The 57,197-nt window shown below is 64.4% G+C and carries 49 protein-coding genes (1 of these 49 running past the window's edge); 33 read left to right on the top strand and 16 right to left on the bottom strand.

The features are described from left to right. Positions 1-72 precede the first annotated feature (72 nt). Entirely contained in the window at positions 73-1,203 is a 1,131-nt protein-coding gene (locus AC1ROW_RS19265) for an ABC transporter substrate-binding protein (protein WP_493020856.1), read from the bottom strand. A 212-nt stretch (positions 1,204-1,415) separates the two neighbouring features. On the opposite strand from AC1ROW_RS19265, the gene AC1ROW_RS19270 reads away from it, so the two are divergent. The 4 genes from AC1ROW_RS19270 (at position 1,416) to AC1ROW_RS19285 (ending at position 6,174) form a co-directional block, all read left to right on the top strand. Then, complete coding sequence (locus AC1ROW_RS19270; RefSeq protein WP_493020858.1) at positions 1,416-2,447, top strand: alcohol dehydrogenase catalytic domain-containing protein; 1,032 nt, start codon at positions 1,416-1,418, stop codon at positions 2,445-2,447. A 568-nt stretch (positions 2,448-3,015) separates the two neighbouring features. Further along, the gene (locus tag AC1ROW_RS19275) at positions 3,016-4,047 is read left to right on the top strand and encodes a substrate-binding domain-containing protein (protein WP_493020860.1); all 1,032 of its coding nucleotides are present in this window, start codon (positions 3,016-3,018) and stop codon (positions 4,045-4,047) included. Between the two features lie 73 nt (positions 4,048-4,120). Then, the gene (locus AC1ROW_RS19280) at positions 4,121-4,909 is read left to right on the top strand and encodes an ATP-binding cassette domain-containing protein (protein ID WP_493020861.1); all 789 of its coding nucleotides are present in this window, start codon (positions 4,121-4,123) and stop codon (positions 4,907-4,909) included. After that, entirely contained in the window at positions 4,906-6,174 is a 1,269-nt protein-coding gene (locus tag AC1ROW_RS19285) for a sugar ABC transporter permease (RefSeq protein WP_493020863.1), read from the top strand. The genes AC1ROW_RS19280 and AC1ROW_RS19285 overlap by 4 nt, the downstream gene beginning before the upstream one ends. Before the next feature lie 311 nt (positions 6,175-6,485). Here AC1ROW_RS19285 and AC1ROW_RS19290 read toward each other — a convergent pair whose 3' ends face one another. The 4 genes from AC1ROW_RS19290 to AC1ROW_RS19305 form a co-directional block, all read right to left on the bottom strand. Beyond that, complete coding sequence (locus AC1ROW_RS19290; protein ID WP_493020865.1) at positions 6,486-7,433, bottom strand: sigma-70 family RNA polymerase sigma factor; 948 nt, start codon at positions 7,431-7,433, stop codon at positions 6,486-6,488. A gap of 47 nt (positions 7,434-7,480) precedes the next feature. Beyond that, on the bottom strand, positions 7,481-8,233 hold the full coding sequence (locus tag AC1ROW_RS19295; protein WP_493020867.1) for an SDR family NAD(P)-dependent oxidoreductase: 753 nt from the start codon (positions 8,231-8,233) through the stop codon (positions 7,481-7,483). Between the two features lie 13 nt (positions 8,234-8,246). Next, positions 8,247-9,431 (bottom strand): enolase C-terminal domain-like protein, encoded by a 1,185-nt coding sequence (locus tag AC1ROW_RS19300; RefSeq protein ID WP_493020869.1) that lies wholly within the window; start codon positions 9,429-9,431, stop codon positions 8,247-8,249. A gap of 69 nt (positions 9,432-9,500) precedes the next feature. Next, positions 9,501-10,280: an IclR family transcriptional regulator gene (locus AC1ROW_RS19305; protein WP_493020870.1), complete on the bottom strand. Its 780-nt coding sequence runs from the start codon at positions 10,278-10,280 to the stop codon at positions 9,501-9,503. A gap of 370 nt (positions 10,281-10,650) precedes the next feature. Between AC1ROW_RS19305 and AC1ROW_RS19310 the strand changes: the two genes are divergently transcribed. The 4 genes from AC1ROW_RS19310 to AC1ROW_RS19325 are packed head-to-tail and all read left to right on the top strand — an operon-like array spanning position 10,651 to position 15,031. Then, positions 10,651-11,682 carry a zinc-dependent alcohol dehydrogenase gene (locus tag AC1ROW_RS19310; protein WP_493020872.1) on the top strand — a complete coding sequence of 344 codons (1,032 nt, stop codon included), beginning with the start codon at positions 10,651-10,653 and terminating at the stop codon, positions 11,680-11,682. A 30-nt stretch (positions 11,683-11,712) separates the two neighbouring features. Next, positions 11,713-13,671 carry an alpha-ketoacid dehydrogenase subunit alpha/beta gene (locus AC1ROW_RS19315; protein ID WP_493020874.1) on the top strand — a complete coding sequence of 653 codons (1,959 nt, stop codon included), beginning with the start codon at positions 11,713-11,715 and terminating at the stop codon, positions 13,669-13,671. A 5-nt stretch (positions 13,672-13,676) separates the two neighbouring features. Next, on the top strand, positions 13,677-14,534 hold the full coding sequence (locus AC1ROW_RS19320) for a muconolactone Delta-isomerase family protein (protein ID WP_493021056.1): 858 nt from the start codon (positions 13,677-13,679) through the stop codon (positions 14,532-14,534). After that, a complete protein-coding gene (locus tag AC1ROW_RS19325) occupies positions 14,534-15,031 on the top strand; it encodes a VOC family protein (RefSeq protein WP_493020876.1) in 498 nt (165 codons plus the stop codon). Before AC1ROW_RS19320 ends, AC1ROW_RS19325 begins: the two co-directional genes overlap by 1 nt. Before the next feature lie 60 nt (positions 15,032-15,091). Here AC1ROW_RS19325 and AC1ROW_RS19330 read toward each other — a convergent pair whose 3' ends face one another. Beyond that, the gene (locus AC1ROW_RS19330) at positions 15,092-16,039 is read right to left on the bottom strand and encodes an SMP-30/gluconolactonase/LRE family protein (protein ID WP_493020878.1); all 948 of its coding nucleotides are present in this window, start codon (positions 16,037-16,039) and stop codon (positions 15,092-15,094) included. A gap of 218 nt (positions 16,040-16,257) precedes the next feature. Here AC1ROW_RS19330 and AC1ROW_RS19335 point away from each other — a divergent pair, with 218 nt between their 5' ends. From AC1ROW_RS19335 to AC1ROW_RS19355, 5 genes are all read left to right on the top strand, one after another. After that, the gene (locus tag AC1ROW_RS19335) at positions 16,258-17,832 is read left to right on the top strand and encodes a sugar ABC transporter ATP-binding protein (protein WP_493021058.1); all 1,575 of its coding nucleotides are present in this window, start codon (positions 16,258-16,260) and stop codon (positions 17,830-17,832) included. Between the two features lie 2 nt (positions 17,833-17,834). After that, a complete protein-coding gene (locus AC1ROW_RS19340; protein WP_493020880.1) occupies positions 17,835-18,896 on the top strand; it encodes an ABC transporter permease in 1,062 nt (353 codons plus the stop codon). Then, positions 18,893-19,885 (top strand): ABC transporter permease, encoded by a 993-nt coding sequence (locus tag AC1ROW_RS19345; RefSeq protein ID WP_493020882.1) that lies wholly within the window; start codon positions 18,893-18,895, stop codon positions 19,883-19,885. Before AC1ROW_RS19340 ends, AC1ROW_RS19345 begins: the two co-directional genes overlap by 4 nt. A gap of 52 nt (positions 19,886-19,937) precedes the next feature. Then, positions 19,938-21,044 (top strand): sugar ABC transporter substrate-binding protein, encoded by a 1,107-nt coding sequence (locus AC1ROW_RS19350; RefSeq protein WP_493020884.1) that lies wholly within the window; start codon positions 19,938-19,940, stop codon positions 21,042-21,044. Between the two features lie 156 nt (positions 21,045-21,200). Beyond that, positions 21,201-22,157 carry an acyl-CoA thioesterase gene (locus tag AC1ROW_RS19355; RefSeq protein WP_493020886.1) on the top strand — a complete coding sequence of 319 codons (957 nt, stop codon included), beginning with the start codon at positions 21,201-21,203 and terminating at the stop codon, positions 22,155-22,157. Positions 22,158-22,769: 612 nt separating this feature from the next. Here AC1ROW_RS19355 and AC1ROW_RS19360 read toward each other — a convergent pair. Both AC1ROW_RS19360 and AC1ROW_RS19365 read right to left on the bottom strand, forming a co-directional pair. Further along, positions 22,770-23,963 carry a Gfo/Idh/MocA family protein gene (locus AC1ROW_RS19360; RefSeq protein ID WP_493020888.1) on the bottom strand — a complete coding sequence of 398 codons (1,194 nt, stop codon included), beginning with the start codon at positions 23,961-23,963 and terminating at the stop codon, positions 22,770-22,772. A 24-nt stretch (positions 23,964-23,987) separates the two neighbouring features. Further along, positions 23,988-24,974, bottom strand: a complete 987-nt coding sequence (locus tag AC1ROW_RS19365; RefSeq protein ID WP_493020890.1) for a sugar phosphate isomerase/epimerase family protein — start codon at positions 24,972-24,974, stop codon at positions 23,988-23,990. Between the two features lie 419 nt (positions 24,975-25,393). Between AC1ROW_RS19365 and AC1ROW_RS19370 the strand changes: the two genes are divergently transcribed. Together AC1ROW_RS19370 and AC1ROW_RS19375 are read left to right on the top strand one after the other, a co-directional pair. Beyond that, positions 25,394-26,170: an SDR family NAD(P)-dependent oxidoreductase gene (locus tag AC1ROW_RS19370; protein ID WP_493020892.1), complete on the top strand. Its 777-nt coding sequence runs from the start codon at positions 25,394-25,396 to the stop codon at positions 26,168-26,170. Positions 26,171-26,231: 61 nt separating this feature from the next. Next, on the top strand, positions 26,232-27,209 hold the full coding sequence (locus AC1ROW_RS19375) for a DUF4432 family protein (protein WP_493020894.1): 978 nt from the start codon (positions 26,232-26,234) through the stop codon (positions 27,207-27,209). A gap of 78 nt (positions 27,210-27,287) precedes the next feature. On the opposite strand, the gene AC1ROW_RS19380 is transcribed toward AC1ROW_RS19375, so the two are convergent. From AC1ROW_RS19380 to AC1ROW_RS19395, 4 genes are all read right to left on the bottom strand, one after another. Then, on the bottom strand, positions 27,288-27,608 hold the full coding sequence (locus tag AC1ROW_RS19380) for a hypothetical protein (RefSeq protein ID WP_493020896.1): 321 nt from the start codon (positions 27,606-27,608) through the stop codon (positions 27,288-27,290). Between the two features lie 197 nt (positions 27,609-27,805). After that, the gene (locus AC1ROW_RS19385) at positions 27,806-29,638 is read right to left on the bottom strand and encodes a phosphoenolpyruvate carboxykinase (GTP) (protein WP_493020898.1); all 1,833 of its coding nucleotides are present in this window, start codon (positions 29,636-29,638) and stop codon (positions 27,806-27,808) included. A 327-nt stretch (positions 29,639-29,965) separates the two neighbouring features. Continuing rightward, the gene (locus AC1ROW_RS19390; protein ID WP_493020900.1) at positions 29,966-31,246 is read right to left on the bottom strand and encodes an ATP-binding protein; all 1,281 of its coding nucleotides are present in this window, start codon (positions 31,244-31,246) and stop codon (positions 29,966-29,968) included. A 208-nt stretch (positions 31,247-31,454) separates the two neighbouring features. Further along, entirely contained in the window at positions 31,455-32,927 is a 1,473-nt protein-coding gene (locus AC1ROW_RS19395) for a helix-turn-helix domain-containing protein (protein WP_493020902.1), read from the bottom strand. Between the two features lie 104 nt (positions 32,928-33,031). On the opposite strand from AC1ROW_RS19395, the gene aceA reads away from it, so the two are divergent. Next, positions 33,032-34,342: an isocitrate lyase gene (aceA, locus tag AC1ROW_RS19400; protein ID WP_493020904.1), complete on the top strand. Its 1,311-nt coding sequence runs from the start codon at positions 33,032-33,034 to the stop codon at positions 34,340-34,342. 19 nt (positions 34,343-34,361) lie between these two features. Continuing rightward, positions 34,362-35,996 carry a malate synthase A gene (aceB, locus tag AC1ROW_RS19405; RefSeq protein ID WP_493020906.1) on the top strand — a complete coding sequence of 545 codons (1,635 nt, stop codon included), beginning with the start codon at positions 34,362-34,364 and terminating at the stop codon, positions 35,994-35,996. A gap of 571 nt (positions 35,997-36,567) precedes the next feature. On the opposite strand, the gene AC1ROW_RS19410 is transcribed toward aceB, so the two are convergent. Both AC1ROW_RS19410 and AC1ROW_RS19415 read right to left on the bottom strand, forming a co-directional pair. Beyond that, on the bottom strand, positions 36,568-36,849 hold the full coding sequence (locus tag AC1ROW_RS19410) for a hypothetical protein (RefSeq protein ID WP_493020908.1): 282 nt from the start codon (positions 36,847-36,849) through the stop codon (positions 36,568-36,570). A gap of 353 nt (positions 36,850-37,202) precedes the next feature. Then, a complete protein-coding gene (locus AC1ROW_RS19415; RefSeq protein ID WP_493020910.1) occupies positions 37,203-38,732 on the bottom strand; it encodes a carotenoid oxygenase family protein in 1,530 nt (509 codons plus the stop codon). Positions 38,733-38,937: 205 nt separating this feature from the next. Here AC1ROW_RS19415 and AC1ROW_RS19420 point away from each other — a divergent pair, with 205 nt between their 5' ends. The 11 genes from AC1ROW_RS19420 to AC1ROW_RS19470 all read left to right on the top strand — a co-directional run bounded on the left by AC1ROW_RS19420 (position 38,938) and on the right by AC1ROW_RS19470 (position 50,384). Then, complete coding sequence (locus AC1ROW_RS19420) at positions 38,938-40,203, top strand: PucR family transcriptional regulator (RefSeq protein ID WP_493020912.1); 1,266 nt, start codon at positions 38,938-38,940, stop codon at positions 40,201-40,203. 4 nt (positions 40,204-40,207) lie between these two features. Further along, positions 40,208-40,672, top strand: a complete 465-nt coding sequence (locus AC1ROW_RS19425; RefSeq protein ID WP_493020914.1) for a nuclear transport factor 2 family protein — start codon at positions 40,208-40,210, stop codon at positions 40,670-40,672. A 195-nt stretch (positions 40,673-40,867) separates the two neighbouring features. Then, a complete protein-coding gene (locus tag AC1ROW_RS19430) occupies positions 40,868-41,815 on the top strand; it encodes a sugar ABC transporter substrate-binding protein (protein WP_493020916.1) in 948 nt (315 codons plus the stop codon). Between the two features lie 6 nt (positions 41,816-41,821). Continuing rightward, positions 41,822-42,862 carry an ABC transporter permease gene (locus tag AC1ROW_RS19435; protein WP_493020918.1) on the top strand — a complete coding sequence of 347 codons (1,041 nt, stop codon included), beginning with the start codon at positions 41,822-41,824 and terminating at the stop codon, positions 42,860-42,862. Then, positions 42,862-43,641, top strand: coding sequence for an ATP-binding cassette domain-containing protein (locus AC1ROW_RS19440; protein WP_493020920.1), 780 nt, complete (start codon positions 42,862-42,864; stop codon positions 43,639-43,641). Before AC1ROW_RS19435 ends, AC1ROW_RS19440 begins: the two co-directional genes overlap by 1 nt. Positions 43,642-43,668: 27 nt before the next feature. Further along, positions 43,669-45,156 (top strand): aldehyde dehydrogenase family protein, encoded by a 1,488-nt coding sequence (locus tag AC1ROW_RS19445; RefSeq protein ID WP_493020922.1) that lies wholly within the window; start codon positions 43,669-43,671, stop codon positions 45,154-45,156. Positions 45,157-45,311: 155 nt separating this feature from the next. Then, positions 45,312-45,848 (top strand): nuclear transport factor 2 family protein, encoded by a 537-nt coding sequence (locus AC1ROW_RS19450; RefSeq protein ID WP_493020924.1) that lies wholly within the window; start codon positions 45,312-45,314, stop codon positions 45,846-45,848. A 102-nt stretch (positions 45,849-45,950) separates the two neighbouring features. Next, the gene (locus AC1ROW_RS19455) at positions 45,951-47,453 is read left to right on the top strand and encodes a benzaldehyde dehydrogenase (protein WP_493020926.1); all 1,503 of its coding nucleotides are present in this window, start codon (positions 45,951-45,953) and stop codon (positions 47,451-47,453) included. A 5-nt stretch (positions 47,454-47,458) separates the two neighbouring features. Next, entirely contained in the window at positions 47,459-48,286 is an 828-nt protein-coding gene (locus AC1ROW_RS19460) for a DUF8021 domain-containing protein (RefSeq protein ID WP_493020928.1), read from the top strand. Continuing rightward, complete coding sequence (locus AC1ROW_RS19465) at positions 48,283-49,590, top strand: acyl-CoA dehydrogenase family protein (protein ID WP_493020930.1); 1,308 nt, start codon at positions 48,283-48,285, stop codon at positions 49,588-49,590. The genes AC1ROW_RS19460 and AC1ROW_RS19465 overlap by 4 nt, the downstream gene beginning before the upstream one ends. Continuing rightward, positions 49,590-50,384, top strand: coding sequence for an SDR family NAD(P)-dependent oxidoreductase (locus AC1ROW_RS19470; RefSeq protein ID WP_493020931.1), 795 nt, complete (start codon positions 49,590-49,592; stop codon positions 50,382-50,384). Before AC1ROW_RS19465 ends, AC1ROW_RS19470 begins: the two co-directional genes overlap by 1 nt. A gap of 60 nt (positions 50,385-50,444) precedes the next feature. On the opposite strand, the gene AC1ROW_RS19475 is transcribed toward AC1ROW_RS19470, so the two are convergent. Continuing rightward, positions 50,445-51,164 carry a TetR/AcrR family transcriptional regulator gene (locus AC1ROW_RS19475; protein WP_493020933.1) on the bottom strand — a complete coding sequence of 240 codons (720 nt, stop codon included), beginning with the start codon at positions 51,162-51,164 and terminating at the stop codon, positions 50,445-50,447. 174 nt (positions 51,165-51,338) lie between these two features. Here AC1ROW_RS19475 and AC1ROW_RS19480 point away from each other — a divergent pair, with 174 nt between their 5' ends. The 4 genes from AC1ROW_RS19480 to AC1ROW_RS19495 are packed head-to-tail and all read left to right on the top strand — an operon-like array spanning position 51,339 to position 55,269. Continuing rightward, positions 51,339-51,845 carry a flavin reductase family protein gene (locus AC1ROW_RS19480; protein WP_493020935.1) on the top strand — a complete coding sequence of 169 codons (507 nt, stop codon included), beginning with the start codon at positions 51,339-51,341 and terminating at the stop codon, positions 51,843-51,845. 24 nt (positions 51,846-51,869) lie between these two features. Continuing rightward, a complete protein-coding gene (locus AC1ROW_RS19485) occupies positions 51,870-53,507 on the top strand; it encodes an FAD-dependent monooxygenase (RefSeq protein WP_493020937.1) in 1,638 nt (545 codons plus the stop codon). Next, positions 53,507-54,448 (top strand): VOC family protein, encoded by a 942-nt coding sequence (locus AC1ROW_RS19490; protein WP_493020939.1) that lies wholly within the window; start codon positions 53,507-53,509, stop codon positions 54,446-54,448. Before AC1ROW_RS19485 ends, AC1ROW_RS19490 begins: the two co-directional genes overlap by 1 nt. Beyond that, positions 54,448-55,269 (top strand): fumarylacetoacetate hydrolase family protein, encoded by an 822-nt coding sequence (locus AC1ROW_RS19495; protein ID WP_493020941.1) that lies wholly within the window; start codon positions 54,448-54,450, stop codon positions 55,267-55,269. The genes AC1ROW_RS19490 and AC1ROW_RS19495 overlap by 1 nt, the downstream gene beginning before the upstream one ends. 13 nt (positions 55,270-55,282) lie before the next feature. On the opposite strand, the gene AC1ROW_RS19500 is transcribed toward AC1ROW_RS19495, so the two are convergent. After that, entirely contained in the window at positions 55,283-56,257 is a 975-nt protein-coding gene (locus AC1ROW_RS19500; protein WP_493020943.1) for an acyl-CoA thioesterase, read from the bottom strand. A gap of 380 nt (positions 56,258-56,637) precedes the next feature. On the opposite strand from AC1ROW_RS19500, the gene AC1ROW_RS19505 reads away from it, so the two are divergent. Further along, positions 56,638-57,197: the 5' portion of a DedA family protein gene (locus AC1ROW_RS19505; protein ID WP_493020945.1), read on the top strand. The gene runs 94 nt beyond the window's last position; only the first 560 of its 654 coding nucleotides appear in the window; it begins with the start codon at positions 56,638-56,640; its stop codon lies off the right edge, out of view.

Raw genomic sequence — 57,197 nt, forward strand, 5'->3', positions numbered from 1 at the left:
TCCCCGGTGGCCACGCTGTTCTTTCAGTGGGGCCGTTGTTACTCGGGGTTCGTTACACCACTCTACGGGGCACTACTCCTGCTTCAGGTACTCCGGGATCTTGTAAGTGGAACTGCGTGTCCCAGGGGGAACCTGGGCCCAGCCGATCTTCTTACCTACGAGCTGCACATAGTCCTTGCTGGTGGCCCAGGAGACGAACTGCCAGGCGGCATCTTTCTTCTTTGAAGTCTGGGGCACGGCGAGATTCCATGACCAGAACCATCCGCTCTCGGGGGTCTTCACCGTGGGGGCATGCACGAACCCGACTTTCCCGGCTACCTTCGAGACCTTTGGGTCTTCGATCACTCCGCCAGCTGAGGTGGAGTCGTACCACATCGCGGCTTTGCCTTGAGTGAACAAGTTCAGCGACTCCGCGAATCCGTAGGAAACCGGGTCGGGCTCGCCAGCATTCTTCAGCAGATCGACATAGAACTGTGTCGCCTTTTCCACCTCAGGTGATGTGAGAGTCGCCTTCCAATGGGTGTCGTACCACTGCCCGCCATAAGTGTTGATGACCGTGTTGAGGGGAGCCAGTGACTCGCCCCAACCCGGCTTGCCGCGAAGAATGATGCCGGAGACACCGTGGCTGGGATCGTTCAGTTTCTGAGCCATCGCGGCGACCTGATCCCACGTGGGGTGCTCGGGCATTGTCAGCCCAGCTGCCTCAAACAGGTCTTTGCGGTACATCAGGAAGGACGACTCAGCGTAGAAGGGTGCCGAGTACATCTTTCCGTTGTAGGAGCTGCCCTTTAGGACTGGTGCGAAGAGGTCGTTGACGTCATAAGAGGTGTCCTTTTTGGCGTAGTCACCCAGTTCGGTAAGCCAGCCGTTGGCCGCCCAAATTGGTGTCTCGTAGGCTCCGATTGTGACGATGTCGTACTGACCGCCCTTAGTCGCCACGTCCTTTGTTACGGCGTCCCGAAGGTTGCTCTCTTCGAGAAATGTTACGTTGACCTTGATCTTTGGATGCGATTTCTCGAACTCGGGGATCAGCTTTTCCATGTCCTTCATCTGGGAGAAGCTCGGAGAGGCGAGCGTGAGAGTGGTCACTCCGTTGGCGTCCTGCCCTCCGCTACCGCCGGCCCCCGAGCATCCTGACAGGGCAATCGTGACCACTGCGGCCAAGCCGAGCGCAGTGAGTGCTGTGATGCGTTGATTCTTCATCGAATCTCCTTGGTTGGGATCGAGTTTTCATAACTCTCGCCACACCATAGGGAACGCGAACGAATAAATCAACACTATGACTATGGGTATAGCCATATGAAAAATGCGGTAGTTTGTACGAGCTGGGAGGTGAATCCCTGAGGCGTGTTCTCATGCACAGCGCAACGTGAACGCGGAAATCCAGTTGGCCGCAAAGAAAGCAATGATGCTCAATGTCTGAAGAAGTGACCGTGCTCGCCGCCCTGTTTGCTGGTGACTCCACAATGGAGCTGGTTGAAAAATCCGTCCGGCCGCCCGGCCTGGGTGAGGTTCTCCTTGATGTTCGGGCCGAGGGGATGTGTGGCAGCGACCTGCACTATTACCACATCTCGCGTGAAGCGATGGAGGCGCACACTCAGCCGCGCAGCTGGACCACTACGCCTGGACACGAGATGGCTGGGGTAGTGCAGGAAATCGGAGCGGGCGTCACCAACGTGAAGGTTGGGGATCGTGTTGCCATCCAGCATTACTCAGGATGCGGAGACTGCCTCAGCTGCCGCAAGGGGTGGGATAACCACTGCGAGAACAACACGGTCTACTCATTGGACCGGGATGGCGGCTACCAGGACAAAGTGATCGTCGCGAGCCGGGACTGTGTGCCCTTGCCCGACGAGATGTCCTTCGAAACGGGAGCGTTCCTGGCCTGCGGCGCCAGCACTGCGTATCAGGCGCTACGCCGGGGCGACGTCCCGCTGGGCGGCACCGTGGGGGTTATCGGGCTGGGCCCGGTTGGGCTAGCAGTGCTGGCATGGGCTCGTGCCTTCGGGTTGCGAGCGTTCGGACTGGATCCGAGCGCCGACCGTCGCGATTTCGCTGCCAAGCTCGGCTACGAAGCGCACGATCCAGCGAATTTCGATGTTGCATCGATTCCCGACGGACTTGACGTGACGGTCGAGACGTCGGGGAACATTCACGGCCGTCGAAACGCGTCCCGGATCACTAAGACCTGGGGCTCCGTTGTGCTCGTCGGCTTTGGGCCGGGTTATGACATCGATCCGGTCACCGACGTTATCATGAAGCAGGCGACGATCAGAGGCTCGTTCGTTTTCAGCATGCCTGTGATGATGGAGGCAGTTCGCGATGCTGCCCGGCTGAAGGTCGCTCTGGATGACATTGTGACGATCCGCTGCAGCCTCGAACAAACTCCCCAGGCTGTCGAGGACTTTGCTCATGGTGGCATCGGCAAGACGATGATCGTCTGGTGAAGAACGTGTTGGCCGAGCAGGCGCCCGGCTTCGTGCTCGGACATCCCCGGTATGCATGAAGTGGTCATCGAACGCGGTCGCAAGGAGTGGCGTTCGCGCGTCGTTCCAAAGAGGGGCGGCTGTTTCCGGTAGGGAAAACGCAGACGTCTGCGCAGAGAGGAACGGCGGGTCCTGGCTCACGAGGGTCTACGACGCCGACAGCTCCATCGGACCATGGCAGGGACAACACCCCACCCGGTCTTAGGCGCGCTGCTCGTGGCCAAGCTGCCAGCCGCAGTTCCTGTGTCGGTACGCGGCGGGTTCCAATAGCGGTCCGGCGAACGCCTCGACTCTGTCCGGCGATGTGGGTCCGTGAGAAGCCTTACATAATGCCCCTTTTCGCCGCCGGTGGCTTCGCGGCAATTGCTAAATAGTCAGCATTTGAAATCATTTGCATATAGACAAACCTGTGTCGGTATGCCATCCTTCGAGGAACCCGGCGCACCAGCACGTGTGACGCTCCACCACTTGCACCCGAAAGGCAAAGATGAAGAAGTCTTCGCTCCTATCCGTTTCGACAGTTGCGGGCATGATCTGCCTCGTCTTGGCGGGCTGTTCCAGCTCAGGCGGAGGCAGCTCGACCGCGAGCGGCGGTGCCGCAGCCTCGACGCGTGCGTGCGTCATCCTGCCCGATGCGGCGTCGTCGCCGCGCTGGGAGAACCTCGACCACAAGTACCTCGAGAAGGGCCTGAAGGCGGCCGGCTTCGACACCGACATCCAGAACGCACAGGGCGACGTCAACAAGTACGCGACGATCGGCGACCAACAGCTCACGAAGGGCTGCGGTGTCATGCTCCTCGTCGACTACCAGGGCGCCGCCGAAGCCGTCGCGTCGAAGGCCAAGGGCCAGGGCATCCCGGTCATCGCCTACGAGAGGCAGTTCAAGGGCGCCGACTACTACGTCTCGTTCGACAACACCAAGGTCGGCGAGCTGGAGGGTCAGGCGGTGCTCAACGGTCTGAAGGCCGCGGGCAAGAACCCGGCGACCGCCACGGTCGTCTACATGGGCGGCGACCCGTCCGACGCAAACGCCAAGGTGTTCCACGACGGCGCCGTCAAGGTTATGGAAGCGGCTGGCATCAAGCCGGCGGCGGAGCCCCCGGGGGTCTGGGACCAGGCCAAGTCGCAGACGAACTTCGAGCAGGCGCTGACGTCGCTCCGCGGCAAGGTTGACGGCGTGTGGGTCGCGAACGACACGAACGCGGCCGGTGTCATCAAGGTGCTGCAGGACAACAACCTCAAGGGCGTCGCCGTCTCGGGTCAGGACGCGAACGTCGCGGGTCTGCAGAACATCCTCCTCGGATGGCAGACCGCCACGGTCTACAAGCCGGTCAAGAACGAGGCCGCCGCCGCCGTCGCGACCGCCGTCGCGCTGCTGAAGGGCCAGAAGCCGAAGGCCGGCGCAAAGCTCGCGGACGGAACGCCATACATCGCTGTCGACATCCAACTCGTCGGCCCCGACAAGGTGAAGGACGTCGTCGCTGCCGGCGACGCCAGCTACAGCGAGGTCTGCACGGCGGAGGTCAAGGCGAAGTGTGACCAATACGGCGTCAAGCAGTAACTCCTGAACTGAGGGGGGCCGCGGCCGGGCGTCGCGGCGCCCCTTTCAGGTACGACAGCGCAAGGAAGCGAACATGTCAGAACCCATCATCGAACTGCGGGGCGTTAAAAAGTCCTTCGGGCCCGTGAGCGTGCTCAAGGGGGTCGACCTGAAAATCCGCCCCGGCAAGGTCACGGCCCTCGTCGGCGACAACGGCGCCGGGAAGTCGACTCTCATCAAGGGGCTCGCAGGAGTCCAGCCGTACGACGAGGGCGAAGTCCTCATCGACGGCGAGCACCGCGCGCTGCACACCCCGCGCGAAGCGGCCGCCCTCGGCATCGAGGTCGTATACCAGGACCTCGCACTGTGCGACAACCTCGACATCGTGCAGAACATGTTCCTCGGCCGCGAGGAGCTCTCGTTCGGCACGTTCGACGAAGGCCGCATGGAGAAGGAGGCGTCCGACACCCTCCGCTCGCTCTCGGTGCGCACGGTGAAGTCGGTGCGGCAGAAGGTCTCGAGCCTGTCCGGCGGACAGCGGCAGACCGTCGCCATCGCGCGCGCTGTCCTGAAGAAGGCCCGGGTCGTGATCCTCGACGAGCCGACCGCCGCCCTCGGCGTCGCGCAGACCGAGCAGGTGCTGCACCTGGTCGAGCGCCTCGCGGCCCACAACGTCGCGGTCGTGCTGATCAGCCACAACCTGGCCGACGTGTTCGCCGTCGCCGACGACATCGCCGTCCTCTACCTGGGGCAGATGGTCGCGCAGATCGAGAAGAAGGACACCAACCGCGACGACGTCGTGGGCTACATCACCGGCACGAAGACCAACGGGGTCGAGCTCATCGACACGACCAACATCAAAACCCCTGGAGGTGCGGCATGACCACGACACGTACCGCGGCCGCGCCCGATCCCGTCTTTGGCGACATGATCGGAAGCGGCGTCGAGGGCGGCCTCGGCGACCAGATCCAGGCGTGGTGGCAGCGCGTCCGATCCGGCGACATGGGGGCACTCCCCGCCGTCGGCGGCCTTATCGTCCTGTCGATCCTGTTTGCCTCCCTGAGCCCCTTCTTCCTCACCGAGCGCAACTTCGCGAACCTCCTCAACCAAGCGGCGACGCTCGTCGTGCTCGGCATGGCGCTCGTGTTCGTGCTGCTGCTGGGCGAGATCGACCTGTCCGCCGGTGTCACGGGCGGTGTTGCGATGGCCCTGTTTGTCGTGCTCAGCGGGAACTTCCACGTGCCGTGGCCGATCGCGCTGATCGTGGGATTCGCCTTCGGCGTGGCAACCGGCGCGCTCATCGGCTTCTTCGTAGCGAGAGTCGGCATCCCGTCGTTCGTCGTGACGCTGGGTTTGTTCCTCGGCTACCAGGGCCTCGCCCTGCTGATCATCGGCTCGGGTGGCGTGTTCCGGGTTGAGGTTCCCGAGCTCACCGCGCTGCAGGACGGCAACCTGCCTCCGTGGGCCGGCTGGACGATGCTGGTGGTCATCCTTGCGATCTCGGCGGGCACGTCTTTCTGGGACCGCGCCCGCCGCACCCGCGCGGGAGTCCCGAACCGCACCATCACGCTCGTGTGGATCAAGCTGGCGGTCATCGCCGTGATCGGCGGCATCGCGGTCTACATCCTCAACCAGAACCGCGGCCAGGGCCTGTTCGGGGTCGAGGGCGTCCCGATGATCGTCCCGATCGTGCTCGTGATCCTCTGGCTGGGCTCGTTCCTCCTCGACCGCACCAAGTACGGCCGTTACGTCTACGCGATCGGCGGCAATGCCGAGGCGGTCCGCCGGTCCGGCGTCAAGGTGCGCTGGATCAAGTGGTGGGCGTTCGTGATCTGTTCCACGCTCGCCGTGTTCTCGGCGCTGCTCAGCGTGTCCCGCGTCGGATCGGTGGATGCCACCGTCGGGCGTGACATCGTCCTCAGCGGAGTCGCGGCGGCGGTCGTCGGTGGAGTCAGCCTCTTCGGCGGGAAGGGCCGGCTCAGCAACGCTGCGATCGGTGCGCTTGTGATCGCGGTGATCACCAACGGCCTGGGCCTGCTGAACCTCGGTGCGGGCATCAACCTCCTGGTCACCGGCGCGGTGCTGATCCTCGCCGCGGCCGTCGACGCCATTTCGCGCATGCGTACAGGTCGGGCGACGCGCGTCTGACGGCGCAGTTCGGCAGTTGGGTCGTAGAAGGTGGTGAGCGCTCGGCTCTGAGGTCCGTGTGCCGTGCGTAAGCGAAACGGCAGGGACCGGCTCGACACCGCAGAGCATTGCACGACGCGGCTTCAGGTCTCATGGGTTCCGGGTGGTCTCCCGCTGCCTCGCGATCAGCGTGATCTGCCACCATCTCTATCTGCGGCGACGACCCTCGCGGAGCGTGGAGCTAGGGACCGTCTGGTAGAGGGCTAGCCGCGATTGAATCTTGCTTACTCGATCGGTGATCGACAATGCGGCTGGTTGATGGGAAGTGTCGCCTAAACGATCGCTTGTAGCAGACGATGGCGGCTGGGGTGGGCTAGCTTTGCGAGCGCGACCTTTTCGATTTGCTGCACGCGGGCGCGGGGGAGACCCAGCTCAACAGCGATGTCCGCATGCCGAAGGCCCTGGGGCTCTCCGAAACCGTATCGGAGGAGGATTAGGACGCGCTCGCTTGCGGTGAGTGTCTGTAGTAGTAGCAGGACTGCGCGGCGCCTCTGGCCGGCGCCGATCGCGTCCTCGACCGTAGGAGCGTCAGGGTCGAAGATGGCGTCTTTGAACTCGATTCCGCTTGCCAGGTCGACGGGGCGGTCGAGTGACGTCGGTTCGGCTGTGCGAGTCTCGAACAGGGCAAGTGCGTCTTCGGTGGTGCCCAGCTGACTGGCCAATTCGGCTCGGGTGGGATCGCGTCCGGCGTCGATGCTGAACTCGTGACGCGCGCGGGAGTGCTGGCTCATTTGAACATGGATTCGTGTGGGCAAGCGAATAACGCGCGCTTGTTCTATGGCGTCGCCGATCGCCTTTCGGATCCACCATGTCGCATATGTGGAGAACTTGTTCCCCTTGGTGTAGTCGAAGCGCTGCACGGCTGCCATCAGTCCCAGGTTCCCACCTTGGATGAGGTCCGCGACAGGGACCCCGCGGCCGGCGGTGGAGCGGGCGATCGACAGCACCAGCCGCAGATTGTGAGTGACGAGGGTCGTTATTGCGGTTTGTCCGGCCGCAGCTAGTTCGGCGAGCAGCGCAGCATCCTCCGAGGTGTTCGGCCGGGTGTCGAGGCGCTCTTGCGCAAGCAGGCCGACCTCGATCGCTCGCGCGTTCTCATTGACCTCCTCGACGGTCAGCAGTCGGTGCCCGCGGATCCCCTTGAGGTAGTCGGCGACACTGTCCGCGCTGGGTTGAAGGGCCCTAGGAGAGGCCGAGTGAGTTGACCTCGCCGTGACCACGGGTTGACACCTCGATCCTTCGCAGTCGCCACACTTGGTGGCGAGCTTCAGTACCAGTTGCCGTCGATGGTCATGCCGCCATCGACGTATAGCGTTTGCCCGGTCACGTAGGACGCTTCGCGGGAGGCGAGAAAGATGATCGCAGAGGAAATCTCTTCCGGCTCGGCCAGTCGCGCCATCGGTGTGCGCGCGATCACCGGCCCCACGTCCAGGGATCCTTTTGCGACGAGCCCGGCTGTCATCGGCGAGTTGATGTATCCGGGGGCGACGGCGTTGACGCGAATCCCTTGGGGTGCCCATTCGACGGCCAGTGCGCGAGTGAGGCCTTCGATGCCGGCTTTCGCGGCGCAGTAGCTGGATCGGCCGGGCATTCCGGCGTGAGCGGCTACCGAAGAGACGTTCACGATGGCGGCTTGCGTGGAACGTGTGAGCCACGGGTAAGCCGCACGGCTGACGCGCATGGTGCCGCCCAGGTGGATGTCGACCAGGCGGGACCAGTCGGAGTCTGCCACGTCGGCTGCCGGCGCCGGGCGGGCGATGCCTGCGCAGTTGATTACGGCGTCCAAAGATCCATCCAACTGGTCGGCGGCCTTCTGCACGGCGCTACGGACCTCGTCGTCGGAGCTGACGTCCGCCGCCGCGAAGACGGTACCTGCTCCGAGAGAGGCGGCGGCGCGAGCAAGGGCGTCCTCGTCGAGATCGAGGAGGGCCACACGGCCCCCATCGCGAATCCATCGCTGGGCTGTGGCGAATCCGACGCCGGAGGCGCCGCCGGTGATCAAAGCGTGCGAAGTGGGCATGAAGATTCCTCTCTTAGGGGGCGCTAACGAAGCTGTCGGAGGCGCTAACGAAGCTGTCGGACGCAATGGCTGACACACGGGGCCAATCGATGGGGAGGTAAAGGCCGGGTCCGGGTGGCGGTCGCCAACGACCATCGCGTATCGGGAAGGGCTCCCGAAGTATCTGGTCGATCGGGTCCGCGCCCGTCGTATGAGGGATCACCTCGACCAGGTCGGCAGCTGCAAGCGCAAGCGGAAAGTGCAGGTGCGGCCAAACGTGCGGAGCGACGCGGGCGCCCGAGGCTGAGGCTCGCCGGGCGGCAGGAAGAACCTCGGTGTAACCGCCGCTGGCCGAGACGTCTGCGCGAACGACGCGCACACCATCGCGAACGAGCAGGTCATAGGCGGTCGCGGTGATGACGTCCTCGCCCGCCGCCACGGCGGTCTGCAACTGCTGGGCGGTCTCGGTTACCGCACCCATCTCGTAACTCGGGAACGGGTCTTCGATGAATTCCAAGCCGAGATCACGGAAGGCGGAGCCATAGGACACGGCATCCTCCACCGTGGAGAACGCACCGTGGAAGTCGATTCCGAGACCGACGCCGGACGGCAGGAGTTCGGCGGCGGAGGCCACGAAGCGAAGGTCGGTTGTCAGGTCGTGTCCCGGGACGATGAGTTTGATCGTGAGGTAACCCTGATCAACGAAGTCGGCGATCTCGTCCAGGATGGCACCCACGCCGCGATGGTCGAGGAAGTACCCCGCGACCGCCATGAGGGGTACGTCGCGATCCGATGCGCCGAGGGCGCTAGCCAGCGGAAGCGATTCCGTTTGCGCAGCGATGTCCCATAAGGCGATATCGATAAGCGAACCAGCGCGGGCCATCGAGCCCCATCCGGGAGCGTAGCGCCGGCGGAGGACGTCGTGCACGGAGCCGGGGTTGATGTCGGTCAGGCCGTGCAGGTCCGCTGTGAGGTGGGCCAGGGCGGCCAGTAACGGGGTGCCTCGGGTGTAGCCGATGGCAGCACCGACCCGCCCCGCGGACGTGGTCAGGCGTAGAACGACATAATCGCGCGTGCGGTAGGTGATGGAGCCCAGGTGCAGTTCATAGGGCATGGACAGCGCGCATTGCCACGCTTCGACGCGTTCGATGCTTTCGGACATCTGGGTGGGGCTCTCCTCGTTGAGGTCACGTCCGGTGGTTGCCCGGAACAGGCTCACCCATTCTGCGATGCGCAGCGAACGTTGTCTATATGGAATTCATTTCAATTAGTGAATTCCATGGAGAGTCTAATGCTCCTCCGCGACCTCGACGGCCCTTTCGAGCGCCTCGATAAGGGCGGACTCGATCTGGGGGAAACGCTGCATCGGAGAGGACACCGTCAAGCACGCGACGACCTCGCCTCTCTGTCGAATCGGGACGCTGATGCAGCTGACGCCGAGCTGGAACTCTTCCCGATCGAACGACACGCCCTGGTCTCGAATACGGTCGAGTTCGACGATGAGGTCCGCGCGACGGGTGATCGTGTGAGGAGTGAGGCGTCGAAGACGCAGCCGTGTCAGCACCTCTGCCCGCGTCTCCTGAGGACTGAAAGCCAGCAGCAGCTTTCCGCTGGCGCGCGCGTGGAGATCCTCCGGCGCATAGGGGTCGTTGAGTCCCACGACACGCACCGCCTGGGCTCCCTCGGCGGTTTCCAGGACCTTGACGGTTCCCCCACGCCAAGCACCGAGGTAGGCGGTCTCCCCGGTGTCTGACACGAGTTGATGCAGGGCGGAGCGATACGCGGGCGGCACGTTGTCCGCGCGCTGGACCGCCTGCGCGATGACGTCGGCTCGCGGGCCGATCTGGAACACGCGCTGAGCATCCTTGGAGATCATCCCCTCGGCCCACAGCGTCGTCAGGAGATGGTAGGTGGTGGGCAGCGAAAGGCCGAACCGGTCGGCGAGCGTCTTCGCTGTCTCGCCCGTGGGGCTTTCCGCCACCGCGACGAGGAGGTCCACGGCCCTGCTGACCGACTGGATTCTCGTCTGGCTTCGCGGTTCTTCCGAGGCGGTGTCTACAGTGCTCACACGGTAATGATACGACGCCATGTGAAATGAATTTGAGCAAATTGCACGATCTGCCATGAACGCGCGCCCCCCGGGGGTACCCCCTGGTCCCACGTGGTCAACGACCGGGGTTGCGCTGTCAATCTTGTTCTGCCATAGAATGAAGCAAGTTTCATAATCCTGAATCCATTCTGGACTGGCCGCTTGTTGGACCAAGGGTGCGCTGAGGTGCCTTCGCTGCAAGCGCAGGCGGAGTCGACGGGATCCGGACGGGGCTTGTATCTGTGAGAGGCAAAGGAGCCGTTGTGGTCAATGAATCCCAAGGAGCGGGAAGGATGCGCCGGTGCAGACACCTGGCGTCTCGCGAAGCCGGCCGGGAAGCAGGCGATCGATGACCGGCACGACGCTGACAGGAGATGGTCTCGTCAAGTTTGCCGACGGCCCGGGCAACCTCGAGATACGGCGCGTCGAAGTCGGCCCGCCGGTTGAAGGACAAGCTCTGGTCCGGGTCGCTGCGGCGGGAATCTGCGGTACCGATCTGCACATCGCAGATGGCGAGTGGGGAGTGTACCCCCCTGTGATTGTGGGTCACGAGTTCAGTGGCACTGTCGAGGCGGTCGGGGACGGCGCGGACGCGAGCTGGGTGGGAGCCCGGGTGGTTTCGGAAGTTTTTTACAGCAGCGACGGCACGTGTGATGCTTGCCGGTCCGGGCACCGCAACTTGTGCCCTCGCAGGCAATCGCTGGGAAGCCACGTGAACGGCGCCTTTGCGCCGGCTGTCCTCGTGCCGGTCCGGAACCTGCACCGGCTTCCAGATTCCATCGAGTTGCCGGAGGCTGCGTTGCTTGAGCCACTCGCCTGCGTGGTTGGGGCCCTCTGTGATCCACCGGTGATCAGTCCTGGTGATCGGGTGCTTGTGACCGGGCCCGGAGCGATCGGATTGCTGGCGGCACAGGTGGCCCGCGCTTCTGGCGCGAGCGTGACTCTGGTCGGTCGAGACGCGGATCGACAGCGGCTCGATCTCGCCGAGCGCCTCGGTTTCGAGGTCCGGGTCGCACGTGGTCACTCTGACGAGGCACTGCATGAGCAGTTTGACGTGGTGGTGGAGTGCGCCGGCGCCGCAGGGGCTGTCGCAACCTGCCTTGCGGCCGTTCGTCGCCGAGGGCGTTACGTCCAACTCGGGCTGTTCGGCGGTTCAATCTCCGTCGATCTGAGCGCACTCTGCTTCAAAGATCTCTCCCTGACGTCGGGATTCGGCGCCACCGTGCAGGGATTCGATCGGGCGATCCGCCTCGCCGCCGATGGTCTCGTGCTTTTGCAGCCACTCATTACCCGCATCGCCCCCCTTCGCGACTGGGAAGCCGTCATCGCCGCCACACGGCGCGGGGATGGCGTGAAATTCCTGTTCGCGCCAGCCGCCTGACCGCTCTCTTTCTTCGATTGGAATATCAACATGCCTTATGACTACAACCCTACGGACAGCTACCGACGCATGGCGTTCATCCGCCGCTTCGAGGAGGAGGTTCTCGAGCTTGGCAGGGAGGGGCACGTGGCCGGTTCGGTGCACCTTTGCTTGGGACAGGAAGCGATTCCGGTGGGCGCGATGTCCGTACTCCAGCCGGGAGACAAAGTCCTTTCCACCTACCGCGGGCACGGGTGGGCGTTGGCATGCGGCGCTGACCCGCTTGCCGTGTTGGCGGAGATCGCCCAGCGCGCTGCGGGCACCAACGGTGGGCGCGCAGGGTCGCCGATGCTCAGCGCGCCCGAAGCCGGGTTCCTGGGCGAGAATTCGATCATCGGGGCGGGGCTGCCCATCGGCGCCGGGGTCGCGATGGCTGAGCGAGCGAAGGGCGGCGACGGCGTTGTGCTGGTCTCGCTCGGAGACGGCGCAATGAACCAGGGCGGGACCACCGAGGCGATGGTGTTCGCGGCGGCACGCAACCTTCCGGTCATCTTCGCCCTGGAGAACAACGGATGGTCGGAGATGACTCCGATTGCAACCACGACGCGGGGGGAGCATCTTGCGCGCCGCGGCCAAGGCCTGGGCATTGAAAGCCACGTGATCGACGGCGGCGACCCGGCCGCTGTCGCCGAGGCCGTGGCCGAAGCCGCCCGGGCCTGCCGCGCCGGCGAAGGCCCCGTACTCCTGGAATTCAAGACTGTCCGCCTCTCGGGCCACTACAACAAGGACATCCAGCACTACCGCCCTGAGGCAGACGTGGAAAATGCCCGCCTGCAGGACCCGCTCGTACGCCTCAGGGAACTGGAAGGCATCTCGGAATTTGAGGCGAACAGGATCCACGCGCAGGTGGACGCGGAGATCACTGCTCTCGCCGAGAGCGTCCGTGGCCTTCCCGCCCCCGACCCTGCGGACGTTCTCGAACACCTCTATGCGCCGAACCTTCCAGCCCCCTCGGCGGAACGTGCGGAGGCCAAGGACGTCCCCTACTTCCGCGCAGTCAACGAAGCGCTCAAACATGCGCTTCGTCACCGCGATGAAGTGGTGGTGTACGGCGAAGACGTGGGCTTCGCTGGAGGAATCTTCGGGGTGACACGAGGGCTGCAGAAAGAATTCGGCGATCAGCGGGTATTCGACACGCCCATCGCGGAATCGGCTATCCTCGGCTCTGCCGTCGGCGCTGCAATGAACGGCCTGCGACCTGTCGTGGAGATCATGTGGGCGGATTTCGTCTTCGTGGCACTGGACCAGATCATCAACCAGGCGTCGAACGTCCGCTACATCAACCGCTCCGCATTGAGCGCCCCACTGGTCATCCGGATGCAGCAGGGTGTCACCCCGGGTTCCTGCGCCCAGCACTCCCAAAGCATCGAGGCGATCCTCAGCCATATCCCCGGCATCAAGGTTGGCATGCCAACTAGCCCTCAGGACGCCTACGCCATGACGCTTGCCGCGATCGAAGACCCGGACCCCGTTGTGCTCATCGAACATCGGGCGATGTATCAGCAGACCGGGAAGGTCACTCTCGCCGGCCCGACAGAGGCGGTCGGGGGTGCGCGTGAGCGGCGCTCTGGCGGTGACGTCTCCATCATCACCTGGGGTTCTATGGTGTCCGCATCCCTTGAAGCGGCGGAGGTCCTCTCCCAGTCGGGCATCGAAGCCACCGTCCTCGACCTCCGCTGGTTCCGTCCACTCGACACAGAAGCGATTGCCCGTGCCGTGGCGAGCTCGGGTGGCCGGATCGTCATCGCCCATGAAGCATTCGTCACCGGCGGCTTCGGGGCCGAGGTCGCCGCTCTCATCAGTGATCGGCACTTTGAGCAGCTGTCCGCGCCAATTGCCCGAGTGGGGACGCCGGATGTGCGCATGCCCTCGGCACCCGCCCTCCAGGAGGCGGTTGTTCCTGCGGCGAAGGATATCGTCGCAGCAGCTCACCGTGTACTGTCGCGGTGAGTGTCATGCCCGAGTTTCTAGTTCAAATCGATATCGACACCGGCGACCTCGAGCCTGCAGAGGTCGAGCGGCTTCGAAACGCCGAGGCGGACCGAGCCGCTCAGCTGGCAGCGGATGGTCGGCTGTTGGCCTTGTGGCGCGTCCCGGGACGTTGGGCGAACGTGGGCATCTGGCATGCCCCCGATCGTGCAGCACTTGACCAAGCGCTCTCCAGCCTGCCGCTCCGGCGTTACATGAGCGTCGAGGTGCAGGAACTCAGTTCTCATCCAAGCGACCCGCGTAGCGCGGAAGCCCCGCGGCAACGCCGCGGGCGTAGTTTCACTTTGGACCCGCTGCCCGAACTGACAATGCAATCGCGCAATTCGGCGCAGAGGTCTAAGCCCGAGCGGCAATTCATCGCTCTGCCGCCCCTTCCTGAGCTTGACGTCCGGCGGCGCACCCGAATCGCCGGCGATACTTCCGGGGGCGACTCTGCGCCGAGCGCGAGCGCAGCTGTGTGGGCGCAGCTCGAGGTTGATTTCACAGCGGTCCTCACCGGGGTGGATCCTGGTGATTTCGATCTGCGTGCACGTTCGGAAGTCGAGGGCGTCTTGAACGGGGCACCGACTGAAGAGTCTCCAAGGCTCACTCACTCTGGCCTTCAGCGCCTCGATGCAGCGAGCATCCCCACCGAGAATTCAGGGGTGACCATCGACGTCGGGCGAGTGCGGCGCACCGCCGTTGTGCGACCCCTCCCCGGCGGGGGCGAAGCTATACAGATCCGCTCGGTAGCGACAGTCACCGTCGCCGGCGACAGCTCCTTGTCGGCTGAAGATGCCGAGGCGTTCCTGTGGTCCATTCGTGACGGCTTGGCGCGTACCTGATGATCCTAGGCATTCTGCACCACGGAATTGTCGTTAGTGACATCGAAGCAGCGATCGCGTGGTATCGCGATGTGCTCGGCCTCGAACTCGTCCATCGGCAGCGCCAGGAGAACGCATATACGCCGGTCCTGGTCGGTGTACCGGGGGCCGTACTCGAAGTGGCCCAGATGAAGGTCGCGACGACTCTTCCCGCGCTTTCCACTCACGACATCGAGTTGATCCAGTATGTGGCCAAGGGCGCGCAGGGGACGCCGGCGCCTGTGAACCAAGTCGGTAGTGCGCATCTGGGGTTCCTCGTCGAGGATATCGACGCTCTTCACCAGCGCGTTTCGGCGCGGGGCGGTCGCTTCCGCAATCCCCCCACGCGCATCACGCAGGGGGCAAACGAGGGGGGGTGGGCGTGTTATTTCCACGACCCCTATGGAAACACGCTCGAATTCATCCAACCCGCGCCGGAGCGGCTGGAGGCGCTGATAACGCGTCTCGAAAAGAGGTGACCGTTCCACCAGAGCGAGGGCGGCCCGAAGAAGTTCGGGCTGCCCTCGCCGAGCGATGATTCAGTTTTGAATGAACTGTGCGGTTGAGGCACCCGGTTGGATGAACTGTGCGTTTGAGGCCCCCGCAGCCACCCCGCCGAACCGCGGTTCCGGAACGCCGGTGACGCCTAGCCCGGTTATGGCGAAGAGGCTGCCGCGCTCGATCGGGTCCCCGGGGTAGCGCGGCAGGGGAGGTTCCGCCATCGAAGTTACGTACAGCACGTCGAGGTCCGCGCCGCCGAACATCACGCTGGTGGTCTTCTTGACCGGCATGTCGATCAGACGGTCCAGCGTCCCGTCGGGGGCGAACCGTGCAAGCTTGCCTTCATAGACGAATGCGGTCCACAGGAAACCCTCGGAGTCGACGGTTGCCCCATCGTGAGCGCCCACGCCAGACCCGGGAACCGCGCCGAATCGACGGCGGTTGGTGGCATCACCCGTCTTGATGTCGTAGTCGTATGCCCAGATTTCGCCCGCCCAGGAATCGGTGAAGTAGAAGGTCCGGTCGTCGGGCGCCCAACAAGGTCCGTTGGAGCAGATGATTCCTGTGTCCAGGACGCGGAGCTGCCAGGAATCGTCCAAACTGTACAGTCGGCCGCTTGTCTCGGTTTCGGGCATGTTCATCGAACCGAAGACGAAGCGTCCTGCACGATCCACCTTCCCGTCGTTGAGCCGGTTCTCCTCACGTCCGGGTTCCGGGTCGATAACGGAGTCGACGGCCCCTGTTGCGAAGTCGAGCGTATGGATGCCGTTGGCCAGAGCGACGACGGCACCCTCGCCGTCTTTCATCAGTGCCATCGAACCGATCGCAGACGGTACGGTCCACGCGCGCAGTTCGCCACCGTCGGCGGCGCAACGGAAGACTCGCTTGCCGAAGCTGTCGATGAAGTACAGCCGCTGCTGGTCGACGTCCCAAAGCGGGCCCTCGCCAAGCAGCGGCTTCACGTCGAGAACGATTTGAATTTCCATGGGTCTCCCGCCTTTGGGGCCAGTAGTGTGCCGCTGACGTGTCCGTCAGTGAAGCAGAATTTCGTTATTTGAAGGTTACACAGACGCCAGGTCCTCCGGGAACCGCGCCGGTCGGGACTTCAGCTTGCATCATTTGAAGTCTAATCAAAATCTTGACAATCGAATACGCGTTGTGTCAACCTTCCAGGGTCTTGTTCACCAACGAAGATGGAGACGCCTTGTCTGAGGACCACCCGCACCCCGTTCTCGAGGCACGGGATCTTCGAAAGGCCTATGGTGCAACGACCGCTCTTGATGGAGCAGGGCTGAAACTTCACTCAGGCAGCGTGACGGGGCTCATCGGAGAAAATGGAGCTGGCAAGTCAACGCTCGTTCGGATCCTGAGCGGGATGGAGTCGCCCGACCGGGGCGAGTTGCTGCTTGATGGCGCACCGGTGACGTTCGCTGCGGCGTCCGACGCGCGTCGCGCAGGTATCGGAACGGTGTTCCAGGAACTAAGTCTCGTTCCCGATCTGACTGTTGCGGAAAACCTCCAACTCGCTGGTCGGCCGAAGAGGCAGTGGAGAAGGAGTCGCAGCGAGGCTGATGCCCGACGGATCGCCGAGGAGTGGGGACTGAAAGGCATCCCGGTCGAATCGGAAGTGGGCTCGCTGTCGATGCGTGACCGTCAGCTCGTGGAGATCCTGGTCGTTGTCTCACGTCGCCCGAAGGTTCTGATTCTCGACGAGCCGACCTCATCGCTGCTTCCTGAGGACACCCACTGGCTGGCCCAGGTGATGGACCGCCTCACTCGTCAGGACGGCACGGCAATCCTCTTCATCTCGCACCACTTCGATGAAATCGAGGAGTTCTGTGCTGCCATGACCGTGCAACGAAATGGTCGTCATATTTCAACGGTTCCCCGAGAGGGCTTCGTGCGTGACGTTGCGATCGAGCAGATGATTGGTCGCTCGCTCGGATCTACCTTCCCGGAGCGCAGACCGGCTCCTGAGGGAACCGATACCGTTCTGCGCGTCACAAAGCTGACCGCGGATGCGGGTCCCGGGATCAGCTTCGAAATTCGCGCCGGCGAGGTCGTCGGCATCGCGGCGCTCGAAGGCCAGGGACAACGCGCTCTGTTCGAGATGATCGCCGGAGATCGCCCTCCCCGCGGAGGAACGATCGAATTCGAGGGAAGAGCGTTGCATCTTCGATCGCCCCAAGCCGCCCTGAGCGCGTCGGGGTCCCGAGCGGACTCTCGGCAGGCAATAGGCGGGATCGCTTTCGTGCCCGCCGAGCGCAAGACCCAAGGACTGATCCTGGGGATGTCGATCCGCAAGAACGTGTCCCTGCCGGCGCTCCGGCGATTCGCGCGCGCTGGGGTGATCTCCGACGGCCGCGAGACCGCTGAGGTCGACTCCCTCCTCCAGTCGGTGGGCGTGGCCGTGGATCGCAGGGAATCGGGCGCGGGCACCCTCAGCGGCGGAAATCAACAGAAGGTCGTGTTCGCGCGAGCGATTGCGAGTCGCCCCCGCTTGCTGTTGCTGTTCGACCCGACCCGAGGCGTGGACGTCGGGACCAAGGCAGAGCTGTACCGCCTCATCCAGCGGCTGGCCCAGGAAGGAACCGCCATCCTGATGTACTCCACTGAGATCCCCGAGCTCACAAACCTCTGTCACCGTGTCATCTCCATGTACGCGGGCTCCGCCAGCGGTGAAGTCACCGGAGATGAGGTCTCCGAAGAGGCCGTCATGGCATCCGCGCTGAGCCCGGCGCCCGCCCTTGTCGGGGCACCGATCGCAGAGGAGCGATGAGCATGTCCAGCGCTAGCACCGACCCGGGCAACCCTCGACCCCGACGCGCTGTGTCGCTTGTGGTCGAGAGAGGCGTCAACAGTGGAGTACTCGTCGCCACCGCGGTTCTTCTCATCATGATCGTTATCTTCGTGAGCGTTCGACCAACATTCCTCCGTGGCACCCTCTTCACGGGACTGGTGCTCAACGGAAGTCTCGCCGCAGCGCTAGCGGCCACCGGGTTGGCCCTGGTGGTCCTCGTCGGCGGCCTGGACCTGTCCATAGCGGGAAGCATCGCCCTAGCCAATGCCCTACTGACGACACAGCTCGGTGGTGGATGGGCCGGCCAGGTCGCCGTGCTCATCCTCGTCCTTGCCATCGGCGCGACCACCGGGTTCATCAACGGCGTCTTGGTAACTGCCTTCGGCCTCGAATCAGTTGTCGTCACTCTCGGGACCGGGTTCATCCTCGGGGGTACTGCACTTCTGATACTTCCCGCGCCGGCCAGCGTCGATTCTCACAGTCTGGGCCTCATCGCCACCCTGACCAGCACCGGGATCATCCCCGGAGCTCTTCTCGTGATGCTTCTCGTCGCACTCCTATGGGTCGTGCTGCGCCGATCCTCGCTGGGCGCACACATTATCGCGGTGGGGAGCGACGCGCACGCGGCGGCACAGAACGGTGTCCGTGTGGGACGAACCAGGCGCATCGCGTTTACCTATTCGGGGCTGATGTATGCGCTTGCCGGCGCGGCGCTGACATCGCAGACCCTGGGCGGTGACACGTCCGTCGCGCAAGGCTACCTGCTGACCGCGTTCGCAGCCGTGGTAATCGGCGGGGTATCCATGGGCGGCGGCCGAGGGTCGATCGTCGGGGCCATCATCGGAGCCGTAACTATCACTGTCGCGATCAACCTCCTCTTCGCCGTTGGCCTCGCCTCCTACTGGGGCGAAATCGCCAAGGGCTTCGTCCTCCTGGTGGCAGTGGCATTGCAGGCCGGGGCACGGGCGCTCTACGGGCGGCTGGCTCCACCTCCTCCACCGGCATCTTTTTCGGCGGACTGGTTGACGGGAACACGGGCATGAGCATCACCGAACGAACTCGCACGCCCCGGCCCCCGCGGATGGGCCCGCTTGACCTCGGCGAAGTGCGACGCTCCGTGCTGGCGGTCTATGTGGCCCTCGGCATTCTGATCGTATTCACGCTGATCGTCCGTCCGAACTTGACCACGCCTGGCAGCCTGACGACCATTGCGGTCTTCGCCAGCGTCACGGCTCTTGTCGGCCTGGGGCAAGGTGCAGTCATCTTCATGGGCGGCATCGATTTGTCGTTGCCGTCCACCATGACCGCCTCGGCCATCCTGTTCGCCGGCGTCACCCGAGGCAATGGCCAACTTCTGATTCCCGGGCTGGCGGTGGCTCTATCCCTCGCCCTCGTCGTCGGACTCGGCAACGGCATCGGCGTCACCAGGTTTGGCATCCACCCGGTCATCATGACGCTCGCAATGGGCGCGATCATCGGTGGTGCCACCCTCGGATATACGGGAGGCTCGGTAACCGGTGCACCACCCCCCAGTGTTCGCGAGTTCATGACCGCGCCGGTCCTTGGGCTTCCTGGCGCGGTCTGGCTGCTGATCGTCCTGACCATCATCGTCGCCGTCGCGGCGCGCACTACCACCCTCGGGCGCCGAGTGCAGGCCGTCGGAATGAACAAGGTTGCTGCACGACTCGGCGGAGTGCACACCGGGCGGCTCGAGGGATCGACCTACCTGGTCTCGGCTGTTTGCGCCGCTGTGGCAGGCATTATGCTCTCTGGCCTGGCATCGCAAAGCTACCTCGGCATGGGCGAGCCCTATCTGCTCTCGTCGATCGCAGTGGTTGCCCTGGGGGGTGGGTCATTCTCCGGCGGCCGAGGACACTTTCTCGGCACCGTCGGCGCCTCACTGCTCCTGAGCCTGCTGACCTCTCTGCTCACGACCTTCCAGCTCCCCGAGGCCGTTCGCCAGATCGTCCTCGGAGCGGTAATCCTCCTGGCGGTCATCGCCGGCGGCCTACTCGGCCGGCGTGCGCGCTGACCAGTCCGATCCGAATACACCCCCAACCCGAACACACAAGGGAGAAACAGCAATGAACAAGCGAGTCATTATGGGCACGGTCGCGTGCCTTGCGGCCGCTGCGCTCGCCTTGAGCGGCTGCTCAGCCGGCGGCGACACCGGCGGCGGTAGCGGGGACCACAAGTACAAGGTGGCCCTCAGCATGAGCTACTCCGGAAACGATTGGCAGTCGACATCGCGCAACCTGATCAAAGCCGCGGCGAAATCCGCGCCCCTCAAGGACCACATCTCCTCCCTGGATGTATCCGTGGCCGGAACGGACGCTCAGGCCCAGATCGCTCAGCTGCAGCAGATGATCGCCGGCGGCTACAACGCCATCGTCCTCTACCCGATCTCGCCCACGGCCCTCAACCCCACCATCAAGCAGGCATGCGATGCAGGCATCGTCGTCGTCGCCTACGACGCGCGGGTGACAGAACCGTGTGCATACAACGTCTCCTTCGACCAGAAGAAGATGGCAGAAACGAGCGCCTCGTACCTGGCTGACCTGATGGGCAACAAGGGCAACGTGGTCATGATCACCGGTGTCGCCGGAACTACAGTGGACACCGACCGCAACAACGGAGCTCGCGCCGTATTCCAGCAGCGCGGGATCAAGGTTCTCGACCAGTGCCAGGGACAATGGGCGGCCGGCCCTTCCGGCGAGTGTATGAGCCGACTGCTGGCGGCATTCCCCAACATCGACGGTGTCTGGGCCCAGACCGGGGGAGTCGCGCTGACGTCGGCGTTCGATTCCGCTGGCCGCCATTACGTGCCGATCATCTCGGAAGCCGAGAACTCCTGGCGTCTCGCCCTCACAGATCCCGCAATGAAGGCCAAAGGCCTCAAGGGCGGTTCGATGGGTGCTCCGCAGTACCAAGGGGCTGCGGCTCTGGAAGAGGCCATCGCCGTCCTGAGCGGGAAGACTCGCGGCCACTTCACCGACGTCGGCTACGACTGGGTCACTCAGGACAAGATCAAGAAATGCGAGACCGGCTCGACGCAAGAGCTCGCCGCGGGCTGCAACGTCTTTCCGAGCGGATCCGTCTCCGACTCCTTCTTCGCCGACTGGTACAGCTCGAAGTACACACCCTTCGCCGACCTGCACACCGCGCTGTCAGGAACGCCGGCAAAACCGTAGCGACGAGAAAGGGGTGGGCCCAACGGTTGTGGACCCACCCCTTGCCCTCTGTCGCTCGATGGCCGCCGAGCCTCTCTACCGATTCGCTGGAAAGCCCGGATCGCCGCACGAGCGTGACTCGCCGAAGACCGATCGACCAAGAGGAGCAGCAGTTCAATGTTCGACACAGCTGAAACAGACCGCGATGATCGGATCACCCTGCGATTCCTCGCAGCCCCTGGCGACGTCAACACACGCGGTGACTCGGTCCCTGCGGGATGTGTACTGGAGTGGATCGACAAAGCTGCGTACGCTTGCGCGGTTGGATGGGCGCAGACCTATTGCGTCACCGCCTACGTCGGGAACGTCCACTTTACGCAGCCGATCCTTCCGGGCGCTCTAGTGCAGGTGCACGCTCGTGTCGTCCTTACTGGACGTACCAGCATTCACATCCTGGTCGAGGTTGAGGCGAGCGATGTGCGCGAGCGGCGGTACTCGGCATCCATGCACTGCATCCTGGTATTCGTTGCCATCGACGAGTGTGGCAAACCCACTCCGGTCCGAGAATGGGTTCCCTTGGGGGTTGCCGATTTGGAGTTGCAGCAGCTCGCGGCCCAGCGAATCGGTCCACGGCGCGCGATCCAGCAGGTCATGGCAGCACAAACGTACTCGGCCGCCCGCACTGTCCCCGAAACGGTGTTCCGTTTCCTTGCTGCTCCCGCAGACTCCAATTGGGGAGGAAATGCGCACGGCGGCACAATCATGCGTTGGATCGATGAAGCCGCGTTCTCCGTCGCCGCAGCCTGGTCGTCTCCTCACGCCGTGGCCGTCTACGCCGGCGGCATTCAATTCCACAGCCCCATACACATTGGAGAGGTCGTCGAGCTCCGCGCCCGCCTGATCCACACGTCGGCGCGCAGCATGCATTTGTCAGTGCTCGTCAGCAGCGCCCCACCCGGTCGGAAGCCGGTCGTCACTGCGCGCTGCATGACTGTTTTCGTCGACGTTCACGACGGTCGCGCGTCTGAAATTGCGCCGTTGCCTCTCTGGACTGACGAGGACCGTCGACTAAGTGAGCACGCCCAGGAGTTGGTTCGTCTTCGTGGAACGATGATGGCACTTCCCCCTCGCTGACGACGAGCGGACATCGCCAACGCTGGTCGGTGCAGTGGAGATTGCCAAAGACAGACGTGACACCATTCCGCTGCCGCCCCGGAACCGTTCCGAACGCTGACGTTCGATCTCGCTCAGTGTCCCCCTCAACGCCGCGGGGCGGAGAGGGGCGGCCGTGCGGAACGTCCTGGACCGCGCCGACGCGGCTCAGGGGCTGTGGTAGGCGGTTGGGGGAGCCCATCGGCGACGCGACGAGTTTGACGTGTGTGAGCCCTCTGCATGCAACTTCCGGCCTGCCGCAGTCGACGATCTTTACCTACATGGCGTCGCTCGGACGCGCCGGGCTTGCGCGGTCAGCCCGGATCGGTGAGCACAAACGAAGCGAGGTGTCTGAAGTCGCGATGTCCCCCTCAGCAACAACCGAGAGGGACATCGTTACAGAGCGCCAAGCCGTGGCCATCCCCCTGATCGACAGGACCAAGGCAGGGGTCTTTGCAAGAAGGACGACAATGAGCGATCCCCGACAGATCTCCCTGTTGGCAGGCTTGTTCAATGAGGTGGTTCGACGCACTGCGCTTTTTGAGCAAGCTCGATGTCTTGCGCGCGGGCTGGGCGGACTGGAGTTGTTTCTTGCTATAGCGACCTGAAGTGAATGTATTCGCGTCGGCCGTTCTCGTCGGACCTCAGGATAGCGTCGACGATTTCAGCGGCGCGATATCCGTCCTCAAGGGTCGCGCCATGTGGGCCGATACTTTCGTCATTGGCGATGGCGCGGAGGAGGTGCCCGAGTTCGTGGACGAAGCTGTCCTCCCATCCGATCATGTGTCCGTGGGGCCACCAGTGTTCCCAATAGGGGTGATAGGTTTCGGACACCAGGACGGTGCGAAAGCCTTGTGCGTTAGGGCCCGGCTGCGAATCGACCAGATGCAGCTCGATCTCGTTCATGCGCTCCTGGTTGAAAATTACCGAGCCCTTTGTCGTGCTGATCTCGAACTGCATGTGGTTTTTGCGGCCAGGCGCGACCCGTGTTGCTTCAAGTGTGCCTAGCGCACCGTTGGCGAACGTCAGGATCGCGTCGAATGCGTCGTCCACATCAACGTGACCACCCGGGCGTTCATCAACGAACGTCTTGGTATTCGCGGACACACTCGTCGGCTCGCCTACTAGATACCGGGAAAGGTCGATGATGTGGGAACCAAGGTCACCGAGCGCTCCCGAACCTGCGATGCTCCTATTCAGACGCCAGGAGCTCGGGCTCTCCGGGTCGACAAGCCACTCTTGGTGGTAGCGTGCCCTGAAGTGTCGGACTTCGCCAAGAGTTCCGTCATCAAGCAAGCTTTTGACCAAACGAATAGCTGGGAAGAAACGGTAGTTGAAGGCGGTCATTGCTTTTACGCCGGTCTTCGCCACCTCGCTCCAAATGTTGAACGCCTCATCGGCTGTTCGGCCTAGTGGCTTCTCCACGATGACATGCTTACCCGCGCGGGCCGCAGCGATTGTCGGCTCAGAATGCTGGTCGTTGGGCCCTGTGTTGTCGAACAGCTCGATGTTCGGATTGGATATGAGGTCCCGCCAGTCCGTCGTCGAGCTTTCGTAGCCATAGCGGCGTGCGGCTTCTGCGACCGCGGCTGAATTTCGGCCGGCAATCGAGACGAGGTGCGGCATTGCTGGCGGTGGCCAATAGGTATACGGAATCTTCTTGAGCGCATTGGTATGGGCTCGACCCATGAACGCATACCCGAACATCCCGACACCGATTGAGGGAACCTGCTCGTGGTCGCTCTTCATCTCGCCCTGAGTGAAGAACGATGGAGATGTAGAACTCATAGTTTTTCTCCCTCGCTGTCTTGTTCAACCGAGCCAGAAGTGCTTGGCCTCGGGGTCCATCGGCTGCTTGACAATCAGGGGACGTAGATAGTCGATTGCCTTCTCGGCGCCGTCGCGTTCGCTCATTACCGGGTCCTCGTGTTCATACGAGAGCACGTAGTCGTAGCCCACTTCGAGCAGAGCTGTGATCACTCGCTTCCAAGGCACCTGTCCCCAGCCGACCACGCGGTAGCGAGCTGCGCGATGAAGGTTGCGCCAGGAGCCGGTTGAAAGGACACCGTCGCGACGGACCTCATCCTCCTGCACCTCGAAGTCTTTTGCATGCACATGGAGAATGCGATCGCCGAACGTCTTGATGAACACGACCGGGTCGATCTGCTGCCAGATGAAATGGCTTGGGTCGAAGTTGAAGCCCCAATCATCTCGACCGAGTTTTTCGACTGCCGTTTGCGCTGTCGTGATGTTATAAGCAATTTCCGTCGGATGAACTTCGTGGGCGAACTTCACCCCCAGCTTGGCGAACTCGTCGAGGATCGGGTTCCAACGCTCGACAAAGAGGTCCCAGCCCTGGTCATACAGCTCGATGTGCTTCGGTGGAAACGAATACCACGATCCCCAAACCGTAGACCCGAAGAATCCGTTCACGACCGGGATTTCGAGATCAGATGCGGCGCGCGCTGTCCGCAGCAGATGGTCGCGTCCATACTCGTACATGGCCTGCTTGTCCTTGTCACCGGGTGTCCAGTCGTCCCAGCTCGCGTCGTTGGTCGGGAGGACGACCTGCGCGGAGAGGTGATCGGACAGTGCCGAAATAGTCAGCCCTCGCGACTGGACGGTGTGCTTCAGGTTCCTCAGATATTGAGGATCGGATTGCGCCTGATCCAGGTCAAAGTGACCTGATCCCGCCCAGGTGGTCAGCTCGATTGCTTCATATCCCAGGTCCGCGACGTAATTGGCTACCTGGTCCAGCGGCTGGCTGTCGAACAGCGCCGTGAGAATTCCTAGCTTCATTGCCTCACTTCCTCTCCTTTGAGGGGCGGACCATTTCCGCCTCGTGTGGCTTGATCATTGCACTACCTTGGCCGTTGTGTCCATTTGCGCTCAATTTCAAATAGCGACAATGGCGGCCATATCCCTCTGTCTTGATATTCCCTCGCGGGACGTGCATCATTTCATACGGTGCAGCAAGCCTTCATATTGTGGAGTTTGTAACACAAAATTGTTCGTCTAGGCACAGAGAAGTGATCATGACTTAGCCGCTTGCCCTTACTCGCACCGGAATCGGTGAACGACAACTTCCGTCGGTCATAGCACCGCCCCATCAAGTGGCGTCAGCTCAGGGGAGGGTGCTCATCCCAACCGGACAAACGACCGTGGCGAACAAGCTCACCGCTCAAGACAGAACGCCATTCGACTGAAGAGAGAGATTAATGACCTCATCATCCCGACCCCGCATTGTGATCACCGGAGTCTCGCGCGGAATCGGACGGGAGCTGGCCCTTTCGGCTGCCGACGCCGGCTATGACGTCGCCGGAATCCATCGTGGCGCGGACCCGGCTGTTACGGACCGCCTCACGGGGGAACTGGAGGAAAGGGGCGCGTCCGCAATCATCCTTACGGGCGACACGGGCGTCACAGCGGATGTCGATCGACTCGCGAACGAAGTCGCCGCTGAATGGGGCGGAATCGACGTGTGGGTCAACAATGCCGCCCGGCTGCTCGTGCAGCCGTTTCTAGAGATGGAGGACGCGGACTGGGTATCCCTTCTGAACTCGAACCTCATGGGATATGTCCGAGGCTGCCGCGCTGCGGCGCGCTACATGACGCCTGCCCGACATGGCCGAATCATCAACGTAAGCTCCGTTGTGGAGACTCAGCCCCCCACCGAGATGACCGGCTACGTCACTGCGAAGGGCGGTATCGGGGGGCTTACCCGTGCACTCGCAGTCGAACTTGCGCCGACCGGTGTCACCGTCAATGCCGTTGCGCCTGGGGCGACAGAGACCCCCCTAAATGCCGAGGCATGGACGGAGGCAGTGCGCGAGACCTACCGTCAGCGGATCCCGATGCGGAGGATCGCGGCGCCCGAGGATATCGCAGACGCCATCCTGATGGTCGCTTCCGACGCTTCTCGGTATATGACGGGTCAAACCATCAACGTGGATGGGGGACTGGTGCTCAACGGTTCGGTCGGCCACCAACGATGACGACAACACGCTCGCGCATTACGCATCGTCGGCCTCTTCGCCGGTCAAAGGGCGATTCCTGATGATCACTCTGAAATCAGATCGCCTGGCGGTAACCCTCGACCCGTCCCGCGGCGGGGAGATCACCTCTATCGTGACAGAGGACCGCCCCAACGCGCTCGCCTACTACAACTGGTCAACGCCACTCGAGGCCGGTATCGGTCCCTCCTACGGCAGTACCGAAATGGATTGGCTGTCCAAATACAGGGCTGGCTGGCAGTTCCTCTTTCCTAATTCCGGTGCAGAATCCCACTTGGACGGGGTACCGGTCGCTTTCCACGGAGAGGCTTCCCTAGCCCCGGTGGTCGTGGAAGATGTGGCGCCAGAGAGCTGCACTATTCGTACGACCGCCCGGTTGTCACTGGAGTTGCGCCGGACAATCCGAGTTTCCCCGACATCGCCCACGATCTATGTAGAGGAGGCGGTAACGAATATTGGGTCGAAATCCACGCAGTTCCTCTGGGGGCACCACCCAACCTTTCCTGCGCTACCTGGCGCCCGCATCGACCTACCGGGCGCTGACTTCTCGGTCGAACCGGCTACGCCAGGCGACCTCAACCCGAACCGTGGCACATGGCCCGTCTCGACTCGAACCGACGGAGATTCGGTAGATCTCAGTGAGATCCCCGACCAAACGATGGTCAGGCTGATCTACCTGCATGAGCTGAGATCCGCGTGGGCCGCGCTTCGCAATCCCTCCGGAGCCGACTTGCCCCCTGGAATCGCGATGAGCTGGGACCTCGCCGCATACCCCTACCTGTGGCTGTGGCTCCAGAACGCCGATCCGGGGTTCCCGTGGTTCGGGCGAGCCAGAATGGTGGGCATCGAGCCCCAGCGCTCGTGGCCCTTCGACGGGCTGGCCGCGGCGGCCGCGAGAGGACAGGCAGTCACCCTCGCCCCGCAACAGTCAACATCCTCCTGGCTCACCCTTACTGTGCTTGACGACAGTCGCCGTCCCGTCACCGGCGTAGACCGGGACGGTACGGTGCACCACGGCTGACGCCGTTTTACCGGTCGAAATCTCGGAAGAGTCGGTCAGCGGCACCGTGGCCGATCCCCGGAAGGTAGAGCCCTCAGCTCACGCCCTCGATAACCATTCGCTGGTGCGGATGTACGAGATGGTGTCGCCCGAGAGAAGCTCGGCACGCCTCCCGATGAACAGACCCGGCACATCGCAGCTTCGACCGGAGAAGGTGACGTCGGAGGATCCATCCCGAAGGTAAAGCGTGATGGCATACGTGGCGACGACAATGCTGGCACTACAGAGAACCAGATAATCCCCGAACTCGTCGACCATCGCGTCAGAAACGTTCTTCCAGGCTCCTGACCAGAACTGCTCCGGCTCGTCCCGATCCACCACCGTCGTGCGGTGATCCGCGTCCAGGTCGATTACGATCATGTGTGGCGCCTTATTCTTGAGTGCCATCGGGACCGCCCGCGATATTGGGTGGCAGCTTTAGTCGACTCATCATCGCCCACGCGCGCCGGGCTCACAAGCCTGGGGTTCCCGTTATGCGCGGATCACGGCGACAGCGGGCCTAGGCGGCTTCTCTCCTGTGATAGCCAGAGCCCGATCCCTATGCCGCGACAGCTCATTCATCCTCGAAGGTTATGTCGGAGGGAGGCGAGCTCGGCGTGGAGGGCGGCAGGGACGCGGGAGCCGAAGCGGTCGAAGAACTCCTCGGTGAGATCGCACTCGGACAGCCAGCCCTCCGGATCGATCTCAAACAACGCCTGCACGTCCTCCGCCGGGAGATCAACGCCGTTGAGATCGAGCTCCTCGACGACGGGGAGCCGGCCGATCGCCGTGCTCACACTGCGGGCGCTGCCCTCGACGCGGCGCGCGATCCACGCGATCACGCGGGCGTTCTCGCTGAAGCCGGGCCACAGGAAGCCACCGTCGGCGCCCTTCCGAAACCAATTCACCTGAAACACAGCTGGGGCGTTGTCACCCAACTTCTCGCCCATCTCGAGCCAGTGCGCCCAGTGGTCGGCCATGTTGTAGCCGCAGAAGGGCAGCATCGCGAACGGATCGCGCCGAAGCTCCCCGACCGTGCCCTCGGCGGCTGCCGTCTTCTCCGACGAGACCGTCGCGCCCATGAACACGCCGTGGCGCCAGTCCCGCGCCTGCGCGACCAACGGGACGTTCGTCGCCCGCCGCCCGCCGAACAGGATCGCGTCGATGGGCACCCCGTCGAACGCGTCCCAGTCGTCGGCGATGGACGGGCACTGCGCGGCGCTCACGGTGAAACGGGAATTCGGATGCGCGGCCGGGCAACCGCTCTCGGGCGTCCAGTCCTTCCCCTCCCAGTCGATCAAGTGCGCGGGCGGCTCGTCGGTCAGCCCCTCCCACCAGACGTCTCCGTCGTCGCGCAGTGCCACGTTGGTGAAGATGGTGTTGCCCCACAGAGTCTCGATGGCCGTGCGGTTCGTGCTGAGCCCGGTTCCGGGAGCGACGCCGAAGAAGCCGGCCTCTGGGTTGATCGCCCGCAGGCGGCCGTCCGGCCCGGGTCGCAGCCACGCGATGTCGTCGCCGATGGTCTCGACCTTCCAGCCAGGGATGCTCGGCTGAAGCATCGCGAGATTCGTCTTGCCGCAGGCGGACGGGAACGCGGCCGCGAAGTGGAAGACACGCCCCTCAGGCGAAGTGACCTTGATGATGAGCATGTGCTCGGCCAGCCAGCCCTCGTCGCGAGCCATCACCGAGGCAATCCGCAACGCGAAGCACTTCTTGGCGAGGATGGCGTTGCCGCCGTACCCGGAACCGTACGACCACACCTCCCGCGTCTCCGGGAACTGCACGATGTACTTGGTCTCGTTGCACGGCCAGGCGACGTCCTCGTGCCGGACCCCGGAGTCGTCGATCAGCGGCGCGCCGACGCTGTGCACGGTCGGCACCCACGGCTGCCCGCCGTCGATGAGGTCGAGCACGGTCGTGGTGACGCGGGTCATCATCCCGAGGCTCACCACGACGTAGGCGGAGTCGGTGAGTTGGATGCCGACCTGCGAGAGCGGTCCGCCGACCGGGCCCATGGAGAACGGCACCACGTACATGGTCCGGCCGCGCATGCTGCCGGCGAAGACCTCACGCAGCTCGGCGCGCATCCCCGACGGCTCCCGCCAGTTGTTGGTCGGGCCGGCGTCGCTCTCGACCTCCGAGCAGATGAAGGTGCGGTCCTCGACGCGGGCCACGTCGCCCGGGTCGGTACGTGCCAGGAAGCTGTTCGGCCGCCACTCCGGGTTCAGCCGGATCAACTTACCCTCCGCGACCAGCTCCTTGGTGAGCCGGTCGGCCTCGGCGACTGAGCCGTCGCACCAGATGATCTGGTCGGGCTGTGCGAGGGCGGAGATATCGTCGACCCATGCCCGCACAGCGTCGAGGCCAGCGCTGGGTGGTGTGTGGGCAGATGGTACTTCGACGATGCTCATGGGGTTCCTATTCCTAGAAAACTGATCGGCTACCTTTAGTTTCGGGAAAGATTTGTGCCGTCGCACGAACTTTTGCGCGAAGGAATTGCCATTCTTTCCTTATCCGCAAGTTCGGTGTCCACCCAGGCGCGTGGCCAGGCGAGCCAGCGGCACGGGGCCCGTTGGCGGGCTGATCGAAAGCGATGGGGGCGCGTGAGGAGGTCTTCGGGCCGGCGCCCGCAATCTGCCATGGGACGGCGGGGAGGGGGCCATCCCGGTGGTTAGCGAATGAGAGTTTCGGACTGGCGGGCGGTGCCGGTTCTGCGAAGATCGGTTACGAAACTCTGCTCAAAGTCGCGCCACGTTTTCGATGTCCTCGAGAAAATGGGCGGCAACTTCGGCCGATACGGTCGCACGGGTATTCAGGATCGCAGCAAGATAGTCGTCGGTAGAAACCCCCTCGGCGGTCGGTCGGTCATCACCGCGGATGGCTGCTTCGAAGGCGTGTTGTGACGCTTTTCTCGCCGCATACTCGATGTCCGCTGGGGAGAAGCCTGCTGTTCTGGCGACCAGCTGGGGGATATGCACGTCGCGGCGCGAATTTTCCGGGACGTATTTCAACCAGATCGACTCGCGCGCCGAGTCGTCGGGTAGGCCGATCGGAATGACGTAGTCGAACCGGCCGTGGCGCAGGAAAGCCGAATCCAGCGAACGAATGAAATTCGTGGCGCAGACAAGCAGTCGGTTGGGTTGATCTCGAAACGTCGGGATGATTTTCAAGAGTTCGTTGGTCACGCCTTGCATCGCTGAGGGAGGTTCCCCTCCGCGCTGTACGGCTATTTCCTCGACCTCGTCTATGAAAACCACTGCGTGTTCGAGTTCTGCGACTTTGAGGAACATTTCTCGTAGCGCTCCAGCAAGGCCAGCCGCGCTAGTACCGAGCCTGGACGGGAAGACTTCGACGAAGGACCACTCAAGGCGAGAGGCAATGGCGCGAGCGAATGTCGTCTTGCCCGTACCTGGAGGACCGAAAAGCACGACAGCGCTTGGAGGCTTGACACCATACTTCTCGGCGAGCTCCGCTTTTGCGAGAGGCATGACGAGTTTGCGCTCGAGCAGATTCTTCTCCTTCAGCATCCCCCCGATCGAATCCCACAATCCGCGCGGCAATGTGCGTCCGCCAAGTTCAGCTAGTGGGCCGAGTTCACGCCGCTGAACCGGGATGTCACGTTCGTAGTAACGAAGGCTCTGCTTGGCAAAGAAGCCCTGCTCAACGAAAGCGTCGGCTCGAACCTGGTCGTGGGGCAGAAGAACCGACAGCTTCGAAAGACCGAGGTGAGCCATCCGCTTCTCTAATGCCGAGAGAAGGGAACCCCCGACGCCGCGCCGCTGCCACTCGGGCGTGGTGGCCACGAAGACTATCCAGCCCTGAGCATGCGCTGCACGGCCAACGGCCGCGCCGATCACGAGCTCGTCTCGGACAGCGACAACCGCGTAATCCGCCTGGCACGATGCCAAGACCTCTGCCAGTCCGTATACCGGTTCCACTGCGTCATTGCGCACTTGTTCCCATAGCCGCAGGACAGCATCCATATCGTCGGCGTGAAAATCACGGATATGCCACTGCATTGAGGGGCCTCTCGCTGGAAGTCGGTCCGCCTTGTGCGGCCGCGTCGCTGGAAACGCTAGTGGCGGCCCGTGCACGAAGTCCCCGCTTCGCGACGGAAATACCGTCGTTCTTCAGACATCGAGAATTAACGGGGGTCCGAGACGGGAACCTTCAGCCGGTTTGGTTTCTCGTGAGCCCGCGGTTCCGGTCCCAAGCACCGAGTGCTTTCTAAAGCCCTTGCGATAGTTGCGACTTCTTTTCCAGGAACTCGTAGACTGCGGCTCGGTCGACCCCTGTGAAAGTGCCGGTCGGCATTGCCGCCAGGAGCGAGGAGTTCAGGCGGGCACTCGGCCACGCCTGCTCGTCCCACCGGCGAGCGAGGTCGGAGGACGGGCGCCGGCAGCACGTTTCGTCCGGGCAGCCCGAGGTCAGCCGATGTTCCGTGTCGCGTCCGCGGAACCACTTCGCCTCAGCGAACCGAGTGCCCACACTGATTGAGAACTCGCCGGTAGACGAGGATGCCACATGAGAAGTGCACCAGTATGTGCCTCGCGGCTTGTCGGTGTACTGCGAGTACGGTGTCATCCGATCCGCGCGCTCGAAGACTTGCCGCGCGCTCCAATAGCGGCAGACCAGTTGACCCTCCACGGTTCCCAGGGCGTCGGTTGGGAACTGTGCCCCGTCGTTTTGGTACGCCTTCGAGATCGCTCCTGAGGCGTGCACCTTGAGAAAGTGGACGGGGATGCCGAGGTGCTCGGTCGCAAGGTTCGTAAACCTGTGTGCCGCGATCTCGTAGCTGACGGAGAACGCGTCGCGAAGGTCCTCTACCGAGAGTTCGCGGGCTTGTTTCGCCGCACCCAGGACCTCGACCGCGCTTGCCTCGGGTATCAGAAGCGCGCCGGCGAGATAGTTCGTCTCGACGCGCTGACGGAGGAGTTCGCCGAAGTCCTGAGGCTCCCGCTTTCCGAGTACATGCGCGGCGATCGCCTGCAGCAGAGTCGAGCGTGGATCGGATCCTACGCGGATCGGCAGGTAGATTCGGCCGTTTTGGATGTCCGTGATGCTTCGGGTGGATTCGGGTAGGTCCCCGACGTAGTGCAGCGCAAACCCCAGATGCGCCGCGAGTTCGCCCGTGGCGCGTTGGGAGAGCGGGCCGCCGGTGTGTCCGATGGCTGCAAGGAGCTCACGGGCGGTCTGCTCGAGTTCCGGGTAGTAGTTGCCCTTGCGACTTTGCTCGGCGCGGAGCTCTCCGTTCGCCCGGCGAGCCTCTTCCGGGGTAGTCGCCCGTTCTCGGTGGAGCCGCTCGAGCTCTGCATGCAGTCCGAGCACGGTCTCGATCGCCTCGTCGCTCAAGGACTTGCGCACAGGCAGCGGCGGGAGACCGAGGGCTTGATAGAGAGGACCGCGCTGGGCGCGCTCCAGGGCCACCTCGAGCGCAGCGCGGTGAGTCGGGGGCTCAGGATTCAGGAGGTCGGCGACGCGTACGCCAAGAGCTCGGGCCAGCTTCTCCAGTTCGCCGAGCTTGAGTTCGCGGCGGCCGTTCTCGATGACCGACATCTGGGACACCGAGCGACCCAGCACGTCAGCTAGGTCGTCGAGCTTCAGACCCCGTTCAGTGCGGAGCGTTCGGATACGACGTCCGACGATGAGTGGATCAAGCATGCTCTCATCGTCGACGGCGATTAGGCTCTCGGGGTCCATGCAGACCATCGTGACACAGTCGGAATTGCGATAAATCGAAATTTCGGGTTTTTCTTGCTGGGCACAGCCGAAATTCGGACGCAGTCTCCGGTCATCCTGAACCCATGACCACATTTTCAACGCCCGGCCCGGGCGATCAGACCCAGACCGCCGCCGAATTGCGAGCCGAATGGGACGCCGACCCGCGATGGTCCAATGTGCGCCGCGACTACACGGCTGAGGACGTCGTCGCCCTGCGCGGACCGGTCCGGGAAGAACGAACCCTCGCGCGTCGCGGCGCCGAGCGCCTGTGGGAGCTAATCGCGGCCAATGAGGATCCCACTGAATGGATCGCTGCCCTTGGTGCGATTACCGGAAACCAGGCCGTGCAGCAGGTGCGGGCTGGGTTGAAGGCTATCTACCTTTCCGGATGGCAGGTGGCCGCGGACGGCAACCTCGCCGGCCAGACCTACCCCGACCAGAGCCTGTACCCGGCCAACTCCGTGCCCGCCGTCGTTCGACGCATCAACAACGCATTGCTGCGTGCCGGCCAGATCTCGCATGGCACGGCCGACGACCGCGACTGGATGGCGCCGATCGTTGCGGATGCGGAGGCCGGTTTTGGCGGTCCGCTGAATGCGTACGAACTCATGCACCAGATGATCGAGGCAGGCGCGGCCGGCGTCCACTGGGAAGACCAGCTGGCCAGCGAGAAGAAGTGCGGGCACATGGGTGGCAAGGTGCTCGTCCCTACCAGCCAGCACATCCGTACCCTCAACGCAGCACGCCTCGCCGCGGACGTCGCAGGAGTTCCGACCATCGTCATCGCCCGCACGGACGCACTGGCGGCAACTCTCCTGACCAGCGATGTGGACGAACGCGATCGACCGTTCCTCAGCGGGCCGCGCACGGCGGAGGGCTTCTACGAGGTTCAGAACGGCATCGAGCCGGTGCTGGCGCGTGGTCACGCGTACGCGCCTTACGCGGACCTGCTCTGGGTAGAGTCCGCCGAGCCGGACCTCGACCTGGCGCGGCGCTTCGCGGAGAGCATCCACTCCGAATTCCCGGACCAGAAGCTGGCGTACAACTGCTCGCCAAGCTTCAACTGGCGCCGCCACCTCGACGACGCCACGATCGCACGGTTCCAGCGCGAGCTGTCGGCGATGGGGTATGCATTCCAGTTCATCACCCTCGCTGGCTTCCACTCCCTCAACTACGGCATGTTCGACCTCGCCAGTCGCTACGCCGAGACGCAGATGAGCGCATACGTCGATCTGCAGGAGCAGGAGTTCGCCGCCGAGAAGCGCGGCTACACCGCGACCAAGCATCAGGCCGAGGTCGGAACCGGATACTTCGACCGAATCGCGACCGCCCTCAACCCCGACTCGCAGACCCTCGCTCTCGTGGGCTCCACCGAGTCCGACCAGTTCCACTAAGACCGTAAGGGGAACCATCATGACCAGCACGCGCATCGAACAGCTCGCCCCTCGCGGCGACCGATTCGATGAGATCCTCACCCCCGAGGCTATGCGCTTCCTCGCGCGACTGCACGATCAGTTCGCGCACCGACGTCAGGAGCGGCTGATCGCCCGCAAGCGCCGCGCTCGCGAGATCGAGAACGGCCGCGACTTCGGTTTCCTTCCGGAGACCGAAGCGGTCCGCCAGGAACAGAGTTGGCGTGTGGCCGGACCGGGCCCCGGCCTCGAGGACCGTCGGGTGGAGATCACTGGACCAACCGACCGCAAGATGGCGATCAACGCCCTCAACTCCGGCGCGCGCGTCTGGCTCGCCGACCACGAGGACGCCCTCAGCCCGACTTGGGACGCCGTCATCGGCGGCCAGGTGAACCTGCGCGACGCTGTGCGCGGTAAACTCGCCTTCACCTCACCCGAGGGCAAGGACTACCGTGTGACCGCGGAGCGCACACCGACGATCGTCTTCCGGCCCCGCGGCTGGCACCTGGTCGAGAAGCACCTTCGGTACGTGGACCGGTCGGGGATCGGCTCAGCGGCGTCCGCGTCACTCGTCGACTTCGGGCTTTACGCCTTCCACAACGCTCGGGCGCTCGTGGAAGGTGGGCGTGGCCCGTACTTCTACCTGCCGAAGATCGAGTCGCATCTCGAGGCGCGCCTCTGGGACGACGTGTTCACGTTCACCGAGAACGCGCTCGGGCTTCAGCACGGCACGATCCGTGCGACCGTACTCATCGAGACTATTCCGGCTGCCTTCGAGATGGAGGAGATCCTCTACGAGCTGCGCGATCACGCCGCAGGTCTGAACGCCGGCCGGTGGGACTACATCTTCTCGATCATCAAGTATTACCGCGATCGCGGCCGCCGATACCTGCTGCCCGACCGTGCCCGGATCACGATGGCGGTGCCGTTCATGCGCGCCTATACGGAACTGCTGGTTTCCACGTGCCACCGACGCGGAGCCCAGGCGGTCGGTGGGATGAGCGCATTCATCCCGAACCGGCGCAAGCCTGAGGTGACAGAACGTGCCCTTGCACAGGTTGCCGCCGACAAACGGCGCGAAGCGGAGGCCGGCTTCGACGGCTCATGGGTCGCCCACCCGGATCTTGTGGAAGTTGCGACAGCGGAGTTCGACGCGATCCTCGAGGAACGGCCGAATCAGATGGACCGGCAGCGCGACGACGTCCATGTGGACGCCGCTCAACTCCTAGACGTCCACGTCGAGGACTCGCTGATCACCGATGCCGGCGTGCGAACCAATGTCTCGGTGGCTTTGCGTTATATAGAGGCATGGCTGCGCGGCATCGGAGCCGTCGCCATCGACGATCTCATGGAGGACGCGGCGACAGCGGAGATCAGTCGAGCGCAGTTGTGGCAGTGGATTCGAAACGGCGTCAGGACCGAAGAAGGCACACTCATCACCCGCGGACGCATCAAGACGATCCTCGATGAGATCCTCGCCCACCAGCCCAGGACCGGGGACGACCGGTTCGACGATGCGGCTGTAATCTTCCGCGGCACAACCCTCGCCACAGATTTCCCGCCCTTTCTGACCATTGGGGCGTACGCGCAGTTCTTGGTCGAGGACCGTGAAGAGGAACTCGCTCCCGCTGTGTGAAACCGACCGAGGTAAAGCCGAAAGGTCGAGCGCGGTGGGGGCAGGGGTTGGTGCTCGGATCGTGTCCGGGTGGTGGAGAGGTCGAGCAAGAACAGCGCGCTTGTGTGATCCATCAGAAGTCTCTGACGAAGCTGCATCAACAGAGCTCTGACGTTTCGGCTGGGTTCGGTCCTGACAGTTGCCCTCAATGTCTGAGGGATGAGCCGTGTTGACCCTGTTTATCCTCGTGTCCGTCTCGTGGTCGTTCAGTGGCCCGCGGATGCGCCACGCGGGTCGATCAGGTGCGCACCAGCCGATCTCGTCCGAGATAAGCGCCCTGGGGCGTCAGAGATCGACTCGAAGAACCGCGTGCGATCGCCTCTCCTTGAGCGAGCCGCCGGCGGCGGCGCTGTTCTTGTCTGTTTTGTTAGTCTTTCCGGCTGCCGATCGTAGCCCGGCACGGAGAACCGGGAACGAACTACGATCAACGGCCAGACAGACGGACAATTCAGCAAGCGGGGTGCCGCTCGCGGCTTCAATCACTGGTACATGGATCGAGCCCACGCCGTTTGTGGCGTGGGCTCGTGGGTGGTTACTGGCAGCTGTCGCACTGCAGGTCTTCCAGCGGGTGGATGGGAACCAGGTATTCGAGGGTGTCGCCCTGGTAGTGGGCGTCGCCGAGTTCGTCGTCGGTGGCGTGTTCGTGGATCCAGGTGTCTGCGGTGGCCGGTTCTCCGAGTGCTCGGAGGAGGCCGGCGATGGCTTCGACTTCGATGCAGCTGAGCCGGGGTGCGATGTCGGCCGCGAGGTCGTGTTTGCTGAACACGGCGGTGAAGCGGGTGAGCTCGTTGGTGTCGGTGATGAGGGTGCTCATGATCGTCTTCCTCCCTGCTGATTGATGTGCCATGAAGGCACGCAGTGCCGATTAGGGAGTCTCGGCCGGCGTGCCACCCGTCAGGGCGACGTCAGTCGGCCCCGCAGGGGCTTGCGTGCAGGGCGGGCGACCGAACAATCGCCGCGGGCTTCACGACCGCGCCTACCATGCAGGAGAGGAGGGCAAGCGCGCAGATGGGGTCGGGTCAGTGTGGACGCTCGGATCGTCCGGGGAGGTTCCGACGGGACTGCGTCCTACCACACCCAGCCCCCATGTACTTGGCCGTCGTGGGCGGTGGAGGGATGCGGCAGCGTCCTCGTTCCACGCGGGCCAGCTCGACCGGTCGGGGTTGGTCAGGCTGTTTCGCGCTGCGCGCTGATCGCGGCGTCAAGTTGTTCGGCGTCGGCCCATGAGCCGTGGAAGGCGAACGGCACGCGCACGGGCAACTTGATGCGTGCGAGCGGGGCGGGTGTGAACGCGCTGGTCTCGTGGACGAGTAGCTCGGACAGTCCGGTCTCGCGGTTCCACCAGAGCGAGAGCAGGTACCCGTCGTTCTCCGCCGTAGCGCCACGGCGAGGGACGTAGATGGGTTCGCTCGGGTTGGTCAGCCCGTCCACGCCCTCGACGATGATCGTCTGGCCGGTGTCGAAGTCGAAGCGGGCCAGCCCGTCTGTCATGGTCTCAGTGGTGAGATCGCGGGTGGTCGCGAAGTAGCCGTACTGGAGCTGCTTGCCGAGCAGAGCGTCGTTGATCTTGGGGAACTCGCCCGCTACTCCGCTGAGCATACGGTTGGTCGCCTTCTTCGTCGCAGGGTCGAGCTTGAACCGCCAGGCCATGGCAGGGGGGAACCAGCTGTGCGACTCGATCGGGTCGTCGGGATTGTCGGCGGGGTTGCCGAGGCGGGCGATGACGTGGAGGTCGACCACGATCCGATCGTCGGTTTCGTAGGCGTTGAAGAAGTGCGTAGGAGCCAGCATCACGCCCGTGTCGTACCACGTCACCTGCTTGGTGCGCCGGTCGAGGACAGCGAACCGGCTGCCGCTCGGCACCGCCGCTTCGTCCCACAGCACGCCGGTGCGGCCATGCATGATCCGGTCGAGCCGGAACTGAGTGGGCGAGATAAGGAAGATCGCGTGGTGCTTGCTCACAATGTAGTCGTGCACCATCGCGGGGCAGCCCATGTCGAATGTGAAGCTATCGATGATGTTCGCGTCTCGCGCGTCGGCCTCGTACCAGGTGAGGCTCGAGCCGACGGCGGCGAAGAAGAGCATGTTCCCGCCATGCGGGTCGATCTTGTAGTGCGCGGTGCACAGGACGTCAAGTCCGCCGTTGAAGTCGTATGCGCCGAGCGTCTCGAGCGTCTCGGCGTTCATGGAGGTGGGGAGCCCGCCCTCGAAATAGACGAGGAGATGATCGGCGAAGAGACCCACGTTGGTGTTGGCGACGTTCTTGGCGGGCGGCGCGCCTGCAGGCAGGGGTGCAGGCGCCACGCTCGAGCCGTTCACGAAGCCGCTGTAGATCGCTTCGCCGGCCTCGACCTCGACCTTCATCGAATCGGTCATGACCCACTTCATCCGGAACGACGCTTTGCCGTCGCGGATATAGGTCGCCGCTACGCCGCCGTCGCCCTCCCACCAGTGATACCGGTCGAGGTCCCGAGGCGCGAACCGGGGATTGTTGGCGATCCGGAACAGCGCGCCGGCGAGGTCGTCAGGAAGCTTGCCGATGACCGGAAGGTCGAATGCCTCGGACTCTTCGGCCCACGGGGCGAAGGGGCCGTTGAGGAATTTGTTCGTCGTGTCCCACTGGACATCGGCGGCGTGGCGAGGTGCCGCGGCCCGCGGCAGGAACTGGGTAGGGGAGAGGAGGGGCGCACCGCGCATGAGAGTACTCCTTGAGGTTGCCACGGCATCGAGTGGCGTGGACGCCAGTCTGCGCTCCGTATACGTCGGATTTCTCCGGCTCTGAGGACCAAGATGAGCGCCGGACTTGTCGCCAGGCGACAACCACGCGCCCAACGAGAATTGCACCTACCGAGACCATCTCTTATTGTGATTGACGTCAAACGACAACAGTGGGGGGTTCCTCATGCAGCAGTGGCTAGAGTCGCTTGCTCCAGAGCGCGAGGTCCCGTCATCCGCCTCCGAACGCCTTCGCGTGTGGGGCGAGGAGCGGGTGGGTGCCGCGGCCGTGACATGGGCGGCGGAGATTACGGCGATCGTGACCTCCCAGCTCGCCGATCAGATGGTCGGTCGGGCGGGAGAGGTGGACATTGCGGGCGCACGGGGGTGCGAGGAGTGCCTGATCACCACGCTCGTCGGGCTCGCTGAAGACAGCGCCGCAGAGGTCATCACCCCGGAGGCCGCCCTGGACGACGCGCGAGTCGCCGCGCGGGCCGGCATACCGCTCGAGCGTCTCTTGAGGATCGTCTGGGCATGTCATGCCGCGGTGCAAGAGCGACTATTGGATGCGATCGGTTCGTCGGCGCCGGCCGACTCGCTGCTTCCGGAGGTGCGGCGGCTCGTGGCCCTCCTCGCACAGTTCATCGACCGGTACGTCACCGATATGAGCGCGACCTACGCGCAGGAGCGGTTGGAAAGCGAGAGCCGCCTCATCGTCGAACGCCGCCGGCTGGTCGATGCTGTGCTGGATGGTAGCGATGGTACAGACGAATCGGAACGCATCCTCGGGATCCGGTGGGACGAGCATCACCTCGCGGCGATCGGTTGGTCGGCGGCGGGCAACCGAGCGGTCCAACCGGAGGACAATGTCCTCCGATTCGCCGAGCGGGTCGGGCGCGTTGTCGGTGGATCGTGGCTTGTCGTCGAGCGGGGTGACCACGTCGAATTCCATTGGTCCTTCGCGCAGGCGATGCATCTCGATCACGCCGTCATCGACGCCGAACGCCCCGAGCGGATGAGGCTCGCGCTGGGAACGTCGGAGCATGGAGTCGAAGGATTCGTGTCCAGCACCAACGCGGCCCGCAGTGCGCGAGCCGTGGGTCTCATGCTTCGCGAGCCACCGCTGACCCTCAGCTACGACGACGTCAGCCTCCTTGCGTTGCTGTGCGCCGATCGCACTCAGGCCCGCGCGTTCGTGCGCCGGGAACTGGCCGGCCTGCTGGGGGAGGATGCGATGACCTCCTCGATCCGTGAGACGTTGCGTCATTTCCTCCTGCAGGGAAGAAGCAGGCAGGCAGCAGCGGAGGCCACGCACGTAGCGACGACGACCGTGGCGTATCGGGTCAAGCGCGCCGAAGAACGGCTCGACCGTTCCCCATTCCTGCGCACGCGCGAGACCATCGCGGCGCTCGAGCTCGCGAACGCCTTCCCGGAGTTCGTCGCGACGGTATAGTTCAGTGCAGTACAGTTTTGACACGAATGGCCGGCTCAACGAGGAGATCAACATGGTGGCGCAGTACGGGCAGACGACAGACAAGCTTGAGGCAAACAAGGCCCTAGCGATAAAGCTGATGGAAGTGCTGCTCGATCCGGAGACCGCGGACCAGGCACGCGAATACGTGACAGAGGAGTACATCCAACACAATCCCGACATTCCCTCGGGCGCCGAGGCGATCATCGCGTTCGCGAAGTCCGAGGCCGGCGCGGCCGCGCGGAAAGACATGCGGCCGTCGCCCGAGCCTCCGGTGATGGTCGCGGAGGGCGACCTGGTCGCGCAGATGATCGCGCGTGACCTGCCTGACCCCGACAACCCCGGCGGAACGTACCGCAGCTACTGGTTCGACCTGTGGCGCGTGGAGGATGGCCGCCTAGCCGAGCACTGGGATGCCGCGCCTAAGACCCCCGGCGGATTGTCGCTGTGACCCCGTTCCGATGACACGGGGCCACCTCACGCGGTGGCTTCAGGGGCGGCGCTGAACTGGCGCTGCGTGCGCTTTTTCTGCATCGCCTTCGGCTGCTGCGCGCATTGACAGATCCAGTTCAGTTCAGTACAGTTCAGTACAGTTTGGTTGCGGTGGCAACCATGAACCGGGCAGTGTAGCCCGAGAGGAGACTCGATGAAGAACTCAACCCGACTGACCGTCGTCGCGCTGGGAGGCGCGGCGCTGCTGGCGCTGGCGGGCTGCTCCGCTCCCGCCGCGATCGGCGGTGGATCGACGTCGGCAGCGACCGGAACAATCGCCTACTCGCCGACAAGTATCCAGATCCCGGTGCTGACGCAGACTGGCGACAAGCTAAAGGGGAGTTTCTCCGCTGCCGGCTACAAATACACTCTGATCGACGGCAACTACGACGCCGCGAACCAGATCCAGCAGGTCACCCAGGCGATGGACAACGGCAGCATCAAAGCCGCGTGGGTCGCTCCCGTCGCTGGGCCTGCTACGAAGCCGCTCGTGGAGCACGCGCAGCAGCTCGGAGTGCCGATCCTCGTGCAGACGGTGCCGGGAGCCATCGGCTTCAACGGCCCGCAGCCGGGAATCGTCTTCCAGGGACCGAACTTCGCCGCGTTCGGGAAGACGGTCGGTGAGCAGGTCGTGAAATGCGTCGCAGACAAGGGTCTGAAGAACCCTGCGGCGCTCCTGCTCAGCGGACCGGACACGCTGCCCGGTACAGCAGCCTCCAAAGCGGCGGCCCAGACCGCGTTCCGTAAGTCTGTTGATGTCGTCGGAGAGGCGCAGGTCGCCGACATCGCGGCGGCTCAGACGCAGACCAAGCAGCTCCTGGTCGCGCACCCGGACGCGAAAGTCGTGATCGCGCTGACCGATGAGGGCGCCCTCGGAGCGATCAACGCCTACAAGGCCGCCGGCGCGACCCCGGACTGTCTCATCCTCGGCGGTGGTGGACCCGACGCGCTCGCCGCGCAGAAGGCAGGCAAGATCACGACGATCGTCGCGTGGGACTTCCTTGGCGCCGTGCCCCAAGGGTGGGCGGCGCTCCAGAAGATCATCGCCCACCCAAAGGCCGAGGGCGCCGTCCTCGACATCCCCTTCACCGTCACGAAGTAGGAGCGCATGTCGGTCACTGCAACCGGGAGCGTGCACGTGGGGGGAGACACACACCGCCTCCCCCCACGCGTATCGGCCCTGATCTTCATCCGTGACCAGGGGCTTCTCATCCTCTGGGTACTCCTTGTCGTCGTGTTCAGCGTGACAGGAGCGCCGTACTTCTTCACCCTGGGCACCGGCGTGAGCGTGCTCAACAGTGCTGCAATCACGTCGATCTTCGCCGCCGGTCTCGGCATCGGGGTCATGACCGGCGTGCTCGACCTCTCGGTTCCCGGCACGGCGGCAGTGGTCGGTGTCAGCGTTGCGCTCCTGCTGAATGCTGGGGCGCCGGTTTGGCTCGCGCTGATCGTCGGAGTCGTCATCGGAGTCGTAGTCGGAGCGATCAACGGCATCGTCACCGTCCGAGGCTTCGATCCACTGATCGTCACCATCGGCATGCTCAGCGTGCTCACCGGAACGGCCCTCGTCCTCGCGGGAGGCGTCGACATCACAGGGCTTGTATCCCTCTCATTCCTCGGCACGCAGCGCTATCTCGGCATCCCTGCTCCCATCTACATCGCGGTCGCCCTGTTCGCCGTCTTGACGATCATGCTCAAGTTCACCCGAGTCGGCACTCGGCTCCTCGCCGTCGGCGGCAATGTCGAGGGCGCGCGGCGGGTCGGTATCCGGACCGAGTTCTATCGGGTGTTCGGTTTCGTGATCTCCGGCGTGTGCGCCGCAATCGGCGGAATCGTGAACACGTCGTACATCACGATCGCTCAACCTGCGGCGAGCACCGGCGTGATCTTCACAGCGCTCACCGCTGTCGCGCTGGCCGGCGTTCCGTTCGTCGGCGGCAGAGGAAGCCTGCCGAAGGTGTTCCTCGGGACCCTCGTGCTTGCCACCATCAGTGCCGGCCTGCTGATCTCTCAGGTGCAGACGTACTGGGCGACGATCGCAACCGGCGTGCTCCTGATCGGCGCACTTGCGCTCAACAAGGGCACCAATGAGTCGATATCTCGGCTGCTGCTGTCGAGCGGCCGATCCATCGGAAGGCGGCGGTCGTAATGGCGGGACCGGCATTCGAACTCCAAGACATCAGCGTCCACTACGGATTCCTCCGGGCCCTCGATCGCGTCAGCGTGAGCGTGGAGCCGGGTGAGGTCGTCGCCCTGCTCGGCGACAACGGTGCGGGAAAGTCGACCTTGCTCAAGGTGATGTCGGGCGCCCATCGGCCTACCACCGGCACCATCCGGGTGCATGGGACCGAGCACGCGTTCCGTGGACCGCGGGACGCGGCCGCGGCGGGCGTGCAGATGGTGTACCAGGACCTCGCGCTCGTGGACGCGATGGACATCGCGACGAATCTCTCGCTCGGGCTCGAACCGGTGCGCCGCGGCGTGCTCGGCTGGCTCGGATTCATCGATCGCAAGGCGATGCGGGCCAACTCGCAGCGGGAACTCGACGCGCTCGGCGTGCGGACCGCTCCGGTCACGAGGCCCGTCGAGATGCTGTCCGGCGGACAGCGCCAGGTGGTGGCGATCGCCCGAGCGGCCGCGCGGCTCGGGGAGCGCGGAGTGCTGCTCCTGGACGAGCCCACCGCCGCCCTCGGCCACGAGCAGACCGAGTTGGTCGAGGATCTGATCGTTCGACTCGCCAAACGGGGAATCGCGATCGTTGTCGTGACGCACAATCTGCCGCTTGCAGACCACGTCGCCCACCGCACAGTCGTCTTGAATCGTGGGCGCAAGGTCGCGGATGCCGTGACGAAGGACACGGACAAAGACCGGGTCGTCTCGTGGATCACGGGGGCCAGCGTCCAAGAGGGCTTCGAAGTCCAGGGCTAGCAAACCCAACCACGGAAGGAACAACCCATGTCAGCAATCACGGAGGCCGCTCCGGCCCTGATCGACGAAGGCGTGTTCGGCGGCAAAATCTATATCGACGGAGCGTGGACCTCCGGCGGTGGCGGCCAGCGCACCGTCGTCTCCCCGTCGACGGGCGAGGCGCTCGCGGTCGTCGGTCTGGCCGATACCGCGGACGTCGCACGGGCCGCGAAGAGCGCTGCCCGAGCACAAAAGGAATGGGCGGCGCTGCCGCATCCGGCGCGGGCTGAGGTGATGCGGAAGGCCGGTCAACTCTGGGAGCAGCACGCGGAAGAGATCATGAGCTGGAACATCCGCGAGGTAGGCGCCGTGCCCCCTCTCGCGGGGTTCGCGCTCCATGTGACCGCCGCGGAGACGTACGAGGCGGCCGCGTTGCCGTCTGCCCCGCTCGGGTCGGTCCTCGCGAGCGAAGAGCCGCGGCTCTCGCTCTCCCAGCAGGTCCCCGTCGGTGTCGTCGGCGTGATCGCGCCGTTCAATGTCCCGCTCATCCTCGCCATCCGCGCGGTCGCGCCCGCTCTCGCCCTCGGAAACGCCGTCCTCCTCAAACCCGACCCCCGCACGGTCGTCACCGGCGGCGTCTCGTTCGTCCGGATCTTCGAGGAGGCTGGTCTCCCCGCGGGTCTGCTGCAGCTCGTGCCGGGCGGCGCGGAGATCGGCGAGGCACTGGTCGCGGACCCGAATGTTCGCGTCATCGCCTTCACCGGGTCGACTCGCGCGGGCCGCACCGTCGGTGAGCTCGCCGGCAGACACCTCAAGCGCGCCCACCTCGAGCTCGGCGGCAACTCGGCATTCATCGTCCGGGAGGACGCCGACGTGGACCAGGCGGTCAATCTGGCTACCTGGGGCGCCTACTTGCATCAAGGTCAGATCTGCATGACCGTAGGACGCCACATCGTTCACGAGTCCATCTATGGGGAGTACGTCGCGAAGCTCGCCGCGAAGGCCGACTCGCTCGCCGTCGGAGACCCCGCCGCCGGCCCCGTGCATCTTGGACCCTTGATCGACGAGGTGCAGCGCGACCGCGTCCACACGCTGGTCCAGGACGCCGTCGCTCAGGGTGCCACGCTCGCGGCCGGCGGGACTTACGACGGGCTGTTCTATCGTCCGACCGTCCTCGCGAATCCCCCCAAGGATTCAGCTGCATATGCCGACGAGGTATTTGGTCCGGTTGCGTCGGTCGTCCCGTACTCGACCGACGACGAGGCGGTCGAGCTGGCCACCGACACCGACTACGGGCTCTCGCTCGGGATCGTCAGCCGCGATGTGCTCGGGGCATACGCGCTCGCGCAGCGTATCCCGACGGGCATCGTCCACATCAACGACCAGACGGTGAACGACGAGGCGAATTCGCCGTTCGGCGGCGTCGGGTCATCCGGCACGGGGTCACGCCACGGCGGAGCGCAGGCGAACATCGAAGCGTTCACGGAAACGCGCTGGATCACCCTGCGTCGCGAGCCAGGGCAGTATCCGTTCTGAGCACCGAATGGGCACGGTTGCGGCGGAGGCGTCGCAACCGTGCTCTTCGTTTGACACAAATATGGACTCAGAGTACAGTTTGAGAGAACAGTTCAGTTCAGTCCAGATCGTCGGAGTGATCCCCTCCGACAACCCACTCAATGAGGAGAAATGCGATGGCAGACAAGGTCTACTACGACGAGATTTCTGTCGAGGACCGGCTCAAGATCCAGGAGCTGTTCGCGCGTTACGCGTGGGCCCTCGATACGGGCGACACCGAGAGCTTTCTGGCCTGCTTCACGGAGGACGGCTGGCTGTCGTCGGTGGGCGGCGAGCGACGCATCGGGCACGAGGCGATCGCGAATGAGGTCTATCACCTCTGGTACGGGCGCAAGAACGCCTTCTTCGGACGCCTGCATCTGCTGAGCCACATGATCCTTACTCCCGAGGGCGATGACGTGCGGGCGAAGGCGTTCTTCCACATCCCCCAGTACGCGGTCGACTACATGAATACTTTCGTGTTCGGCATCGGCTACTGGGACAACCTCCTGACGAAGATCGACGGGCGCTGGTACTTCAAGGAGGTTCACCCCGTGCCATTCGTCAGTGAGGAGCACATCCCGTGGGTCGGCGAGAAGCCGACGCGCGATGTCGAGGTGCTTCCCATGGACCACAGCTTCGACAAGCACGAGTTCACAGGGCGCGCCGAGTAGCGGCACACCCGGCTGTCCCGGCAGTCACAGACCACGATCCCCTGACCGACGAAACCGTGCTGACGCGCGCGCCGGTCACGATTGACGCGAAGGAGCGCCATCATGACGATCACCACGCATGACACGATCGACCTGCTCGACGACGAGGGGATCTTCGCCCGCTCGAACTGGAGCGGCAGGATCTTCAACGGCCAGTGGGTCACCCCGCGCGGGGGCGAGGTCACGGTCACGGAGACCGCGACCGGAGCACTGCTCGGCACAGTGGGCCTCGCGAACGCCGAGGACGTCCTGACGGCCACCCGGCGCGCGGCGGAGGTGCAGCCGGCTTGGGCGGACACCCCTGTGGAGGAGCGCGCGGCGATCCTCCGCCGCGCCGCCGGGCTGCTCGAGCAGCATCGGGCGAAGCTCGAGGTCTGGGACATGCGGGAGAAGGGCGGCACCGCCGCCAACGTCGGTTTCGAGTTCCAAGCGGGGATCGGCGAGCTCTACCACGCCGCCGCGATCCTCACGGAACCCGCGGGCCAGATCCTTTCGCCCGTGGCCGCGGGAGAGCTCTGGCTCGCGCGACGCGTTCCGATTGGCGTCGTCGGGGTCATCACGCCGTGGAACATGCCGCTCGTGCTCGCACTGCGCTCCGTTGCGCCGGCCCTCGCGCTGGGCAATGCCGTCGTGCTGAAGCCGGATCTGCAGACCCCGATCCTCGGTGGTGTCGTGCTCGCCCAGGTACTCGCAGCCGCCGGGCTCCCGGAGGGCGTCTTCCATGTCGTTCCCGGCGGCGCCGGAGTCGGCGAAGCCCTGGTGACCGCCCCCGAACCGCGGCTGATCACGTTCACGGGTTCGACGGCGGTCGGTCGGCGCGTCGGTGAGCTGGCGAGCAATCACCTCAAGAAGGTCTCGCTCGAGCTCGGCGGCAAGTCGCCCTTCATCGTGCTCGACGACGCCGACCTCGAAGCCGCTTCTTCGGCCGGCGCTTTCGGGTCGTTCTTCCACCAGGGCCAGATCTGCATGGGGTCCGGTCGGCACATCGTGCGGCGGGAGATCGCCGAGGACTACATCGAGATCCTCACTGCTCGCGCCGAGCGTCTCGCCGTCGGCGACCCGTTCCGGACCGATGCGCCCATCGGTCCGGTGATCAACCTCAAGCAGGTCGAACGTGTGCAGCGGATAGTCACGGATTCGGTCGCCGCCGGTGCGAGGCTGACGACAGGCGGCAGCCACGACGGACTCTTCTACAAACCCACCGTCCTGGTCGATGTCAAGCCCGGTACCAGCGCCTACGAAGAGGAGATCTTCGGCCCGGTCGCGCCGGTCATCATCGCCGAGGATGACGAGGACGCGATCCGCATCGCCAACGACACACAGTACGGACTGTCAGGTGCCGTCTACACGTCCTCGTTCGAGAGGGGTTGGGCGATCGCCAATCGCATTCGCAGCGGCATGATCCACATCAACGACCAGACCATCGCAGACTTCGCGAACATCCCGATGGGCGGCATGGGCGCGTCCGGCAACGGCTCCCGGTTCGGCAGCACCACCAACTGGGACGAGTTCACCGAGTGGCAGTGGATCACCTACCGGCCGACGCAGATCACGTATCCGTTCTGATCGACATGCCCCATTCGACCACGCGACTCGGCGAGCGCGGCACCGTGTTCCTGCGCCGGCTCGCCGACGCCGACCCCGTTGAGCCGGCGACGTCGTTCCGGTTCACCGAGAATGGCCGCGTCGTAACCCGCCACGGCGGACGACTCGCGCTGGCGAGGTCGTTCACCGGATTGCAAGTGTTCGTCGACGAGGGTCGTGGGCAGGTCGTCGTCGTCGGACTTGCGGAGTTCGATGACGGTCACGACGCCTTTGCGCTGCGCTTGGGATTCGACGGTGACCTGGTGAGCGAGGCCGAGGCGATCGTCAGCACAGGGCGCACGGGCTTCTTCAATGCGGTCGAACAGCTCGCGAATCCCGACGTCCTCTACCTCGCGCCGGTTCCCGAGAACCGCAGAAGCGAGCCTGAGGAGCTGGTCCGGATCGCCGACAGCTATTGGGAGGCGATGGAGCAGGGCGACGGGAGCCTGGTCCCGGTCGGCTACCGCTGCGACTCGTACCACAACGGCAAGAAGGTCACGAACAACCTCGAACTGCTGCTCTCCCCGGACAAGGCGGTGCACACGGTGGCGTCGATCGTCGCTGGCACCCGCCCGGCGCGGCCGACCGTCGCAGATCGTCGCTTCCCGGTCGTCGACGTCGAGCTCGGCCTCGTGGTGAGCATCGTCGTCGCCGACTTCCACCCGATCCCGAGCGGTCGTCCGGACAGCGGGTCGTTCTATATGGCGGTCATTTTCAAGATCGTCGACAACGAGATCCGGATCTTCGATGAGATCCGGGAAATCCTTCCGCTCGGCACCACGAGCGGCTGGCAAGGCGCAGAAGGAGCACGATGACTACACCATCAATCCACGAGTCACCCCTCACGACCGAGACCGGCCGAGGGATCAGAGACGGCGTTCTGGCGCTCGTCCCGCAGATCCGAGTGGACGCGGCCGACGGCGAAAAGCTCGGGTGCCTGCCGCCGAGAACGCTCAGCGCGCTCGCGGAGCTGGATGTCTTCCGGCTCTCGATCCCGGAGAAGTTCGGCGGCCATGCGCTCGGCGCTCGCGACCTCGCTGAGATCGTCCTCGCGGTCGCTCGCGCGGACGGGTCCGCCGGCTGGCAGACCATGATCGCCAGCGGCTTCGCACGGGTGGTGCTCACGTTTCCCGAGCAGACGGTCTGCGAAGTCTACGACAGGACCAAGACCTGGGATGGCCCACTCGTGGCAAGCGCCTCGCTCTTCTCGGATCGCATCCAGCACGCGACGAAGGTCGACGGCGGGTACGTCGTCAAGGCTGGTGGCAAGTGGGGCTTCGGCAGCGGCAGCAAACATGCGGCGTACATGGTCGTCGGCGTGGGTGTCGAGCAGCCCGACGGAGAGTTCGACCGGATCGCGGTTCTCATGGAGAAGGGTCAGTACTCGCTCGTCGACGACTGGCACGTCATGGGGCTGTCCGGTTCGTCGAGCAACAGCGTGATGGTCACCGAAGACGTGTTCATCCCGGACCACAAAGTCGTCCCCCTCGCCGAGCTCACCGACCGGCTCAACGCCATCCACACGAAGTACGAGGGCCTGGGCCTGTCGATGGACGCGAGGGGACTCATGATCATCGTCTCCCTCGAAACGATGGGCATCGCGGTCGGCATGGCCGAAGGCGCATTCGACTGTTTTCTCGAGCAGACCCGGAACAAGAAGCCGTTCAACCTCGATTACCCCTCGCTCCAGGAGACACCTGCGACGCAGATCGTCGCGGGCAAAGTGCGTTCCATGATCAACGCCGCCCGTCAACTCCTGCTCGCGGGAGCTGACTTCATCGACCGGAAGGCGCTGGCGGGCGAGCCGTTCACTACGGCCGAGGAGACGGCTCTGCAGATGGACTTCGTCTACGCGGGCAACCTCGCCGGGCAAGCCATCGAGCAGATCCAATTCGCCATCGGCTCCGCCACGGTCGCCTTGAGCAACCCGATCCAGCGGTATGCCCGCGATGTCCGGGTAGCGCTCACGCACGGTTCGAACCGGCTAGACCCGTCCGCCGAACTCTCCGGCCGGGAGATCTTCGGCGTGTCGAGCGCAGCTGCGGGAATGGCCGGCACCCCCGGCATCGGCAAGGCCAAGGAGCGCGGTCTCGCGCAGAAGGAAGCAGGGAAGCACTGATGGATCTGAAACTCACCGGTAAACGGGCGCTCGTCACAGGCAGCAGTTCCGGCATTGGCGAGGGCATCGCGCTCCGCCTTGCCGAGGAAGGCGCGACCGTGATCGTGCACGGCAGGAACGAGGCGAGGACCGAGGCTGTCGCCGAGCGCATCCGTTCCGCCGGCGGGAGCGCTGAGACCGCCACCGGCGACCTCACCGATGCCACCGCGACCGAGGCCTTCCTCGACCGCGTCGTCGCTGCCGGGGGTGCCGACATCCTCGTCAACAACGCGGGGGGTCGTGCTGGGGGGTTCACACCTGAGCCTGTTTGGGAGACAACGGCGGAGCAGTGGCTCGCGACCTATCGCCTCAACCTCCTCAGCGCCGTCGCGACCACGCAGCGTCTCGTCCCTGGAATGATCGAGAGAGGCTGGGGTCGCGTCATTCACGTGGCCAGCGCCGTGGCACTGCACCAGCCGCCGGCCTTCGCCGACTATCAGGGCGCGAAGGCCGCGGAGATCAACTACGCGCGCAGCCTGGCCAGAGGGCTCGGCGGGACCGGCGTCACCGCGAACTCGATCAGTGTCGGGATCATCGCCACGCCGGATTCCGAGGTCGAGCTGCTCAAGGCGGCCGCCTCGCTCGGAGCGGACGATTGGCGCGCCGTCGAGAAGGAGATCGCGAACACCGTCTTCCGCCAGCAAGTGCCGCGGATCGGTCGCCCCGACGACATCGCATGGGCCATCGCCTACCTTGCGAGCCCGCGGGCGGATTTCGTCACCGGCACGAACATCGTCGTCGACGCCGGCATCTGAACGGAAGAAACCGATCCGGTCGGCCGGGCCGCGTCATTCGTGACGACGGCCCGGTCGCGTCTAGTCCTGATTAATGCGCTCGGCCAGCCACAAGTAGTCGGGCGTCGGGGGTGCGCTCAAGAGCTCCCCGTCGACGTCCCAGAGCGAGACGGGCCGGAGGCTTTTCAGAAACATGTGTGTGACCCAGTCCGCGTGCCGGCCCACGAGTTCGGTGTCGGGACGGAAGCCGGCATCGAGCAGCGCATCGACTTCGAAGGTCGCTGCCGCGATCCGGACGAAAAGCGCGGCGTGGTTACGCGCGTCGACGATCTGGTAGCCGAAGCGCTCCGCATCCTCTTCGAGGATCGCGATCACGACATCGACCACGTGCGGCGCGCCCGGCACGAGCCTGCTCGTGAGGTCGGGCTTGTCCCTCGCCTCTAGGATCATGACCCGGTGGAAGGCGATGAATGTCTCCGAGGTCAGCGACTCGACGAGCATCTTCGCCAGTGTCGTCAGCTTCTCGAACGTACTCAGGGAGTCATCGATTTGGAGGCGATCGTAATCGACGTCCAAGAGCGTGACCGCGCGTTTCGCCATTGCATGGTAGAGAGCCAGCTTGTCTCCGAAGTGCGCATAGACCGTCGTCTTCGAGACGCCTGCCCGAGCGGCCACTGCGTCCATCGAGGTGAGGTCGTAGCCCTGCGAGTTGAATAGTTCGACAGACGCGGCGAGGATTGCCTCTCGCTTCGAAGCGCGCCCCCGAGGACGCGGGGGAGCGTCCACGCGTTCTTCGCTCAAAAGTGTCCTCCATCCTGCACCGGTGCGGTGCTACCTGGTCGGGCGGGCCGGCGCCGATCATCGCTGACCGCGGCGGTTGTCCGACAGTCTACTGAACTTCGGGTTCAGAATCAGTTGCGATAATTCTGGACTCAGAGTACAGTTTAGTCATCTCACTCGATGGAGAGGAAGCTCATGACCTACACCGGTGGCTCGCTGCAACTGCCCGTGACCGTGGACGCGGACGCCTTCAAAGGCGCAATGGGTGCGGTTCCCTCTCCTGTCTCGATCGTCACCACATATGACGGTGTGCCCCATGGCACGACCGTCGGCGCATTCATGTCGCTCTCGATCGACCCGACGATGGTGCTCATCTCGCTGCAGAAGTCGTCCGCGCTGCTCGAGGTGCTCCACCGGACCGAGCGTTTCGGACTGAACGTCCTCGGCGAGCGGCAGGCCGGCATCGCGGGACAGTTCGCAAAGAAGGGCATCGACCGCTTCGCGGGCATCGACTGGGAACTGGTCAATGGAGTGCCCCGGATCGACGGGGACGCGTCGTTCGTGGCCTGCCACGTCTTCCAGATCATCAGCGCAGGCGACCACATCATCGTCACGGGTGTGGTCGACCATGCCGAGAATTCGACCGATCCGGGCCTCGTCTATCAGCACCGGAAGTTCGGCACCTTCTCAGCGCTGGCCTGACGGCTCCCTCGCGCCGTGAGACGTGTGGCAATCGTAGGGGCGGGCCCCGTCGGGAAGACCGCGGCACTGCTGTTGGCGAGCTATGGCGTGGCCACGGTTCTCATCGAGAAGGGTGACGGTCTCAGCGACGAGCCCAAGGCGATCAGCGTGGACGACGAGACACTGAGGATCTACCAGCAAGCGGGCATCGTCGACGACGTCCTGCGAATCATCGTGCCCGGGCTCGGGACGAAGTACTTCGACTCCGAGGGCCGGCCGTTGTTCGTCGGCGGGTCGCCGCGGGTCGGCCGCTTCGGATACCCGTTCAAGAACCCGTTCAGCCAGCCTGAGCTCGAGCGGGTACTGCACGCAGCGCTGATCCGAGAGCCCCTTGTGACCTATCTCACCGGCCACCAGGTGTTGGAGGTCGGTCAGTCGCCCGAGGCGGTGACGGCTCGCGTCGCGGCACCGGACGGGACGGAGTTCGACCTCTCTGCCGCGTTCCTCATCGGTGCAGACGGCGGACGCTCCACCGTGCGCACCCGCAGCGGCATCCAGATGACGGGGCGCAGCTACCCGGGCGCCTGGCTGGTCATCGACACCACCGGTGACCCGCACGATGAACGCTACGGCCTGCACTACGGTGACCCGCGCCGTCCGCACGTGATCGTTCCCGGCTTGGACGGCCGGTGCCGGTACGAGTTCCCCGTCTCCCCGGAGGAATGCGAACCGGGCGCGGAACCGCCTCTGGCGCTGATCCAGCGGCTCGTCGCGCCGTACCGCACCATCTCGCCGGACCAGATCGACCGCGCAGTCGTCTACCGTTTCCACGCGCTCAACGCGACGCGTTACCGCTTGGGCAGGGTGTTCCTCGCCGGCGACGCCGCGCACATGATGCCTCCGTTCGCCGGTCAGGGACTGAACTCCGGCATGCGCGACGTGTTCAACCTCTCCTGGAAGCTCTCGCAGGTGCTCGAGGGCGCGATGGCCGAGTCCGCACTCGACAGCTACGACAGCGAACGACGCCCCCAAGCGGGTCGTGTCGTTGCGTTCAGTGAACGGCTCGGACGTGTGGTCATGACCGAGAACGCCCGGCTCGCCCAGGCCAGAGACCGGATCGTGCGCCGTCACATCGCCAACCCAGACGGTCGACGATTCTTCGAGCGGATGGCGTACCGTCCGCCGCTGACGCTCAGGCGAGGCTTGCTCGTCCCCGGCGAGGGACCGATCGGGGATGCGCTGCCGCAGCCGCGGGTGTTCGATCTCATGGACGGCGCGATCGCCCTGCTCGACGCATCCCTCGGCTGCGGCTGGGTGATTCTGGGAGTACAGGTGGATGCCTCGGCGTGGGCCGCCGCAGCCCCTGTCGTAGCGCTGACCGGCGCGCAACGCGTGCATGTCGATGTGGACGGTCACAATCCGCACCGTCTCCCGGTCGACCGGATCATCACCGACGTCGATGGCGGCCTCGCGGACGCCCTCCGTGCCCGCACCGGACGATTTCTCCTCGTCCGCCCCGATCGTGTTCTCGCGGCGTCGTGGGCGCCGGTGGAGCACGACGAGATCATCGCGGCGGTCACGCCGTGGTTCACCAGCGCATCGATCGGTGACGCTGATCAGCCAGCCGAGGCTGTTGCCGCGGCTCGCAGTGCGGGCCAGGCCCGCGCAGAAGGGACAAGGTAATGGCAACCACAGTGTTCACCGAGAACACCACCGTCGCCGGTGCTCTCCGGAAGACGGCTGTGTCGCACATCGGCTTCCAGGTACCGGACGTCGAGGGGACCAGCATCTTCTACCAGCGGATCCTCGGAATGGTCGAGCACGCTCGCCTGGACAACGGTGGCATTCGCCTCGGCTGGGGGGTCGGACACCACGTCGTCGACCTGTACCCGGGTGAGCAGACGCTGTTGCACTACGGCTTCGAGGTTCGCGAAGAGGGCGGTCTGAACGGTATCCGTCAGAGGCTAAGCGCTGCTGCGATACCGTTCTCCACCCTCGACCCCGGGTTCATCGACGAAGGCGTCGGTCTCGTGGAGGGGCTCGTCGTGGACGACCCCGACGGCACCCCTGTCCACTTCCACTCGCAGGTGCAGCGCTCTGGCGAGAACTCCGCCGACACCGGCCGGCGACCCATCAAGTTCCAGCACACCACCCTCGCCAGCGCGGATGCGCCCCGAATCGTGGACTTCTTCGTCAACGTCATCGGGTTCAAGCTCACCGACAAGCTCGACAACGACTCGTTCTTCTGGATGCGCAGCGACCTCGATCATCACACTCTGGCGTGCGTGGAGACCGGTGTGGTCGGCGACATCGACCACTACTCGTACGACCTGGCCGAGTGGGCCGACTTCAAGGACTGGAGCGACCGTCTCACCGAGCTCGGCGTCGACGTGCAGTGGGGCCCCGGCCGACACGGGCCCGGCAACAACCTGTTCGTGTTCTTCGACGACCCCGCCGGCAACCATGTGGAACTCTCCGCCGAGATGGAGAAGTTCCACGACGACATCGCCCGTATCCACCACCGGGAGTGGACGCCGACTCCGAAGTCGGTGAATCTGTGGGGTGGCCAGACGCCCAAGTGGCGCAGGGTCGGTCCGAAAGAGCGTGCGGAAGGAACCGCCTGATGCCCTTCGTCACCGCTCTGATCGACGGGGTGTCCCGTGTCACACGGCTCGAGTCGGACGGCACGTATTCGCCGCTGGATGGACCGAGCGAGCTCGGCCCCGACACCGATATCGACACGCTGGCAGCTCTCACGCCGTCCGGTCCTCGTGTCGCTGCCTCCGAGGTGACCCTGCGGTCGCTTATCCCTAACGCCGGGAAGATCTTCTGCGTAGGGCTCAACTATCACGATCACATCAGCGAGACCAAGCGTGACCTGCCGACGTACCCGGTCCTCTTCCCCAAGTATGCATCGAACCTGATTGCGCCCGACGGCGACATCGCGAAGCCGGCAGAGACCGCGCAACTGGACTATGAAGCCGAGCTCGCGGTCGTGATCGGTCGGGCGGGGCGGCGGATCCCCGAAGCGGATGCCCTGTCGCATGTGCTCGGGTACGCCGCCGCCAACGACGTGACGGTTCGCGACTTCCAGTACAAGACCCACCAATGGTTGCAGGGCAAAGCCTGGGACAACACGACCCCCGTCGGTCCTTTGTCGACCCCCGACGAGGTGGACGTATCCGACGCGCGGATCAGCCTGACACTCAACGGGCGGACGCTTCAGGAGGCCTCCACGGCCGATCTGATCTTCTCCATTCCGTTTCTGATCGCGACCGTGTCGCAGTTCACCGAGCTGAACCCGGGGGACTTCATCCTCACAGGTACGCCGGGAGGCGTCGGGTTCCGCCGGGATCCGCAGGTGTTCCTGACGCCTGGTGACGAGGTGACGGTGGAGATCGCTGGCCTCGGAGCGATCACCAACCGGGTCGTGGGCGAGGGCTAGCGAGCGGAGCCGGTCACTGTGCAGCGAAGCGCGCCAGCCCCGGCGGGATCCGTGCGATGTCGTTTCGAAGCTGGATCAACTCCTTTGCGTGGGCGTCCAGGCGCCTGTCCTCGGCGGTGATCGGAACTAGCTGGTCGATCGGCTTCGCATGCCTGTCGCCGTCGAGGTCGACGAAGATGCTTAAGCACTGGGTGGTCAATTGCAGGTCGCGGGGAGTCGCCGGGTCGGCGGAGCGGACGCGCACGCTGACATGCATGCTGTGTTCGCCCGTGTGGATGAGCCGGGCATCCAGTTCCACCAGATGGCCGATGTGGATCGGTCGGTAGAAGTGGATTCCGCCGGCGTAGACGGCCACGGCGGCGTTGGAGCTCCAGCTGGCGGCGCAGGCGTACGCCGTCTCGTCGATCCACCGCATCACGGTGCCGCCATGGGCTTTGCCGCCCCAGTTGGCGTCGCCGGGTGCGGCCAGGAATCGGAACACGGTGCGCGGTGCGGTTCCGGCCTCGGTGTACTTCTGACCGAGCATGGCCTCCTGGATCCGTCTCCGCGGCTCGATGCGTTCCTGTGCTCTGCGGTGCAGGAGGTGCTGAGCCTCGCCCCATGGCTTCCACTCCGGAACGGTCTGCGGGGCGCCGGTCTCGTCGACGGCGACGAAGACGAGGAGGCAGTGCGTGGCATTCGTGAACGTGCGGTCGCGGGCGTCGGCGGTGTCGACCGAGACGAAGACGTGCATGCTCGTGCGGCCGGTGTAGATGATCCGTGCGTGCGCCTGCACGATCGACCCAGCCGGGATCGGCCTCGTGAAGTGGACATCACCGACATACGCCGTCACACAGTAGGACGAGCTCCAGCCGACCGCGCACGCGTATCCCGTCTTGTCGATCCACTCCAGCACACGTCCGGCTTGCACGGAGTCGCCTGCTGCGTCCATGTCCGAGGGCGCCACGAGGAAGCGGAGGGTGATCTCGTCGACTGGGGGAGCTGTCACTCCACCACCGTCTCGTGCATTCGCGCGGGAACTGGCCGTGTTACGCCGGAAAGAATTCGGAACTTTGCGAGTTCATGAATTCTTCCGGCTCGCATTGAACAATCGCTCCGTCGCGCGCCACGCGAGTTCGGCTGAGCTCGTGGGGCGGATCAAATCTGCGCACACTTTGCGCACAACCGAGTGAGGTCGTATAGGTTCGGAGCGCGTCACCTGAGCTTCTAGACCGTTGATTTTCCGCGGTTCTAGGGTCACGCCCGGACGGCCAGAGAACCGCGGATAGAGTTCGAATCCCACGCCCTCCGCTGTTCAGGTGCGAAGGTCTCCGAGGAGCCCCCGGTTTCTTAGAGGCACCTTGCGACGGCCTGGAGAGACTGGGCGCTATGGTCCTCCACTCGAGCATCCCCCTTCTTGACGCGTCGTCCTGGCTGCACGCGTTCGGGCCGTGGGTGCTGGTCGGCATCGCGGTCGTCGTGTTCATCGAGTCCGGGGTGCTGTTCCCGTTCCTTCCCGGTGACTCGCTGCTGATCACCGCCGCCATCCTCGCGCCTCACCTCGACATCCAGCCCTGGCAGATCGTGGTCGTCGCCGCGGTCGCCGCGTTCGCGGGAGATCAGGTCGGCTACTGGCTCGGGAAACGGTTCGGGCGGCGCCTCTTCAAGCCGGACGCGCGCATCCTCAAGACGGAGCGGCTCGAGGCGGCCGACGCGTTCTTCGCTCGCTATGGCGGTGTCTCGCTGGTGCTGGGCCGTTTCGTGCCATTCGTGCGAACCTACGTCCCGCTGGCGGCCGGAATCGCGGCGATGAGGTACCGGCGCTTCCTGCTCTGGAACGCGCTCGGCGGTGTGAGCTGGACCATCGTCATGGTGGTCCTCGGGGTGCTGCTCGGCGGCATCCCGCTGGTGGCGAACAACATCGACGTACTGATGATCGTCGTCGTCGT

Source organism: Leifsonia sp. GW821-FHT13C09 (assembly GCF_058806435.1).

Bases quoted from the DNA above. Each gene is read 5' to 3' on its own strand.
- AC1ROW_RS19420 (WP_493020912.1), top strand. From the start codon at position 38,938: ATGCAGCAGTGGCTAGAGTCGCTTGCTCCAGAGCGCGAGGTCCCGTCA.
- AC1ROW_RS19495 (WP_493020941.1), top strand. From the start codon at position 54,448: ATGCCCTTCGTCACCGCTCTGATCGACGGGGTGTCCCGTGTCACACGG.
- AC1ROW_RS19325 (WP_493020876.1), top strand. From the start codon at position 14,534: ATGATCCTAGGCATTCTGCACCACGGAATTGTCGTTAGTGACATCGAA.
- AC1ROW_RS19480 (WP_493020935.1), top strand. From the start codon at position 51,339: ATGACCTACACCGGTGGCTCGCTGCAACTGCCCGTGACCGTGGACGCG.
- AC1ROW_RS19350 (WP_493020884.1), top strand. From the start codon at position 19,938: ATGAACAAGCGAGTCATTATGGGCACGGTCGCGTGCCTTGCGGCCGCT.
- AC1ROW_RS19310 (WP_493020872.1), top strand. From the start codon at position 10,651: ATGACCGGCACGACGCTGACAGGAGATGGTCTCGTCAAGTTTGCCGAC.
- AC1ROW_RS19315 (WP_493020874.1), top strand. From the start codon at position 11,713: ATGCCTTATGACTACAACCCTACGGACAGCTACCGACGCATGGCGTTC.
- AC1ROW_RS19355 (WP_493020886.1), top strand. From the start codon at position 21,201: ATGTTCGACACAGCTGAAACAGACCGCGATGATCGGATCACCCTGCGA.
- AC1ROW_RS19375 (WP_493020894.1), top strand. From the start codon at position 26,232: ATGATCACTCTGAAATCAGATCGCCTGGCGGTAACCCTCGACCCGTCC.
- AC1ROW_RS19465 (WP_493020930.1), top strand. From the start codon at position 48,283: ATGACTACACCATCAATCCACGAGTCACCCCTCACGACCGAGACCGGC.
- AC1ROW_RS19340 (WP_493020880.1), top strand. From the start codon at position 17,835: ATGTCCAGCGCTAGCACCGACCCGGGCAACCCTCGACCCCGACGCGCT.
- AC1ROW_RS19415 (WP_493020910.1), bottom strand. From the start codon at position 38,732: ATGCGCGGTGCGCCCCTCCTCTCCCCTACCCAGTTCCTGCCGCGGGCC.
- aceB (WP_493020906.1), top strand. From the start codon at position 34,362: ATGACCAGCACGCGCATCGAACAGCTCGCCCCTCGCGGCGACCGATTC.
- AC1ROW_RS19270 (WP_493020858.1), top strand. From the start codon at position 1,416: ATGTCTGAAGAAGTGACCGTGCTCGCCGCCCTGTTTGCTGGTGACTCC.
- AC1ROW_RS19455 (WP_493020926.1), top strand. From the start codon at position 45,951: ATGACGATCACCACGCATGACACGATCGACCTGCTCGACGACGAGGGG.
- AC1ROW_RS19365 (WP_493020890.1), bottom strand. From the start codon at position 24,974: ATGAAGCTAGGAATTCTCACGGCGCTGTTCGACAGCCAGCCGCTGGAC.
- AC1ROW_RS19445 (WP_493020922.1), top strand. From the start codon at position 43,669: ATGTCAGCAATCACGGAGGCCGCTCCGGCCCTGATCGACGAAGGCGTG.
- AC1ROW_RS19470 (WP_493020931.1), top strand. From the start codon at position 49,590: ATGGATCTGAAACTCACCGGTAAACGGGCGCTCGTCACAGGCAGCAGT.
- AC1ROW_RS19435 (WP_493020918.1), top strand. From the start codon at position 41,822: ATGTCGGTCACTGCAACCGGGAGCGTGCACGTGGGGGGAGACACACAC.
- AC1ROW_RS19345 (WP_493020882.1), top strand. From the start codon at position 18,893: ATGAGCATCACCGAACGAACTCGCACGCCCCGGCCCCCGCGGATGGGC.
- AC1ROW_RS19285 (WP_493020863.1), top strand. From the start codon at position 4,906: ATGACCACGACACGTACCGCGGCCGCGCCCGATCCCGTCTTTGGCGAC.
- AC1ROW_RS19370 (WP_493020892.1), top strand. From the start codon at position 25,394: ATGACCTCATCATCCCGACCCCGCATTGTGATCACCGGAGTCTCGCGC.
- AC1ROW_RS19320 (WP_493021056.1), top strand. From the start codon at position 13,677: ATGCCCGAGTTTCTAGTTCAAATCGATATCGACACCGGCGACCTCGAG.
- AC1ROW_RS19380 (WP_493020896.1), bottom strand. From the start codon at position 27,608: ATGATCGTAATCGACCTGGACGCGGATCACCGCACGACGGTGGTGGAT.
- AC1ROW_RS19390 (WP_493020900.1), bottom strand. From the start codon at position 31,246: ATGCAGTGGCATATCCGTGATTTTCACGCCGACGATATGGATGCTGTC.
- AC1ROW_RS19360 (WP_493020888.1), bottom strand. From the start codon at position 23,963: ATGAGTTCTACATCTCCATCGTTCTTCACTCAGGGCGAGATGAAGAGC.
- AC1ROW_RS19490 (WP_493020939.1), top strand. From the start codon at position 53,507: ATGGCAACCACAGTGTTCACCGAGAACACCACCGTCGCCGGTGCTCTC.
- AC1ROW_RS19265 (WP_493020856.1), bottom strand. From the start codon at position 1,203: ATGAAGAATCAACGCATCACAGCACTCACTGCGCTCGGCTTGGCCGCA.
- aceA (WP_493020904.1), top strand. From the start codon at position 33,032: ATGACCACATTTTCAACGCCCGGCCCGGGCGATCAGACCCAGACCGCC.
- AC1ROW_RS19450 (WP_493020924.1), top strand. From the start codon at position 45,312: ATGGCAGACAAGGTCTACTACGACGAGATTTCTGTCGAGGACCGGCTC.
- AC1ROW_RS19295 (WP_493020867.1), bottom strand. From the start codon at position 8,233: ATGCCCACTTCGCACGCTTTGATCACCGGCGGCGCCTCCGGCGTCGGA.
- AC1ROW_RS19330 (WP_493020878.1), bottom strand. From the start codon at position 16,039: ATGGAAATTCAAATCGTTCTCGACGTGAAGCCGCTGCTTGGCGAGGGC.
- AC1ROW_RS19440 (WP_493020920.1), top strand. From the start codon at position 42,862: ATGGCGGGACCGGCATTCGAACTCCAAGACATCAGCGTCCACTACGGA.
- AC1ROW_RS19410 (WP_493020908.1), bottom strand. From the start codon at position 36,849: ATGAGCACCCTCATCACCGACACCAACGAGCTCACCCGCTTCACCGCC.
- AC1ROW_RS19460 (WP_493020928.1), top strand. From the start codon at position 47,459: ATGCCCCATTCGACCACGCGACTCGGCGAGCGCGGCACCGTGTTCCTG.
- AC1ROW_RS19280 (WP_493020861.1), top strand. From the start codon at position 4,121: ATGTCAGAACCCATCATCGAACTGCGGGGCGTTAAAAAGTCCTTCGGG.
- AC1ROW_RS19395 (WP_493020902.1), bottom strand. From the start codon at position 32,927: ATGGACCCCGAGAGCCTAATCGCCGTCGACGATGAGAGCATGCTTGAT.
- AC1ROW_RS19275 (WP_493020860.1), top strand. From the start codon at position 3,016: ATGATCTGCCTCGTCTTGGCGGGCTGTTCCAGCTCAGGCGGAGGCAGC.
- AC1ROW_RS19430 (WP_493020916.1), top strand. From the start codon at position 40,868: ATGAAGAACTCAACCCGACTGACCGTCGTCGCGCTGGGAGGCGCGGCG.
- AC1ROW_RS19385 (WP_493020898.1), bottom strand. From the start codon at position 29,638: ATGAGCATCGTCGAAGTACCATCTGCCCACACACCACCCAGCGCTGGC.